Here is a 49,653-nt window from a genome sequence, read left to right on the forward strand (position 1 = left end):
GCCGCCGGACATAACTCCCAGGACGGGGTCACAGCTACGGCTGTGGCCCCGTTCCTGCTTTTCCGGGGAAGGTCGGCCGGGGGCACACCGGACGGGGTGCTCCCCGTGGCGAGAGCACGTTCGCCTTCACCGACGTCATAGCGTCTCCGTCGAACGAGTCCGAGCGCCGGTGGGCTTCCCGATCGAGCACCGCGACGTCGTACTGCGGAACTGCTGGGCCCGGGATCGACACGTCGGCGCGCGTGCCCCGATGGTGGCGCCCTGATTCGTCAGCTGACGCATCGGCCGCGCAGGACGCCGAGCGGTCGGCGCGCCAGAGGCGGCCGGCCGTCGGATGTGGCTGGGCGATCAGGGGACCGCGCGTCGCAGCCCCAGGTACGCCAGCGCAGCGAGCGCCACTGCGGCCACCGCGGGCAAGCCGATGGTGAAGGACTCCACCGAACGGTCGGCCAGCCAAGCCCAGCTCCTCCCAGGCTCGGCGCCACGTGAGCAGGAGGACGGCGGCGCCGGCCCCCACGATGAGGGCGGCGGTCAGCGCGTAGATGCCCGCCGTCCCCCACCGCTTGTACAGCACGCCCAAGCCGATCCCCATGAAGGCGAAGGCCATCATCGGGACGGCGAAGACGACGACCTGCAGAGCCGGGTTCCCGACGTCGAGGGCGCCCGGTGCCCAGAACTGGAGCCCGACCCCCCAGCCGTTCGTCGCGTTCTCGATCGCGGTGAGCCCGGCCAGGGCGACGCCGAAGACGACCGACTGGACGACCGCGACCAGCGCCGTCCCCAGGTAGAAGACCCGACGGCTGAGGCTGAGCCCCATCGCCAGCGGGAACACCATCGTCACCGCCTGGATGTAGGTCACCAGCACCGTGATGTACAGCGCGGCCAGGCCGCCGGTGTTGGAGTTGCTCGCGCTGGCGTCCAGGTCACCGACGCCCCAGATCGCCAGGTTCACGGCGAAGGCGAGCGCGACGATCGCCCAGCCGATCCCCATCGACACGAGGGGGTTGACGAGCTGGAGGCGGGCGGCGCCGAGGACACGGTTCATCGGTGGGCTCCCTGCAGGGTGGCGCGGTCGAGAGTCGAGGGTGCGGCGGGCTGTGCCGCGGCGAGGCTCATGGCGACCACCAGTCGCTGGATCGACGTCTGCTCGACGGCCAGGCCGAGGGCCGTGGCCTCCCGTCGTGCCGTCGCCGTCTCGGTCCGGACGATCGCCCGGGTCTGGCCGGCCATCGACTCCTCGTGGAGGACAGCGTGGCCGGCGCCGAAGGTGGCCACCTGGGCCGCCGGCCCGGTGACGGTCAGCGCCGTGGACCGCAGCGTCTCCACGTCCGCATCCAGCAGCACCCGGCCGCGGTCGATGAGCAGGACGTGCTCGAGCAGGTCGCTGATCTCCTCGATGAGGTGGGTGGACAGCAGGATCGTGCGGGGGTGTTCGGCGTAGTCGGCCAGCAGTCGGTCGTAGAAGAGCTGGCGCGCGACGGCGTCCAGGCCCAGGTACGGCTCGTCGAACAGCGTGACCGGTGCACGCGAGGCCAGGCCCAGGACGATGCCGACGGCCGAGTTCATCCCCCGGGACAGCTTCTTGATCGGCCGCTTGCCGGGCAGGTCGAAGTCGGTGAGCAGCTGGTCGGCCAGTGGCTGGTCCCAGTGCGGGTACAGGTGGGCGGCCGCGGAGACGGCGTCGCAGACCCGGAAGTGGTCCGGGTACCGCTGGCCCTCCTTGATGAAGCACATGCGGCGCAGCACACCGTCGTTCTCGTACGGCGCTGCGCCGAGCACGGTCACCTGGCCTGCGGTGGGCACGCGGTGGCCGGTGAGCAGCTGCATGAGCGTGGTCTTCCCGGCGCCGTTCCGGCCGAGCAGGCCGGTGATCGTGTCCGCCTGCAGCGAGGTGGAGACGTCGGTCAGCGCGGTGTGCCCCCGGAAGCGCATGGTGACGCCCTCGAGCGTGGCGGCGACGGTCACGACCGGCCTCCCCGCTCGCGCAGCAGCTGGACGATCTCGGCGATGCTGATGCCCACCTTGTCGGCCTCGGCCAGCAGGGGGGTGAGGTACTGCTCGGCGAACTCGCTGCGGCGCCGCTTGAGCAGCTGCTCCCGTGCGCCGGTGGCGACGAACATCCCGACTCCTCGTCTCTTGTAGAGGACCCCGTCGGCCACCAGCTGGTTGAGGCCCTTGGCGGCGGTGGCGGGGTTGATGCGGTGGAAGGCGGCCAGCTCGTTGGACGAGGGCGCCTGGCTCTCCTCGGCGAGGGAGCCGTCGACGATCGCGTCCTCGAGCTGTGTCGCGACCTGTCGGAAGATCGGGCCGGCGTCCTCGTTCACCGAGGCGTACGACCCGGCCGGCTCGCTGGTTCATTACTCATGTAGCGAGCCATAGAGCCCACGAATCATGGTGCACAAGTCCCCGCAACGGGACCGTCACACGGGCCGGTTAGGTTCCTGACTCCGCCGGCTCGCCGACGTCAGGAGGACGACGCCCGTGTTGCTGTCCCCGCACGAGCAGGAACGGCTGATGCTCAGCTACGCCGCCGAGCTCGCCCGCCGCCGCCAGGCCCGTGGCCTGCGGCTCAACCTCCCCGAGGCGACCGCGATCGTCACCGACCACGTGCTCGAGGGCGCCCGGGACGGCGAGCTGGTCACCGACCTGATGCAGTCCGGCCGCACCGTGCTGACCCGGGACGACGTGATGGACGGCGTCCCCGAGCTGCTGGAGGAGGTGCAGGTGGAGGCGACCTTCCCGGACGGGACGAAGCTGGTGACCGTCCACCACCCGATCTCGTGATCCCCGGCGAGGTCGTCACCGCCGAGGGCGTCATCGAGACGCTGCCCGGCGTGCCGCGGGTCGAGCTGGCGGTGCACAACACCGGCGACCGACCGGTCCAGGTCGGCTCCCACTTCCACTTCGCCCAGGCCAACCGGGCGCTCGCGTTCGACCGGGCTGTGGCGCACGGTCACCGGCTCGACATCGCCGCCGGCACGGCCGTCCGGTTCGAGCCCGGCATCCAGCGCACCGTCACCCTCGTCCCGCTGGCCGGCGCCCGCGTCGTCCCCGGGCTCACTGCGGAAGGTGGGCTGGCCTGATGGTGCGGCTGTCCCGGGAGCGCTACGCCCAGCTCTACGGCCCGACGGTCGGCGACCGGATCCGGCTGGCCGACACCGACCTGCTCATCGAGGTCACCGAGGACCGCTGCGGTGGTCCGGGCCTGGCCGGTGAGGAGGCGGTGTTCGGCGGCGGCAAGGTGATCCGCGAGTCGATGGGGCAAGGCCGGGCCACCCGCGCCGAGGGCGCCCCCGACCTGGTGATCACCGGTGCGGTCGTGCTCGACCACTGGGGGGTCGTCAAGGCCGACGTCGGCATCAGGGACGGGCGGGTCGTCGCGCTGGGCAAGGCCGGCAACCCGGACACGATGGACGGCGTCCACCCCGACCTGGTCATCGGTCCGGGCACCGAGGTGCTGGCCGGCAACGGCAGGATCCTCACCGCCGGCGGCATCGACTGCCATGTGCACTTCATCTGCCCGCAGATCGTGCCGACGGCGATCGGCTCGGGCATCACCACGATGATCGGCGGGGGCACCGGGCCGGCCGAGGGCTCCAAGGCCACCACCATCACCCCGGGCGACTGGTACCTGGCCCGGATGCTCGAGGCGATGGACGGGATGCCGGTCAACGTCGCGCTGCTGGGCAAGGGCAACACCGTCTCGGTCGACTCGCTGGAGGAGCAGCTCCGGGCCGGCGCCAGCGGGTTCAAGCTGCACGAGGACTGGGGCTCCACGCCGGCCGCGATCGACGCCGCGCTCACCGTGGCCGGGCGCAACGGCGTACCGGTGGCCCTGCACTCCGACACCCTGAACGAGGCCGGCTTCGTCGAGGACACCCTGGCCGCGATCGCCGGCCGGAGCATCCACGCGTACCACACGGAGGGCGCCGGGGGCGGGCACGCACCGGACATCATCACCGTCGCCGGCCACCCGAACGTGCTGCCCAGCAGCACGAACCCGACCCGGCCGCACACGGTGAACACCCTCGACGAGCACCTCGACATGCTCATGGTCTGCCACCACCTGGACAGCTCCGTGCCCGAGGACCTCGCCTTCGCCGAGAGTCGGATCCGGCCCACGACCATCGCCGCCGAGGACCTGCTGCACGACCTGGGCGCCATCTCGATGATCGGCTCCGACGCCCAGGCGATGGGCCGGGTCGGCGAGGTCGTGATGCGCACCTGGCAGACCGCGCACGTGATGAAGCGCCGCCGCGGCTCGCTGGCCGGCGACGGCGCGGCCGACAACCTGCGGGCCCGGCGGTACGTCGCCAAGTACACGATCTGCCCGGCGGTGGCGCACGGCATCGACGGCGAGGTCGGCTCGGTGGAGCCGGGGAAGCTCGCGGACCTGGTGCTCTGGGACCCGGGGACCTTCGGCGTCCGGCCGCACGTGGTGCTCAAGGGCGGGATGATCGCCTGGGGGCAGATGGGCGACGCGAACGCCTCCATCCCGACCCCGCAGCCGGTGCTGCCGCGGCCGATGTTCGGCGCGTACGGCCGGGTGCCGGCGCAGACCTCGGTGCACTTCGTCGCCCCGGCCGCGCTGGAGGACGGGCTGGCCGACCGGCTGGCGGTCGACCGGCGGCTGGTCGCGGTCGCCGACACCACCCGGCTGGGCAAGGCGGACATGCCGGAGAACACCGCGCTGCCGGAGATCCGGGTCGACCCGGACACGTTCACCGTGTCGGTCGACGGCGAGGTCTGGGAGCCCGAGCCGGTCGCCGAGCTGCCGATGGCCCAGCGCTACTTCCTGTTCTGATGACGGCCGCGCTGCTCACGCTCGCCGACTCGCGGCTGCCCGCTGGGGGACACACCCACTCCGGCGGCGTGGAACAGGCGATCGCGGCCGGGGTGCTCGCCGACCCGGGCTCGCTGGCGGTCTTCCTGCGCCGGCGGCTGGCCACCTCGGGAGCGGTGGCTGCCGGGCTGGCGGCGGCCGCGTGCCGGGCGGTGGACGACGCCGACCCGGTGGCTGCGCTCGGTGCGCTGGACGCGGAGGCGGATGCCCGCACACCCTCCCCGGCGCTGCGGGCCGCCTCCCGGCAGCAGGGCCGGGGGTTGGTCCGGGTCGGCAGCCGGGCCTGGCCGCACCCGGCGTGGGCCGCGCTGCCGGCCCAGCCGCACCACCCGCTGGCCCTGGGCGTCGCCGCAGCTACCGGTGGGCTGACGCCGCGGGACGCCGCGCACGCCGCCGCCTACCTCTCGATCAGCGGACCGGCCACCGCCGCGCAGCGGTTGCTGGCGATGGACCCGATCACCGTCGCCGCGGTGACCGCCCGGCTGGCCCCGGAGGTCGACGAGGTCGCCGACGCGTCCGCCGAGGACCTGCCGGCGGCCACCGACCCCCTCCTCGATCTGCTCGCCGAACTGCACGCTGCACGGAACGACCGCTTCTTCGCCTCATGATCGTCACTGGGAGTGCACATGCCGCCTGACCATCGGATCGACGACTACGTGGACCCGTACACCCCGGAGCACCGGAACGGCGGCCCCCTGCGGGTGGGCCTCGGCGGGCCGGTCGGCTCGGGCAAGACCGCCCTGGCCGCCGCGCTGTGCCGCACGCTGGGCGCCGAGTACGACCTCGCCGTCGTCACCAACGACATCTACACGACCGAGGACGCCGACTTCCTGCGCCGCAACGCCGTGCTGCCCGACGACCGGATCGAGGCGGTGCAGACCGGCTGCTGCCCGCACACCGCGATCCGCGACGACATCACCGCCAACCTCGACGCCGTGGAGCTGCTGGAGTCCCGGCACCCCGGGCTGGAGCTGGTGTTCGTCGAGTCCGGCGGGGACAACCTGACCGCCTCGTTCAGCTACGGGCTGGTCGACGTCCAGGTGTTCGTGGTCGACGTCGCCGGCGGGGACAAGGTGCCGCGCAAGGGCGGGCCCGGGGTGACCGCCTCGGACCTGCTGGTGGTCAACAAGACCGACCTCGCACCGCTGGTCGGTGCCGACCTCGGCGTGATGCGCCGCGACTCCGACGCCGTCCGCGGCGACAGGCCCACGCTGCTGATCTCGCTGCGGGAGGACCCCGCGGCGACCGAGGTCGCCGAGTGGGTCCGGGAGCAGGTGCGCGCGAGGGCGTTGCAGACGGCGCCGTGAGGACGCGGGTGGAGGTGGTCGCCCGGTGCGACGCGCGGGGGCGCACGACCCTGCCGATCGTGCGCGCCAGCGGGCAGCTGGCGGTGCGGCGCACCGGCGCTGCCTCCGTGCACCTGGTCGCCACGGCGTTCGGCCCGCTCGGCGGGGACGACGTGGAGATCCGCCTCGTCGTGGAGGCAGGCGCCCGGCTCAGCGTGCACTCGGTCGCCGCGGCCGTCGTGCTGCCCGCCCGGGGGGAGTCCCCGCCGTCGTGGCAGCTGGTGCGCGCCGAGGTCGCCGGCGTGCTGCAGCTGGCGCCGGAGCCGACCGTCGTCACCGCGCGCGCCGACCACCGGGCCGAGCTGCACGCGCAGCTGGCCGACGGCGGCGAGCTGACCGCCACCGAGCAGGTGCTGCTCGGCCGGGTGGGCGAGGAGCCCGGTCGCTGGACCGGCACGACCCGGGTCGAGCGGGACGGCCGTCCGCTGGTGCACACCACGGTCGGCCTCGGCCCCGGGGCACCCGCCTGGCTGCCGCCGGTCGCCCCCCGGGCCTACGTCTCCACGGTGTCGACCGGCGGCGGCCAGAGGGAGGTGGCGACCGGGGTCGACGCCGTGCGGCTGCCGCTGCCCGGCGGTTGGGTGGGGACGGCGTGGGGCGACGAGCTGCACGATGCGGTGACCCGGTTGGCGTCGGTGTCGCCGCGACCGGTCGACGAGCTGGCGGAGGTGACGCGGTGAGCGGGTCGTTCGTCGTTCGGTCCCGGCGGGTGGTGCTGCCCGACGGGGAGCGGCCGGCCGCGGTGCACGTGCAGGACGGGGTCGTCGTCGCCGTCACCGGGTTCGACGAGGTCGACGGCCAGGTGGTCACCCTCGCCGAGGACGAGGTGCTGCTCCCCGGACTGGTCGACAGCCACGTGCACGTCAACGAGCCCGGGCGCACCGAGTGGGAGGGCTTCGCCTCGGCGACCCGGGCGGCGGCGGCCGGTGGGATCACCACGATCGTCGACATGCCGCTGAACTCGGTCCCGCCCACGGTCGACGTCGAGGCGTTGCACGTGAAACGCGCGGCGGCCGAGGGGCAGGTCAGCGTGGACGTCGCCGTCTGGGGCGGCGCCGTGCCCGGCAACACCGGCCAGCTCCCACGGCTGCTCGCCGCCGGTGCGGTGGGCGTCAAGTGCTTCCTGCTCGACTCGGGCGTGCCGGAGTTCCCGCCGCTGGACGACACCGGCCTCCGGGTCGCGCTCACCGAGCTGGCCGCCGTCGACGGGCTGCTCATCGCGCACTGCGAGGACGACGACGTGATCACCGCGGCCCCGCAGTCGGGCGGGCGCAGCTACGCCGACTTCCTCGCCTCCCGGCCGGGTGCTGCGGAGGAGACCGCGATCGGTCGGCTCATCGCCGCCGCCCGGGACACCGGCGCCCGGGTGCACGTCGTCCACCTGGCCGACGCCGCCGCGCTGCCGATGCTGCGGGCCGCCCGGGCCGAAGGGGTGCGGATCACCGTCGAGACCTGCCCGCACTACCTGACGTTCAGCGCCGAGGAGGTGCCCGACGGCGACACGTCCTTCAAGTGCTGCCCGCCCATCCGGGAGGCCGAGCACCGGGAGGCGCTGTGGCGCGCGCTGGCCGCCGGCGACATCGACCTGGTGGTCAGCGACCACTCGCCGTGCACGCCGGAGCTCAAGCGGCTGGACGTCGGCGACTTCGCGCTCGCCTGGGGTGGCATCGCCGGGCTGCAGGTGACCCTGCCGGTGGTGTGGAGCGGGGCCCGGGCGCGCGGGCTCACGCTCGCCGACGTCGTCCGGTGGATGTCGGCCGCGCCGGCGCGGTTGACCGGGCTCACCGGCAAGGGCGCGATCGCGGTCGGCAAGGACGCCGACCTGGTGGCGTTCGCGCCCGACGAGCGGTGGCGGGTGGCGCAGCTGCACCACCGCAACCCGGTCACGCCGTATGCGGGGCGGGAGCTCACGGGGGTGGTCCGCCGGACCTGGCTGCGCGGGCATCTGCTGGCCGACGATGCGGCTCCCCTCGGCCGGTTGCTCGAGCGATCGGAGGGGTGACAGGCCTGCGCCGTGCCACAGTGACCCGCGTCCGTCCCGATCCGTCTGGAGCCCGATGACCGAGCCCGCGTTCTTCGCCCTCCCCGACCTGGCCCGTCGTGACCTCGGCGGCGCCGTCGTCGCTGCGAACGACGAGTTCTTCGCCGCCCGGGAGAACCTGGTGCTGCCGCACCCGGCCGTGCCGCGCATCGAGTTCGGGCACAAGGGGAAGGAGTACGACGGCTGGGAGACGCGGCGCCGGCGCAGCCCCGGGCACGACTGGGCGATCGTGCGACTCGGGACGCCGGGCATCGTGGCCGGCGTCGTCGTCGACACCGCGTTCTTCACCGGCAACTACCCGCCGCAGGCCTCGCTGGACGGCGCTGCCGTCGAGGGGCACCCGTCGGTGGAGGAGCTGGCGCGGGCCGACTGGCAGCCGCTGCTGCCGCTCGTCGACCTGGCCGGCGACACCGCCAACGCCTTCCCGGTGGAGTCCGACCGCCGGTACACGCACGTGCGGCTGTCCATCCACCCCGACGGCGGGGTCGCCCGGCTGCGGGTGCACGGCACCGTCGTCCCGGACCCGCGGCTGGTCGACGCCGGGCCGTTCGACCTGGCCGCCCTGGAGAACGGCGGACGGGTCACCGGCGTGAGCAACGCCCACTACGGCAGCCCGCACCAGCTGATCGGCCGCGGGCTCACCCGGTCGATGGGCGAGGGCTGGGAGAACGCCCGCCGCCGCGGCGGGGGCAACGACTGGGTCGACGTCGACCTGGCCTGCGAGGGCGTGGTCACCCTCGCCGAGCTGGACACCTCCTACTTCCTGGGCAACGCCCCGGGCACCGCCTCGCTCACCGGCCGCACCCCCGACGGCGCGGAGGTAGTCCTGCTGCCGCGCACCCGGCTGCAGCCGGACACCCGGCACCGGTTCGTCCTCGACGGGGAGACCGGGGTGAGCAGTGTCCGGCTCGACGTGTTCCCGGACGGCGGGATGGCCCGGCTGCGGCTGTGGGGGCGCCCGACCGCCGCCGGTCGCACCGCACTGGGCCGCCGCTGGTTCGACGCGCTGCCGGACGTCCCGGCGCTGGAGGTGCTGGGCTCGCTCTGCGTCGACCCGAGCGAAGCGGGCCGGCTCGTCGGCCACCGGCCGCTGTCCGGCGAGCTGCCGCCGGCCGTCCGCACCCTCCTCGACGGCCGGGCCGGCTGACGGAGCCGGTCAGGTGCCGGTGATGTGCTCCGGCCGCACCGGCACCCGGGTCAGCGGGAGACCGGTCGCGGCGCGGATGGCGGCGAGCACCGCCGGGCCGGAGGAGATGTTGGGCGCCTCGCCGACCCCGCGCAGGCCGTAGGGGGCGTGCGGGTCGGCGTACTCGAGGACCTCGATGCGCATCGGCGGCATGTCCAGGATGGTCGGGATCAGGTAGTCGGTGAACGACGGGTTCCGCACCTTGCCGTCCTTGATCAGGATCTCCTCCATCACCGCCAGCCCGAGGCCCTGCGCGGTGCCGCCCTGGATCTGGCCGACCACTGCCTGCGGGTTGATCGCCTTGCCGACGTCCTGGGTGCAGGCCATCTCGACCACCTTGACCAGCCCGAGCTCGGTGTCGACGTCCACCACGGCCCGGTGCGCGGAGAAGGCGTACTGCACGTGCGCGAAGCCCTGGCCGGTCTCCGGGTCGATCGCCTCGGTGGGGCGGTGCCGCCACTCGAGGGTCTCCTCCAGCACGTCGTCGCCCAGCAGGTCGGCCAGCGGGACGGTGATGTCCTCGCTGTCGGACACCACGGCACCACCGGCCAGCCGGAGGTCGGGAACGGTCCGTCCCACCAGTCGTTCGGCCCGGGCGACCACCTGCTCGCGCACCTTCGCGCAGGCGGCCTTGACCGCCCCGCCGGTGACGTAGGTCTGCCGGGACGCCGAGGTCGAGCCGGCCGAGCCGACACTGGTGTCCTTCGGGTGCACGACGACGCGCTCGACCCCGAGCTCGGTGCGGGCGATCTGCTGCTCGACGGTGACCAGCCCCTGGCCGACCTCCGCCGCCGCGGTGTGCACGGTCGCGGTCGGTTCGCCGCCCACCACCTCCAGGCGCACCCGGGCGGTGGAGTGGTCGTCGTAGCCCTCGGAGAAGGCGACGTTCTTGTACGCCACGGCGTAGCCGACCCCGCGCCGGACGCCCTCCCCGTGGGTGGTGTTGGAGACCCCGCCGGGCATGTCGCGCAGGTCGACCTCGCCGTCGCCGGACGCGGCCGGCAGCGGCATGGCCTCCAGCCGGCGCAGCAGCTCCGCGACCGGGGCCGGGCTGTCGATCACCTGGCCGGTGGGTGTCGCCGACCCCTCCTCCATCGCGTTGCGGCAGCGCAGCTCCACCGGGTCCATGCCCAGCTCGGCGGCGAGGGCGTCCATCTGCGACTCGTAGGCGAAGGCGGTCTGCACCGACCCGAACCCGCGCATCGCCCCGCACGGCGGGTTGTTCGTGTAGGCGCCGTAGCAGTCGACGTGCACGTTGGGGACGACGTAGGGCCCGATCCCCATCGTCCCGCCGTTGCCCACCACGGCCGGGGTGCTGGAGGCGTAGGCGCCCCCGTCGAAGTAGATCGCCGCCTTGACGTAGACCAGCTCGCCGTCCCGGGTGGCGCCGTGCTCGTAGCGCATGGTCGCCGGGTGGCGGTGCACGTGGCCGAAGAAGGACTCCTCTCGGTTGTAGGACATCTTCACCGGGCGCCCGGTGCGCAGGGCCAGCAGGCAGGCGTGCACGTGCATCGACAGGTCCTCGCGGCCGCCGAAGGCGCCGCCCACGCCGGCCAGCGTCAGCCGCACCTGCTCGGGCGGCAGGGCGAGGGCGGAGCAGATCTGCTTCTGGTCCACGTGCAGCCACTGGGTGGCGACGTGCAGCTCCACGCCGCCGTCCTCGGCCGGCACGGCGAGGCCGGCCTCCGGGCCGAGGAACGCCTGGTCCTGCATCCCCACCTCGTACTCGCCCACCACGACGACGTCCGCGGTCGGCGCCGGGTCACCGGTGCGGACCTTGAGGTGCCGCACCAGGTTCCCCTCCGGGTGCAGGTGGGCGCTCTCCCGGCTCAGCTCGGTGACCTCGGCGGTGGAGTCGTGCACCTGGTTCCAGGTCGGGTGCCCCAGCGCGGTGCGCGCGTCGGTGACCGGCTCCAGCACGTCGTAGTCGACGTGGATGCGGGCGGCGGCCAGCCGGGCGGTCTCCGGGTGGTCGGCGGCGACCAGCGCCACCGGTTCGCCCTGGTAGCGGACGACGTCGAGGGCCAGCACCGGCTGGTCGGCCAGCTCGAGCCCGTAGACCTTCTCGCCCGGCACGTCGTCGGAGGTGAGCACGGCGGAGACGCCGGGGGTGGCCAGCGCCGCGCTGGTGTCGATCGAGCGGATCCGGGCGTAGGGGTGCGGGCTGCGCAGGGTGACCCCCCAGAGCATGTCCTCCATCCAGAGGTCGCTGCCGTAGGCGAACTCGCCACGGACCTTCAGGACGCCGTCGGGCCGCTGGGCGTCGTCGCCGACCCCGCCGCTGCCGGGCCCGGTCAGGTGCTCCGGTGCCCCGGTCGGCGTGCGGGTCGGCGTGCTCATCGGTCTCCCCCTGCCGTGGGCTCGGCCATCCGGTCCGCGGCGAGCCGGACGGCATCCAGGATCTTCTCGTAGCCGGTGCACCGGCAGAGGTTGCCGGCCAGCGCCTCGCGGGTCTCGGCGTCACTGGGCCGCCCGTGCCGGGTGATCAGGTCGTGCGTGGCCACCAGCAGCCCGGGTGTGCAGAAGCCGCACTGGACGGCGCCGGCGTCCAGGAAGGCCTGCTGCACCGGGTGCAGCGCCTCGGGGTCGGCCAGGCCCTCGACGGTGCCGACCTGTCGGCCCTCGGCCTGGCCGGCGGCGACCAGGCAGGCGCAGACCGGCAGGCCGTCGAGGTAGACGGTGCAGGAGCCGCACTCGCCCTGTTCGCAGGCGTTCTTCGACCCGGGCAGGCCCATCCGTTCCCGGAGGACGTACAGCAGGCTCTCGCCCTCCCAGACGTCGTCCACGTGCTGCTCGGTGCCGTTCACGGTGCAGGTCAGACGCACGTCAGGCCTCCTGGGTCGCGGAGCGGTGGTCGGCCCAGGCCCAGGTGAGGGCGCGGCGGGCCATCACGGACAGCGCGTGGACTCGGTAGCGGGCGCTGCCGCGGACGTCGTCGATCGGGGCGGCAGCGGCGGCGACCAGCTCCCCGAAGCGGGCGATCGTCGCCTCCGGCAGCTCGGCACGGGACTCCCACAGGCCGCTGCTGTCGAGCTCGCCGGCCAGGAACTCCTCGGCGGCCGGAGCGCGGCGCGGCGTCGGCGCGGCCGAGCCGATGCCGGTGCCGACCGCGCGGCGGTCCGGGTGCAGGGCGAGCCCGAACGCAGCGACGGAGATGACCATCGCGTTGCGGGTGCCGATCTTGCTGTACTGCTGCGGGCCGCTCGGCGGGACGACGTGGACGGCGGTGATGAGCTCGTCGCCGTCCATCGCGTTGCGCTTGACCCCGGTGTAGAAGTCGTCGATCGGGATCCGGCGGGTGCCCCGCACGGAGGCCACCTCGACCTCGGCACCCGCGGCCAGCAGCGCGGGGTGGGCGTCCCCGGCCGGTGACGCGGTGGCGAGGTTGCCGGCGACCGTGCCCCGGTTGCGGATCTGCGGGGAGCCGATGGTGCGGGAGGCCATGGCCAGGCCCGGCAGCCGGTCGCCGAGCTCGCTGATCACCCGCGCGTAGCTGACCCCCGCCCCCAGCCGGACCGCGCCGTCCGTGACCGCCCAGTCGCGCAGGTCGGCGACCCGGGTGAGGTCGAGGAGCAGCGCCGGGCGGAGGTGGCCGAAGTTGAGGCCCACCATGACGTCGGTGCCCCCGGCGATCGGCACGGCGTCGGGATGGGCGGCCTTCGCCTCCAGCGCCTCTGCCCAGGTGACCGGTTGCAGGAAGTCCATGGGGCTCCTCGTCGGTGGGGGACGGCCACGGTAGCCCCGCCGTGTCACGGGTGGATGACGGCCGGGTGCCCGGGCGGGTCAGGACGGGGTGAGGACGACGAGATCCTGCGTCGCCCGGGTCGTCGCCACGTCGGGGCGCGGCTCTTACACGTGTACACGCGCCGGACACGTCCAGGCGGCAGGATGCGCGGGGTGGAGACCGCTGACCTGCTCGTGCACGACGCCGAGCTGATCGCCACCGTCGACGACGCCCGCCGCGAGCTGCCCGGAGGGTGGGTCGCGATCACCGACGGTGTGGTCAGCGGCCTCGGCGGCCCGGGCGACCCGCAGCCGGCCGCCGTCCGGCGGGTCGATGCCCGCGGCTGCCTGGTCACGCCCGGGCTGGTGAACACCCACCACCACCTGTACCAGAACCTGACCCGCGCCTACGCCCCTGCGCTGAGCGGTGGGCTGTTCGACTGGCTGGTCACGCTGTACCCGCTGTGGGCCCGGCTCGACGAGGAGGCGGCGTACGCCAGCGCGTACGTCGGGCTGGCCGAGCTGGCGCTGTCCGGCTGCACCACGTCGACCGACCACCTCTACGTGCACCCGCGCGGTGCCGGTGACCTGATCTCCGCGGAGGTGGCCGCGGCCCGGGAGCTCGGCGTCCGGTTCTCGCCCACCCGCGGCTCGATGTCGCTGTCCGTCAAGGACGGCGGCTTGCCGCCGGACTCGGTGGTGCAGGACGACGACGAGATCCTGGCCGACTCGCAGCGGCTGGTGCAGGCCCACCACGACCCGTCGCCCACCGCGATGACCCGGATCGCGCTGGCGCCCTGCTCCCCGTTCAGCGTCACCGCCGACCTGATGCGCCGGACGGCGGAGCTGGCCGAGTCCCTCGACGTCCGGCTGCACACCCACCTCGCCGAGACCCGGGACGAGGACGCCTTCTGCCTGGCGACCTTCGGCCGCCGCCCGGTCGACCACCTGGCCGACGTCGGCTGGATGACCGACCGGACGTGGCTGGCGCACGTGGTCTGGCCTGATCCGGCCGAGGTGACCCGGCTGGGCGCGGCGCGGGTCGGGGCGGCGCACTGCCCGTCGTCGAACATGATCCTGGGCAGCGGCCTGGCCCCGGTCGCCGAGCTGCGGGCGGCCGGCGCGCCGGTCGGGCTGGGGGTCGACGGCTCGGCGTCGGCGGACTCCGCGTCGCTCTGGCTGGAGGCGCGCACCGCGATGCTGCAGGGCAAGCTCCGGCACGGCGCCGCGGCGATGTCGGCCCGGGACGCCCTGGAGATCGCCACCCGCGGGGGCGCCGCGTGCCTGGGCCGGGCCGGCGAGATCGGCGAGCTGTCGGTCGGCGCCTGCGGTGACCTGGCCGTCTGGTCACTGGAGGGCGTGCGGTTCGCCGGCGCGCTGTCGGACCCGGTGGAGGCCTGGCTGCGCTGCGGCCCGGTGTCCGCGCGGCACACCGTCGTGGCGGGCCGGTTCGTCGTCTCCGACGGCGCCGTCACCCATCCGGGGCTGGACGAGCAGCTCGCCGTCCACCGGCGGGTGTCGCAGCGGGTCCAGGCCCCGCTGGACTGACGCTCAGCTGGAGAGCTCGCCCCGGACCACCGAGACGCCGGAGTGCGTCGGGTCGCCGTCGAGCGGCTCGACCGAGACGTCGACCAGCGGGTAGGCGGCCAGGTCCAGGTCGGCCGGCAGCGGCAGCACCGTGGCGCCCCGCTGGACGACGCCGACCGGCACCATCCGCTGCGCGTCGGTCTGCAGCAGCCACACCTCGTAGTAGCCGTCGTCCAGCTCCGGCAGGTCGAGGTCGACCCGCAGTTCGCGGACCCCACGGCTCTCCCGGACCTCGGCGCTGCCCGACGCATTCTGCTCCGGCAGTGGGTCGAGCCCGGCCTGGGCGACCACGGCGCCGCCAGCACCGTTCTGGGTGACCGCGACCGCACCGGCACCGATGAAGCCGCCCACGAGCACGGCGGCGGCCAGCGGCAGCCACCGCGCCGCCGAGCGGCGGGGGGACCGTGACCCGATGGGCACCACGGTGGCCGATCCGGCATCGGATCCGGCGAGTTCGTGCCCGGCCGATTCGGTCGGACCCGGCGCGGGCGCGTCGACGCCGCGCGCGACCGCTTCCTCTCGGGGAGAGACGTTGACCGCGGTGGCGGCGGCGATCGCTGCCCAGACCTGCGGAGGTGGGGCGATCGCCTGGCCAGGTGCGGCCAGCTCGGGGACGGCGAGGACGTCGACGCTCCGCCGGAGCGAGGCGACCTCCCGCTGGCACTCGGCACAGTCGGCCAGGTGCGCAGCGTCCTCGGCAGACAGCTGTTCGTCGAAGGCGGCCAATGCCAGCTCGTCAGGATCGCAGTGCTGCACCGTCCACCTCCAACCGGTCTCGCAGGCGCTCCAGGGTGCGCCTGATGTGGCTCTTCACGGTGCCCAACGGGATGCCGGTGCGTGCCGCGATCTGTGCATGGGTCAGGTCCTCGAAGAAGGCCAGCTCGATGATGCTTCGTTGCGGCTGGCCGATGCGGTTCAACTCGCCCAGCAAGAGGACCCGGTCGGCCACCTCGGTGGCCAGCTCGCTGCCCGGACCGGTGGTCGGCGCCGAGCGGGCCTCGTTCGTGGCCGCCTCGGTCGAGCGACGTTGCCGCTCCCGCTTGGCCCAGGTGTCGGCCATCTTGTGCCGGCACACGCCCACCAGCCAGGCCGGGAGCGGCCCCTGCTCGGGGCGGTAGCGGCCGCGCCCGGTCCAGGCCGAGATGAAGGTCTGCTGGGTGACGTCCTCGGCGTCGGGGCCCGGACCGAAGGCCCGCACCGCCATGCCGTGCACCTGTGCCGCCCATCGTTCGTAGGCCCAGGCGAGGGCCTGTTCGTCGCCGTCGGCGAAGCGCCGGGCCACCTCGGCGTCGTCCGGCTCGGCGCCCAGCTGCGCCGAGCCCTCGGTGATGGGCACGTCAGCGACCGTACCCAGGTGCGGCAGCCGGACGGCCAGCAGGCTCATGGGAGCGGTTCGGCAACGACGACCACGTTGTCGCGATAGCTGCGGAGCTCGGGGATGAACGGGCCGCCACAGGTGATCAGCACCAGCCGCGGGGGTCCCTCCCGGTCGAAGATCGAGTCCAGCGGCAGGACCTGCTTGGTGATCAGCTCCCGGGAGACCACCTGCCACCGGGTCTCCGCACCGGTCGCGCCGGTGACGACGACGACGTCGCCGACCTCGGTGGTGCGCAGCGGGGCCAGGGCGCCCAGCCCCTGCTCCCGGTCGTCGACGTGCCCCGCGAGCACCGCGGAGCCCTCGTCCCCGGGCACGGGCCCGAACCGGTACCAGCCGACCCGGTCCACGTCCTCCGGCAGCTCCATCTGGCCGTCGGGGGAGACACCGACCGCGTCGAGCGGGGCGGTCACTCCCTGGGCCGGCAGGCTCAGCCGGACCGGCGCCGGGACCGGCGACGCCACGGTGGGCGCCGCGTCCCTGGTGGTCACCGGGGGGAGGCCGGGTGCAGGCGCCGCCGGCGGCACCGTCCCGGTGGGGGACGGTGCCGCCGACGGTGATGGCGCGTCGATCGCCTGCTCCACCGTGGTGCCCGCCGTCGCGTCAGGCCGGGTCAACGCCCAGGTGACCGGTGTCCCGATCGCCAGGGCGAGGCCCAGGACCAGCACGACGACGGAGCTGCGCACGGTGGGTGCCTCTGTTCTCGGTCGGTCAGACCCGGCTGGTGGCGTACTTGCGGCCGGCGAACGCCGCACCGGCCAGGCCGGCCAGGGTCAGGCCGACCAGCGGCGCCGGCATGCCCTCGTCAGCGGCGAGACCGGCCGAGCCACCGGGGACACCGGTCGGTGCGGAGGCCCCGGCCTGGACCGTCTGGGTGGCGAGCTCGTAGCCGGCGTCACCGGAACCCCAGGCGTAGACGATCGTGGTCGCGCCCTCGGTCAGGGACAGGTCGGCCGGGCCGATCGCCACCGTGTCGGTGCCGGCGAGCACGACGTCGGCGCTCACGGTGCCGGCGGGCACGGTCAGCGACTCCTCGTTCGGGTTGGTGAGCCCGTCGATGACGACCTCTCCACCCGCACGCACGTCGACGGCCGGTGCCGCGGCCACGTGGCGCACGGTCAGCCGGCCCTCGCCCGCGGCGACCTCGGAGGTGTCGTTCACGAAGGGGGTGAGAGCGGGCTCGCCGGCCTCGGTGAGGTGGGCGGCCACCGTGGCGTCGGCGCCGGCCGGCAGCTCCACGCCCATCGCCGACAGCAGCGGCTCGCCGGAGCCGTCCGCGGCATCGGCCGGGAACAGCGCCAGGTCGTACGCGCCGGCGGGGAGCGACAGCGGGTCCGTGAGGGTGCCCGGCTGGAAGTCGTCGATCAGCCGCTCGCCGTTGGCGTACACGTCGACCGGGAGCTCCGGGACGGCGTGCAGGACCGAGAGGGTCGCGTTGGTGTGCGAGTCGGCCAGCGCGGGCGTGGCCCCGAAGAGCAGGGCGAACGCGCCAGCGGCGCCGGCGGTCAAGGCGATCGGGCGGGTCTTGTTCACGGTGACGTTCCTTCCGTTGGACTGGACTGTCACCCCGTTCTTCCGGCCCGCCCCCGCGCCTGGATGCAGCCGGCCGCGATCAGTGCGCCAGGGCGGTGGCCAGCAGGTCCAGCTGCTCGATGGTGGAGTCCAGGTGCGGGGAGACGCGGAGCACCGGGCCGGCGAGCTCCCGGGGTGCCCGTTCCCGGCCGGCCGCCGTCGTCAGCACGCCGTGCCCGGTGCGCAGTCGGGTGACCACCTCCCGGACGTCGACGCCGTCCGGGGGGCGCAGCGTGGTGATCGCCGTCGGCTCGTCCAGCGGCTCCGCGACCTGCCACCCGCCGCGGCCGTCGAGCCGTTCGCGGGTGGCGCGGCCCAGCGCCGCGAGCCGCTCGCGCACCCGGTGCGGGCCGGCGGCCAGGTGCTCGCCGACGGCCACGACCAGGCCGACCCGGCCGGCCACGTGCGCCTCGTGCGACTCGTACCAGCGGGCGTGGTCGACGCCGGTGCGGTCCTCGTCGTACAGCTCCGGGCCCACGAGCGGGGAGAGCCGCGCGCCGACCGCCGGGCGCAGGACGAGGAAGCCGACGCCGCGCGGCCCGGCGAGCCACTTGCGCGAGGTGCCGTAGGCCGCGTCGGCGCCCAGGTCGCAGTCGACGTGACCGAGGGCCTGCGCGACGTCCAGCACCAGGGGGACGCCCGCCGCCCGGCACAGCGCGGCGACCTCCCGCCCGGGCTGGACGACGCCGCGGTGGCTGGCCACCAGGGTGACGTGCACGAACGCCGGCGGGTCGTCACGCAGCACCCGCTCGACGCCGGCCAGGTCGGCCCGGCCCACCGCGTCACCGGGCAGCACCACCGGCGTCAGCCCGGCGTCGGAGAAGGCGGCGACGTTCTGCCAGTACTCCCCGGGCAGCACGCCGATCCGGGCGCCCGGTGCCAGCCGCCAGCGGGAGACCAGCGTGCGCACCGACGCCGACGCGCTCTCGGTGAAGGCCACGTCGGCGGCGGCCATCCCGACCAGCCCGGCCAGCACCGAGCGCCCCTGCTGCAGCAGCCCCTCCGCCGCCTGCTCGGCGACGTAGCCGCCCAGCTCCGACTCGTGCCGGGCGTGCCGGGCGACGGCGTCGAGCACCGCGGTGCTCTGCCGGCTGCAGGCGGCGTGGTCCAGGTGCACGGTGGCCGGTCGCAGGCGGGCGGCGCGCCAGGCGTCGCCGAGGTCGTCGTGCGGGAGGCTGCTCACCGTCGGGAGGATAGGACGGGGTTCACGCGAGCACGGACAGGGAGACGGCGACGTCGCCGTCTGTCCACCAGTGGGTCATCCGCAGGCCCGCGGCGGCCAGCTCCTGCTCGACCCGGGCCCGGCGGAACTTGGTCGACACCTCGGTGCGCACCTCCTCCCCAGCGCAGAAGGGCACCGTCAACCCGATCGCGGCCAGGTCCACGACCTGGTCCCGGGTGGACCGCAGCCGCATCTCGACCCGCTCGTGCTCGGGGTCCCACACCGCGACGTGCTCGAACGCGGACGGGTCGGCGTCGCCGGACAGCTCCCGGTTCAGCACCGCGAGCACGTTCCGGTTGAACGCCGCGGTCACCCCGGCGGCGTCGTCGTAGGCGCGGACCAGTCGATCGGGGTCCTTCACCAGGTCGGTGCCGAGCAGGAAGGAGTCCCCCGGTCGCAGGGTCGCCGCGAGGGAGGAGAGGAAGGCCGCCCTCGGCCCGGGCTCCAGGTTGCCGATCGTGGAGCCCAGGAAGGCGACCAGCCGGCGGCCCTCCTGCGGCAGGTCGCCCAGGTGCACGGTGAAGTCGGCGACCACCGCGTCGACCGCCGTCCCCGGGTAGGCCGCGGTGATCTGGGCACCGGCGGCCCGCAGCACCGAGGGGTCGACGTCGACCGGCACGAAGCGGCGCAGGGTGCCGGCCTCGGCCAGCGCGGTGAGCAGCAGTCGGGTCTTCTCCGAGGTGCCGCTGCCGAGCTCGACCAGCGTGTCGGCGCTGGTGGCCGCGGCGACGTCCGCGGCGCGCTCGGCCAGCAGGGCACGTTCCGCGCGGGTCGGGTAGTACTCCGGCAGCCGGGTGATCTCGTCGAACAGCTCGCTGCCGCGCTCGTCGTAGAACCAGCGGGGCGGCAGCGTCTTCGGGCTCGCCGTCAGGCCGGCGCGCACGTCGGCGGCGAGCGCAGCGCCGGCGTCGACCGGGCCGAGGTGGTCGGTGAGCGTGAACGTCATGCGGGCTCCGATGCATCGAGGGACGTCTGGGTCAGGCCGTCGAGGGTGACCTCGACGAGCGTCCGGTCGGGGACGTCGGCCCAGCGCGGGTCGTCGTCCCACGGCTCGCTGGCCAGCGCCGTCCCCTCGTCGGTGGTCAGCACCGACAGGGTGTCGCCCCAGGTGGTGGCCAGCAGGCGGGTGCCGTCGGCGGCGAGCAGGTTGAGCCGGGCGGCCGGGTCGGCGGCCCCCACCTCGCGGACGGTCTCGCCGAGCGCCGCCATGCCGCGGGAGAAGACCAGCGCGGCCAGCAGTGCGCTGTCCACCACCGACTCGGCGTCCCGGGCCGGGGGCAGCACCGCCCGGTCGACCCGGCCGTTGTGCGAGAGCAGCCAGCGGCCGTCGGTGAACGGGGCGGCCGCCGCCTCCTCGATCGGCATCCCCACGGTCGCCGAGCGCACCGCCGCCAGCACGCAGCGGGCCGAGATGGCGGGCGCGACCGAGGCGAAGGACGCCGACCCCCACAACGGCTGCGCCGACCGCCAGCGGGCCGGTTCCGGACGGCCGTCGGCCCAGAAGCCCACGCCCCAGCCGTCGGCGTTCACCGTCCCGTACCGCTGCCGGCGGGGGGCGTGCGACTGCACCAGCAGGGACGACGGCGGGTCGAGCACCAGCGCGGCCAGCGTGCGCGGCTGCCCGAGCCAGGCCAGGTGCCGGCACATCAGGCGTCTCCCGTCATGCGTCGAAGGCGAGTCGGATGCCGCTGAAGACCTGCCGGCGCACCGGGTGGTCCCAGTTGCGGAAGCTCGGCCGCGTCACCGAGGCGCCCACCGCCCAGGAGCTCCCGCGCAGCACCTTGTGGTCGCCGCCGAAGAAGGGCGCGGAGTAGTCGGCGTAGAGCATCGGGGTGAAGCCGGGCCACGGGCGGAAGTCCGAGGAGGTCCACTCCCACACGTCGCCCATCAACTGCTCCACGCCGCAGGCCGAGGCGCCGGCGGGGTAGGCGCCCACCGGGGCGGGGCGCAGCGCCGAGCCGCCGAGGTTGGCCAGCTCCGGGGTCGGGTCGGCCGAGCCCCACGGGAACCGCCGCCGGCCGCCGGTGGCCGCGTCCCAGACGGCCGCCTTCTCCCACTCCTCCTCGGTCGGCAGCCGGCCACCGGCCCAGGCGGCGTACGCCTCGGCCTCGAAGAAGGTCACGTGCTGGACCGGTTCGTCCGCCGGCAGCTCCTCGACCAGGCCGAACCGGGTCCGGGTGCCCTCGGGCCCCCAGAACTCAGGTGCGGTGAGGCCGGCGTCGCAGCGGTGCTGCCAGCCGCGCGCGGACCACCAGCGCGGGTCGGTGTAGCCGCCGTCGGCGACGAAGGCGGCGTACTCGGCGTTGGTGACCGGCACCCGCCCGATCCGGAACGCCGGGACGTCGACGACGTGCGCCGGCCGCTCGTTGTCCAGGGAGAACGGCTCCTCGGTGCCGTCGACCCCGAGGCGGAAGGGCCCGCCGGGGACCAGCACGGTGGTGCCGGCCAGTCCGGGCCGGCCGGCCGGGAGCGGGGAGCCGGTGCCCAGCAGTGGGGGGCCGGCGCGCAGCTGCAGGGTCTGCAGCATCGTCTCGTCGTGCTGCTGCTCGTGGCTGACGACCATCGCCACGTCGAAGGGGTCGTCGTCCGGCCCGGACCGGTCGAGCCGGTCGAGCACCCGGCCGCGCACTTCGGCGCAGTACGCCCGGGCCTCCACCGGGGGCAGCAGCGGCAGTCGGACCCGCGCGGCCCGGGGGTGGGTGAAGGCGTCATAGAGCGACTCGACGTCCGGCGGCAGCACCCCGGTGCACCGGGCGTCGCCGCCGCGCAGCAGCCACAGGTCCTCCTGCTGGCCGACGTGGGCCAGGTCCCAGACCAGCGGGCTCATCAGGGGCGAGTGCTGGCGCAGCAGCTCCGGCTCGTCGTGCTCGGTGAGCAGCAGGGTGCGTTCCCGGGCGCGGGCGAGCTCCTGGGCGAGCGTCTCTCTCAGGTCGGTCACGTCCCCTCCTCGGCGTCGTGGGTCGCGGCCAGCAGCGCGGCTGCCGGGCCGTGGGTCCGGGCGGTGTGCAGCAGTGCGTCGCCGGGGCTGGCCCGGCGCTCGACCAGCTCGGCCAGGGCGGTGACCTGTGTCCGCAGGCCCACCGGTGCCCGCCGCACGGCGACCTCGAGGCAGGCGGCTGCGGCCGCGTGCAGCTCGGGGTCGGCGAGTCCGAGCCGGGTGGCCGGCTCCCAGCGGCCGGCGACCGGCTCGGTCGCGGCGGCGGCGGTGTCGGCGGCCACCGGGTCGTCGAGCAGGGTGCCGGCCACCGCCGACAGCGCCGGCCACCACGGCTCGGGCGCGGCGTCGAGGTACCGCAGCTCCAGGTAGCCGCGCAGCCGGACCGGCGGGAACAGCGTGGTCAGGTGGTACTCCAGGTCGGCCACGGTCGGCCGCCGGTCGGTCGGCCCGGCCCCGCGGACCCAGTCGGCGAACGAGGTCCGGCCGCGCACCGGGACGGCGTCGCCCGCCGGCCCGCGCACCAGCATCACCGGCGCCGCCAGCGCGAACGAGGCCCACTCGTCGGCCGGGTCGGGCCCCATGGGCAGGGGCGCGCAGCGAGCGGGGTCCAGCTCGGCCCAGATCCGCTGCCGGCCCGAGCGCCAGCCGGTCTCGCGGCCGGCCAGCAGCGGGGAGCAGGCGGAGACCGCCACCAGCACCGGACCGAGCGCCTGGGCCAGCCGGACCCGCGCGGCCCAGCCGGACCGGGGCCCGGCCTCCACGTTGACCTGCAGCGCCGCGGTGCTGGTCATCATCGTGACGCCGGCCGCCCGGTGGCCCAGCGCCTGGAAGTGCTCCTCCATCGCCACGTAGCGGGAGCCCGGGCTCACCCGCTGCGGGGGGCGGCACGGGTCCGCGCCCAGCGGCGCCAGCCCCAGGCCGGCCGCGGCCAGCCGGCCCCGGGCGGCCGCGAGGTCCGATCGCAGGCCGGTGACCGCGGTCGTGACGTCGGGGGCCGGTGGGCCGGACAGCTCGACCTGGCCGCCGGGCTCGAGGGTGACCCGGCTGCCGCCGTCCAGCGGGGGCAGCGTCGCGACGGCGGCGGTGACCCGGTGCCAGGGCACCCGGGTGCCGGGGGAGGCCAGGTCGACCAGGTGGGCCTCGAGCTCCAGCCCGACCGGCCCGGTCGCCGCTGGGTGCAACGCATGGGAAGCGACGTGCTCCCGGGCGGCGTCGAGGCCGCGCAGGACGTCGTCGGCGGGAAGGTCGGTCAGTGCTGTGGACGTGGTCATGCCGCCCCCTCCAGGTCCGGACCGGTCGAGTCGACCGCGGGTCGGTGCGGGGGCGGCGTGCCGGGTGGCGGCCGTCCTCGATGCCCATCTTCCACGCTTGCGCCGACGCGGCAACCCGCACCTCCGGGCCGTCCGGTCAGCTCGCGGCCGGCCGTACGCCTAGGTCGCCGGGGAGCGGGTAGGGAGGCCGTGGACACGGCTGCCAGGACGGCGGCTCCGCATCGGGCAGGACGGGGATCAGCACGCATGGACGGGGCAGCCGGGTCCGGCAGACACCGGGCGTTGATCGGCGCGTCGGACAGCGAGTTGGTCGACGGCACCGTCGCGTTCGTGTGCGCCGGGCTGGACGCCGGGGAGCCGGTGGTGGTCGTCTGCAGCGACCAGACCACCCAGCTCCTGCAGGAGGCGCTCCCCGATCGTCCGCAGGTGGTCTGGACCGGGTGGTCCGACGTGTACGGCAACGGGCCGGCAGCGGCGATCACCGCCGTCCGCCGCCTCGGGGTGCGCCACCGGGTGGCGGCCAGCCCGGTGGTCCGCGTCGTCCTCGAGCCGCTGTCCAGGTCAGACCCCGACACCTGGCGGGAGTGGCAGCGCTACGACGCCGTCCTGGACCACCAGCTCGACGAGGCGAACCGCGCCGGGGACGACCCGCTGCTGGTGCTCTGCCTGTGCGACACCCGCCGGGTGCCGGAGCCGTTGGTGGCCGCCGTGCGGGCCACCCACCCGGTGCTCCAGGTCGACGGGCACGAGCGGGTGAACCCCGACCACGTCGACCCCGAGGAGTACCTGGCCTCGCTGCCGGTCCCGCTCGAGCCGCTGGAGTCGACCGAGCCGCTTGTGCACGCCGACTCGGTGCGTGACCTGCGCGGACTGCGCCGGGACCTCGCCGCGCGTGCCGCCGAGGCCCGGTTGCCGACCGGTTCGGAGCCGGCGCTCGAGGACTTCCTGCTCGCCGTCGACGAGATGACCACCAACGCGCTGCGCCACGGCCGGCCGCCGGTCGACCTGCGGCTGTGGGCCGGCGGCGACCGGCTGGTCTGCACGGTGACCGACCACGGCGCCGGGCTGCAGGACCCGTTCATCGGCTACGGGCCGGCACACGGCGACGACCTGTCGCTGGGCGGCATGGGGCTGTGGTTGGCCCGCCAGCTGTGCGACCACGTCGACATCACGGTCGCCGGCGAAGGCGTGCAGGTCCGGCTCACCACCGTCCTGCGCTGACGTGCCCGGCGCCCCCCGCGACCGGGACGACATCGGCCGGGCCCGCAGCGCCCGACCGCGCGACGCGCTGGGCCGGCCGCTGCCGTACGGCTCGCCGGGGGAGCCGCGGGCGCCGGAGGGGCTGGTCCGCACGCCGGACCAGACGTTGGTGGAGGCCCAGGAGCTGCTGGACGAGGGTCGGCCGTTCCACGCCCACGAGGTGCTCGAGGACGCGTGGAAGACCGGACCGGACGACGAACGGGACCTGTGGCGCGGCCTGGCCCAGCTCGCGGTCGGCCTGACCCATGCCCTGCGCGGCAACCTGCCGGGTGCGGCGACCCTGCTGACCCGGGGCGCCCGGTCACTCGGCACCGCCGGCCCGGCCGCCGCCCGGCACGGGGTGGACCTCGCCGGGCTGGTCGCCTGGGGCACCCGGCTCGGGGCGGACGCCGCGGCCGGGGTGCCGCCGGACCCGGCCCCGCCGCGGCTGGCTCTTCCACCGACGAGTGACGGGGAGCACACTCGGTCCCGATGAGGAGCTACGAGGCGGCCACCCGCATCGACGCCGGGGCCGAACAGGTGTGGTCGGTGCTCGTCGACGTCGGCGGCTGGCGAGACTGGCACTCCGGGATCGACCGGGTGGAGGGGGTCGTCCGGCTGGGCGCGCCGCTCCTCCTGGTGGCCACCGGCACCCGGCGCCGGCCGTTGCGGGTCACGGTCACCGAGATCCGGCCGGCGGAGTCGATGCGCTGGCACAGCGGCTTGCCGCTGGACCTGTTCGTCGCCGAGCGCACCTTCCGGCTCGACCCACAGGCCGACGGGAGCACGGAGTTCACCGTGCGCGAGCAGTACCGCGGCCCGCTGGCGCCGCTGATGATGCGCACGGTGCCCGACTTGAACCCGGCCTTCCGCCAGTTCGCGGTCGGGCTCAAGGCCCGGGCCGAGCAGCGGGCGGCGGAGTTCTCCGCCTGACCCCGAATGGCGCGCTTGGCAGGTTGCCATTCCGCATGGCGGGAAAGGCGGCCCGCCAGGTGGAAATGTCGTGGTCGAGATGCCACGATGGGAAGGTGACGTCTCTCACTCCTGGCTCGGCGCCCGCGCCCGTCGTCCACCGCGGTCCGGTGACGTCGGCGTCCTACTCGATCACCGTGCGGCTCGCCGCCGACGGTGATCCGGCCAGCGTCGGCCGGATCGCCACCGCGGTGGGCAGCGCCGGTGGTGCGGTCACCGCGATCGACGTCGTGGAGTCCCGGCCCGACGGCCTCACCGTCGATGTCACCTGCTCGGCCGCCGACGCCGAGCACTCCGAGGAGGTCGTCGCCGCACTCGACGCCGTCGACAACGTGCACGTGCGCAAGGTCAGCGACCGCACGTTCCTGCTCCACCTGGGCGGCAAGCTGGAGGTCGCCTCCAAGGTGCCGCTGAAGACCCGCGACGACCTGTCGATGGCCTACACGCCCGGCGTCGCCCGGGTCTGCCTGGCGCTGGCCGAGCACCCGGAGGACGTCCGCCGGCTCACCATCAAGGGCAACACCGTCGCGGTGGTGACCGACGGCTCGGCGGTGCTGGGGCTGGGCGACATCGGGCCGGGCGCCTCGATGCCGGTCATGGAGGGCAAGGCCGCGCTGTTCAAGCGGTTCGGCGACATCGATGCCTGGCCGATCGCGCTGGACACCCAGGACGTCGACGAGATCGTGCGCACCGTCGAGCTGATCGCCCCCGGCTTCGGCGGGATCAACCTGGAGGACATCTCCGCGCCGCGCTGCTTCGAGATCGAGGCCCGGCTGCGGGAGAAGCTGGACATCCCGGTCTTCCACGACGACCAGCACGGCACGGCGATCTGCGTGCTCGCCGCGCTGCGCAACGCGCTGCGGGTCGTCGACAAGCAGCTCGAGGACGTCGCGGTCGTCGTCGCCGGCGGCGGTGCGGCCGGCACGGCGATCGTCACCCTGCTGCTGGAGGCCGGGGCGACGAACGTGCTGGTCTGGGACCGGGAGGGCGTCCTCTCGCCGGACGACGAGCGGCTCTCCCCGGCCAAGCTGGACCTGGCCCGGCGTACCAACCCCGGCTGCCGGCGGGGCGAGCTGGCCGACGCCCTGGTCGGCGCGGACGTGTTCATCGGGGTCAGCGCGGCCAACGTCATCCAGGCCGAGGTGCTGGCCGGGATGGCCGAGCGGGCGGTGGTCTTCCCGATGGCCAACCCCACGCCGGACGTCGACCCGGTGCGGGCCCGGCAGTACGCCGCCGTCGTCGCCTCCGGCCGTTCGGACCTGCCCAACCAGATCAACAACGTGCTGGCGTTCCCCGGGGTCTTCCGCGGGCTGCTCGACGCCCGGGCCAAGGAGATCCGCCCCGGGATGCTGCTGGCCGCTGCCGACGCGCTGGCCGCGGTGGTGGGCGACGACCAGCTCAACGCCAACTACATCATCCCCAGCGTCTTCGACCCGGCCGTCGCGCAGGCGGTCGCGGCCGCGGTGGAGGAGTCGGCCCGCGCCGAGCCCGGGGCCACCGCCGACGTGCCCGGCGACGCAGACTGACCGGGTGGGCACCTCCTTCGACGCACTGACCGAGGACGCGCTGCGGTCGGCCGGCAGCCTCAAGTGGACGCGGTACGGCGACGCACTGGGCGGATGGGTCGCCGAGATGGACTTCGGGACGGCGCCGGTGGTGACCCGCGCGCTGCACGACGCGGTCGACGCCGGGGCGCTGGGCTACCTGCCCACCCCGATCGCCACTGCCATGGCGCAGGCGTGCGCCGGCTGGCAGCGCCGCCGGTACGGCTGGGAGCTGCCGGCCGAGTGGATCACCCCGCTGGCCGACGTCGTCGCCGGGCTGCAGGCCGCGATCGAGCACTTCACCCCGCCCGGTGCCCCGGTGGTGCTGCCCACCCCGGCGTACATGCCGTTCCTGAAGGTGCCGCGGCTGATGGGTCGCGAGCTCGTCGAGGTGCCGATGGTCGTCCACGACGGCCGGTCCACCCACGACCTGGCGGCGCTGGACCGGGCGCTGACCCCCGGGGCCCTGCTGGTGCACGTCAACCCGCACAACCCGGTGGGCCGGGTGTTCACCGCGGACGAGCAGCTGGCGCTGGCCGAGGTGGTGGACCGGAACGGCGCCCGGGTGTTCGCCGACGAGATCCACGCGCCGCTGGTGTACCCGGGCGCGGTGCACCGGCCCTACGCCTCGCTGTCGCCGGTCACCGCCGCACACACGGTGACGGCGACGTCGGCGTCCAAGGCGTTCAACGTGCCCGGGCTCAAGGCCGCGCAGCTCCTGCTGTCCAACCCCGCCGACGCCGCGCACTGGGCCGAGGTCGGCGAGCTGGCCGGTCACGGCGCATCGACCCCCGGGGTGCTGGCCAGCACGGCGGCGTACGAGCAGGGGGAGGAGTGGCTGGACGACGTCCTGACCTACCTGGACGGCAACCGCCGGCTGCTGGCCGAGCTGCTCGCCGAGCACCTGCCGCCGGTGCGGTACACCCCGCCGGAGGGCACCTACCTGGCCTGGCTGGACGGCCGGGAGCTGGGCATCGAGGAGCCGCTGGGGGAGTTCTTCCTGCGCGAGGCCGGGGTGGCGCTGGTCGACGGCCCGGAGTGCGGCGCCCCCGGCGCCGGGCACGTGCGGCTGAACCTGGCCACCCCCCGCCCGCTGCTCCGCACCATCGTCGAGCGCATGGCCGCCGCCGCCCCCCGCTGAGACCACCAGAATGGCCATTTTGGTGGTCAGGGGGTGACGGAGGACGACAGGGACGGCGTCCGGCGTGGATCATGGGCGGGTGCCCGAGTTGCCCGAGGTGGAGGCGCTGGCGGCGTTCCTGCGGGAGAACGCGGTCGGCCGGATCGTCACGCGCGTCGACCTGGCCGCGGTCCAGGCGATCAAGACCTTCGACCCGTCGCTGTCCTCGCTGGCCGGGCTGGAGCTCACCGGCGCCACCCGGCACGGCAAGTTCCTCGACCTGGACGTCTCCGGGCTGCACCTGGTCGTCCACCTCGCCCGGGCGGGCTGGCTGCACTGGCGGCAGAACCTGCCCACCGCACCGCCCAAGCCGGGGAAGGGCCCGCTGGCGCTGCGGGTGCACCTGGAGCCGCGCGAGGGTGAGCTGCCCGAGGGGTTCGACCTGACCGAGCAGGGCACCCGCAAGGGGCTGGCGGTCTACGTGGTCCGCTCGCCGACCGAGGTGCCGGGCATCGCCCGGCTGGGCCCGGACGCACTGGAGCTGGACGCCGAGACCCTCGGGGCGCTGCTGGCCGGCCGGCACACCCAGCTCAAGGGCACCCTCACCGACCAGACCGTGCTCTCCGGCATCGGGAACGCCTACTCCGACGAGATCCTGCACGCCGCCCGGCTCTCCCCGTTTAAGATGGTCGACAAGGTCACCGACGACGAGCTGCTCCGGCTGCACGCCGCGATGCGGGAGACGCTGACCGACGCCCTGGACCGTCAGCTGGGGCAGCGGGCGGCGACGCTCAAGGGGGAGAAGCGGGCCGGTCTGCAGGTGCACGCCCGCACCGGGCTGCCCTGCCCGATCTGCGGGGACACCGTGCGCGAGGTGTCCTTCGCCGACACCTCGCTGCAGTACTGCCCGACCTGCCAGACCGGCGGCAAGCCGCTGGCCGACCGGCGGATGTCCAAGCTGCTGCGCTGACGAAGGGCCCCGTTGCCCCCGCCACTCGCAGGCTCGCGGCAGGACCCTGCAACGGGGCCATACTGACGGTGTGCTGGTGACCTTCGACCTGTTCAGCGCGCTGATCGACTCCCGGACGGGCGGCTCGGCGACGTTCGACTCCCTCGCGCAGGGGCACGGCTGGGACGTCGCCGGCACCGAGCTCTACGACGACTGGGACGCCCGGAACAAGGCCTCGCAGAAGGACCTCACCGACTGGGTGCCCTTCGCCGAGCACTGCCGCCGCGCGCTCACGGACACCTACGCGGCCCGGGGCCTGGACGCCGACGCCACCGCGGACACCCTCGCGCTGCTCGCGTCGCTGCCGGACTGGCCGCTGTGGCCCGACGTCGGCCGGGCGCTGCCGCTGGTCGCCGAGCAGCACCGGGTCGGGGTGCTGTCCAACGTGGACGACGACCTGTTCGCCCGCACCCGGGCGGCCGGCCTGGTGCACCCGGACGCCGTCTTGACCAGCGAGCGGCTGCACGCCTACAAGCCGAGCCCGGAGATCTACCGGCGGGCGGCGGACGCCGGCGCCGCGGTGCACGTCCCCGCGTCGGCGCGGGACACCCGGGGAGCGCTCGAGGCCGGCCTCACCGTCGTCCGGGTGCACCGGTCCGGGCACCGGGTCGACCCGGACGGGCCGCAGCCGCAGCACGAGGTCACCGATCTCCTCGAGCTCCCCCTGGTGCTCGCCGCCCTCGCCGGGTAGCCCTCACCGAGGACGTGGCCGACCCGGTGGCCGCGCGCGGACGAGGAGGAACCGATGCGGGACACCCCCCGGGTCGTCGCGGCGGTCGCCCAGGTCGTCGGCAGCCCGCTGGGTGCGGCGCTCGCCGGCCGCAGCGTCGGCGACGTCAGCGACGGCGACCGCTCCCTGGTCACCCCGACCGGCTGGGCCTTCAGCATCTGGGGGATCATCTTCGCCGGGTCGCTGGCCTGGGCGGTGTACCAGGCGCTGCCGTCGCAGCGCGGGCGCGAGGTGCACCGGCGGACCGGCTGGCCGCTGGCCATCGCGTTCGCCGGGAACGCCGTCTGGGAGGTGGTCTACCCGCAGGGCGGCGTGTGGCAGTACGTCGCGCAGGTGCTGATCTTCGGCATCACCGCCGCGGCCGCCGTCGCCTACGTCCGGCTGCAGACGGTGCCGGCCGGCGGCCTGGCCCGGCGCTGCCTCGGGCCACCGCCGGGCTCCTGCTGGGCTGGCTCACCGTCGCCTCGGTGGCGAACGTGGGCAGCACCGGGGTCGCGCTCGGCATCTCCCCGGACACCCTGGCCGCCCAGGCCTGGGCGGTTGCCGCGCTGGTCACGGTCGCCGGGGTCGCGGCCGCGGTGCTGCTCGGCTCCCACGTCGCCGCCGGCCCGTTCGCCGCGGCCGTCATCTGGGGCCTCCTGGGCATCGCTGCCGCGGAGGGCCCGCGGCAGGTCGCCGTGGCGGCGGTCTGCGCGGCCGCCGTCGTCCTGGTGGCGCTGGCCGGCCGGGCGCTGACCCGGACGGACCGGAGCGCGCTGCTGGTCGGCTGAGCGTCGCCGTCAGCCCGGGGAGCCGGCCCGCCGGGCGGTCAGCCGGCGGACGCGGGCGTTGGCGGCCGCCGCACCGCTGGGGGGCAGGTCGTCGACGGAACCGACCGCCGTCCACCAGTCCCGCAGCGGCGGCGGGGCCAGCAGGTCGACCCGCTCACCGGGCTGCGGGACGACGACCTGCACGTCCCGTACCTCGGCGGCGGCGAGCAGCCGCTGCACCGGCTCGGCCCACCGGTGGAAGGCCAGGTTGAACGTCGCCCAGTGGATCGGCACCAGCACCCGGCCACCCAGGTCACCGTGCGCGCGCACGGCCTCCTCCGGGTCCATGTGGATGGCGTGCCAGGCGTCGTTGTAGGCGCCGATCGGCTGCAGCGTCAGGTCGAAGGGCCCGAGGCGGGCGCCGATCCCGGCGAAGGCCGGGGTGTAGCCGGTGTCGCCGCCGAAGAACACCCGGTGCCGGGGGCCGGCGATGACCCAGGACGACCACAGCGTGGTGTCCCGGGCGAAGAACCGGCCGGAGAAGTGCCTGGCCTCGGTGCAGGTCAGCGTCAGCCCGGCGACGGTCGTGGCGCCGTCCCAGTCCAGCTCCACGATCCGCTCGTCGGGCACGCCCCAGCGGCGCAGGTGCGCGCCGATGCCCAGCGGGACGACGAACGGCGCCGACTGCTCGCGCACCAGGGCCCGCACCGTGGGCAGGTCGAGGTGGTCGTAGTGGTCGTGGCTGATCAGCACCGCGTCGACCGGGGGCAGGCTCTCCACCGGCGCCGGGGGCTCGTGCAGGCGGGTGGGGCCCAGCAGCGGGGACGGCGACACCCGCTCGCTCCACACCGGGTCGACGAGCACCCGCCGGCCGTCGATCTCCAGCAGGGCGCTGGAGTGCCCGAACCAGGTGACCGCCAGCTCCGTGGCCTGCTCGGGCACCTCGGGCGTGGCCAGCGGGATGGGCCCCCCGGGGAGCCCCTTGTGCCGCTCCTCGTGCCACTGCCGCAGCAGGCCGTCCCTTGCGTTGGCGGGGGGCAGCGCGGGGGTGGGCAGGTTGTTGTGGAACTTCCCGTCGGAGAACTGGGACGAGCCGGTGACGGTCGGGCGGAGCCGGCGCTGGCTGGCGCCGAGGGCGACGGGCAGGCCCCAGGCGGCGCGGGCGACCCAGCCCACCCCACCGGCGAGGGCGGTGGCAGCGGTGACGGCGGCGGCACGGCGGAGGAACGGCACGCACCCAGCATCCCCCGTCGAGCTGTGTCCCCGCCGGGCGGGCGCCGGCGGTCGACGTCCCGGCCGGGACCGACGAGGGACCGGGGCCCACGGTCGTGGGCCCCGGTCTCAGGTCGGGGTCGGCGCGTCAGCCGGCGATCGCGGCCACCGGCGGGGTCTTCGCCGCCCGGCGGGCCGGCAGCACCGAGGCCAGCAGCCCGGCCACGGTGGCGACCAGCACGATCGCGCCGATCTGCAGCCACGGGATGCTGATCACCACCTCGCCGATCTCGCCGAGCGCCGAGGCGGCCCCGACCAGGCCGTACGCGCCACCGACCAGCACACCGAGCACCGCGGCGACCCCGGCGACGAGCACCGCCTCCCAGGCCAGCAGCGCACGCAACTGGCCGCGGGTCAGTCCCAGCGCCCGCAGCAGGCCGCTCTCCTGACGCCGCTCGACGACCGACAGGGCGAGCGTGTTGCCGACCCCGATCAGCGCGATCAGCACCGCCACGCCGAGCAGCCCGGTGACGACCAGCAGGAGGACGTCGACCACCTGGTCGATGGCAGCCCGCTCACTGGCCAGCCCGGTGACGAACGCGGTGGGCAGCGCGGTGCCGGCCAGGTCGGTGATCTCGTCGATCACCGCGGTCTGGTCGATCCCGTCGGCCACCCGCAGCCACATCGTCTCCACCGCCGCCTCGGGCACCAGGGCCTGCAGGTCGGTGCTGGTCAGCAGCGTGCGGTCGGTCTCGCCGGCCACCACGGTCAGCGTGCGCGAGCGGTCGCCGGCGGCCAGCGTCAGCGAGTCGCCCGGCTGCACGTCCCAGAGGTCGGCCTCCCAGCCGGGGAGCACGACCTGGCCGAGCTCGGGCAGCGTCACGTCGGACGTCGAGCGCAGCACCGGCAGCGCCTGCGCCGCGTCGACGCCGCTGACCCAGCTCTCCGCACCGTCCGGCCCGGTGATCATCGCCGCGGTGAGGCCGGTCGCCTCGACCACGCCGTCGACCGACTCCAGCTGGCCCTGCAGCGTGGCCGGGATCGGCTCGTCGAAGCTCTCGACGATCACGTCGGTCGGGTAGGCGGCGGCCAGACCCGCCTGTGCGGAGGCCCGGGTCGAGCTGGCGCCGACGACCATCGCCGTGGTCAGCGTGACGCCGATCAGCAGGGCAGTGGCGGTGGCCGCCGTCCGGCGGGGGTTGCGGGTGGCGTTGCCGGTGGCCAGGCGGGCCGGCAGCCCGCCGAACCGGCCGAGCAGCCGACCGGCCGCCGCGACGATCGGCGGCACCGCCCGCTGGGCGAGCAGCAGGAGCCCCAGCGAGCTGAGCACCCCGCCGGCCAGCGAGACCAGGATCTGCGCCGTCACCACGCCCACGGCCATCAGCGCGATGCCGGGGACGGCGAGCAGCAGGCCGGCGACCAGCCGGGCGACGCCCCCGCGGGAACGCAGCGGTGCCGGGTCCGTCGGGCGCAGCGCGGCCAGCGGGGCGACCCGGGTGGCGGCGCGGGCCGGGGCCAGCGCCGCGATCAGCGTGGTCACCGTGCCGACGGCGAGGCCGACGCCGACGGCGTACAGCGGCACCGACACCCCGGACAGCGGGACGGGCGAGTCCATGCCGGACACCACCGCCGAGACGGCCGCGGACAGCCCGATGCCGGCCAGCACGCCGATCACCGAGGCGACCAGCCCGGTCAGCACGGCCTCGCCGAGCACGCTGCGGCGCACCTGCCGGGAGGTCGCGCCGACGCAGCGCAGCAGCGCCAGGTCGCGGGTCCGCTGGGCCAGCAGCACCGCGAAGGTGTTGGCGATGACCAGCCCGGCGACGAGGACGGCGATGGTGGCGAACACCAGCAGGGTGGTGGTGAGCCAGGCGGCGTCACCGGTGAGCGCCGCGACGGACGCCTCGGCCTGCTCGGTGCCGGTGCGGACGGTGACGTCCTCGCCGGCCAGCGTGGTGCGCACCTCGTCGGCCAGCAGACCGGGATCGGTGCGGGCGGGGCCGGCGATGCGCAGCTCGGTCGGCTCCTCGGCGCCCCAGGCGCGGGTCTGGTCGGCGGTGGCGTAGGCCTTGCCGTAGATGCCGGCGGTGGGGTCGCCGCCCAGGTCGACCACGCCGGTCACGGTGACGTCGGTGGTGGTCCCGGTGCCCTCGGCGTCGTAGGAGGTGACCGGGAGGACGTCGCCGACGGCGGCACCGACGCGCTCGCTGACCGCGACCTCGCCCGGGCGCACCGGCAGCGAGCCGTCGGTCAGCTGCTGCCAGCGCAGCCCGGGGTCGCCGGCGACCGACTCGACCAGCAGGTACTGGGCGCCGGTGCGGCCGGGGGCGACCGCCTGGACGGAGGTCTGCCAGGTCGGGTCGACGGCCTGCACCCCGTCCAGTGCGGTGAGGGTGTCGACGTGCTCGGTCAGCCCGGTGCCGGTGCCGGAGGTGACCACCACGTCGGTGTCGACGTACTGGGCGCCGGCGGCCTCCAGGACGGTGGCCTTCGTGGTCTCGTTGAGCACCAGGGTGGCGACCACGAAGCCCACCGCGATGACGATCGCCAGGGTCGAGGCGACCAGCCGGCCGGCGTGCGCCCGGATGCTCGCCAGTGTCACTGCGCGCATGGCGTCAGGCCCCCAGTCCACGCAGCGCGTTGATGATCGAGTCGGTGGTGGGCTGGTGGACCTCACCGGCGAGCCGGCCGTCGGCCAGCAGCACGACCCGGTCGGCGTAGGCGGCGGCGACCGGGTCGTGGGTGACCATGACGACGGTCTGGCCGGTCTCCCGCACGCTGGAGCGCAGCAGGTCCAGCACCTCGGCGCCGGCGTGGCTGTCCAGGTTGCCGGTGGGCTCGTCGGCGAAGACGACGTCCGGGCGGGGGAGCAGCGCCCGGGCCACGGCCACCCGCTGCTGCTGGCCGCCGGAGAGCTCGTGCGGGCGGTGCTGGAGCCGGTCGCGCAGGCCGAGCCGGCCGATGACGGAGTCCATCCACGCCCGGTCCGGGCGCTGCCCGGCCAGCTGCATCGGCAGCAGGATGTTGTCCTGGGCGTTGAGCACCGGCAGCAGGTTGAACGACTGGAAGACGAAGCCGATCCGCTCGCGGCGCAGCGTGGTCAGCTGGTCGTCGCGCAGGCTGGTGAGCTCGGTCTCGCCGAGCCAGACCTTGCCGCTGGTCGCGGCGTCCAGGCCGGCCAGGCAGTGCATCAGCGTCGACTTGCCCGAGCCCGAGGGGCCCATGATCGCGGTGAACGCACCCCGGTCGAACGCGACGTCGACGCCGGCCAGTGCGTGCACCGCGGTCTCACCCGAGCCGTAGGTCTTGCGCAGGTCGGTGGCGTGGACGGCGGCGGACTGGGTCGCCGCGGGCTCACCCGGGACGGTCATGACGGGGACGGACACTTCGGCCTCCAGGAACGTGGTCTTCGACTGAGATCACGTTCTCCCGCCGTCGTGTCCGCCCGCGTCGCCGCAGGGGCTGGTTCGTGGGAGCGCGCCGCTGCTCCCAAGGGTGGAGCTGCCGTCATCCCGTAGGAGGAGGTGAGAGTTGCAGCCGAAAGCCGCGTAGCCTCCTAACAGGTAAGCATTGAGGTGGAGGGATTGGGTGGAGAGCAGCACGGAATTCCAGGCCAACCCGGAGAACGCCCGGTCGCGAGCCCGAGCTGTCGCTCCGCTCACTGCCTCGGGGGCGGCCGCTGTCGCCGCAGGACTCGTGCTCACCCCCGCGGCGTCAACGTTGCCCCGTCCAGCCTTGGTGCTTGGCGCGGCTGCGGTCCTGTTGCTGCTACTCAGCACAACGCTGTACGGCGCGGCATCCCTCAAGAGCGCGGGGGAACGCTACCCGAACCTGGAGGCACATCAGGCGGCGGCTGACCAGTTAATTAGACGTATTCGCGGATGGACCTTTGGGGGATCGTTGATCGCACTTGTGGGCCTGGTCAGCCTGGCGGGGGCCGTGGTGTTCGCGGTTGTCTCCTCGTCCAGTTCGACTTCGGTGCGGCTCCATCTCGACGGTGACGCTTGGCAGACCGCCCGTCAGCTTTGCCCGAGCTTGCCGCAGACCTTCCGGGGAGGGCTGCGCGGAAGTCCGCCAGCTGCCCTTGCAGCGACGTTCGTCTCGATCGAGGTGGCCGCAAGCACGTGCTCCGACCTCCGCCAAGGGCCGGTCCGCCTGACTGTTCCAACAGGTGGCATCCAGCTGGTCGTGGCAGGGTCGTGAGGCTCCCTAGGCGTGGTCGGGGGCCGACGGAATCTGAGCTAGTGGTCTGCTGGGCTCAGCTCACCCCGGTCGAGGACGTATGGGTTCGGGCCTTCAGTGCGGCGATCGAGCGGGTGCGAGACACGGGTCAGGCAATTCTCATGACTGGCGATCGTCTAGAAGCTCCAGATCTGCAGGTGGTGGCTTTCATGGCCGGTTGGGAGGGAGGGGTCATGGGCCTAATTGAAGGAATCCTGCGGGATGACTCCCTTCGGGAGAGTCGCGCTCGCCGAGCAGTTGTGGTTGCATGCGGCCCCAGTGATCCACTTTTGGCGGGACATGAGGTCGCGCGAGTATCTGAGCAGCTAAAGTCGGTAGGGCAAGCGAACTACTCGCTACATCGCCTCCCTGACGAACTAATGCTCGCTGTTCCTGGATGGCTGCCGCACGTGTCAAAAGCGGACCAGGCGCCAGAGGTGGACGGGGACGGGCGGGGGCTCTATCTTGACTACTAATCATCTTGACGACTAATCGCATAAAGCGGCTCTTCGCGGTTCCCGGTGAACGATCCCGCTGAGAAGGGTGTTCACGCTGCCGTCCGGGCGGCGCTGGCGAGCAGGATACGAGCGCGGTAGTTGGCCGGGTTGCGGTATCCGCGACCGGTGCGCTTGATCTGCTTGATGCTGGTGTTCGCGGCTTCGGTGCGGGCGTTGGTCACGCCGGTGACGAGTAGGACCTCGATGGCGTCCCACCACGCGGTGATGGTGGCCCAGAGTCGGTCGGTCTCAGGCATGTTCGCGGCCAGGACGTAGGTGCCGAGCAGCATCTTGTGCTCGTGGGCCTGTTCGAGGGAGCCGCTGGTCAGCAGCGCGCGGAGCTGTTCCTTGATGCCCCAGGCTGCGCCAATCTCATCGGTCGGATCGTCGGCGCGCAGAGTGGCCTTGAGTCGGGCCAGCGCGCGAGGGCGCAGGGTGTCCCCGGCGCGCAGCAGCAGCCGCCGGTTGACCCAGGCCGGGTCCTCGAGTCGTCCCCGGCGGCCCTTGCCCTGGCGGATGACCCGCTGCCTGACCTGGGTGACGGTGTCGTTGGCGAGCTTGACCAGGTGGAAGGCGTCCACGCTGACCGCCGCGGCCGGCAGGTGCTCGCGTAGTGCCTTGCGGAACGCCGCCGAGGGGTCGATCGCGACCACCTCCACGGCGTCACGCCAGGCCTGGCTGCGGGCGGCCAGCCACGATCCGACGCCGGCGGAGTCCCGGCCGTCGACCACGCCGAGGACGCGGCCGGTGTCGGTGTCGACCAGGGTGGTCATCCACGGCTCGTAGCGTCGCCAGGCGCCGTCGGGCTCGCGGAAGAACCGGACCGAGCGGTAGCGGTGCTCGTCGATGCCGAGCCGGCGCACGAGCACGTCGTCGGGGTCGGTGAGCAGGTCGGCGGCGGCGGTGAGCATCGACTGCACCAGCCACCAAGAGACTCGGTGCAAGCGGGCGACCTCGCTGGCCGCCCGGCCGGAGACCACGACCGCGGTGACCAGCGCCTGACACAACCGGGCGGTCGAGCGGGCGTAGGCCGGCACCTGGCCGGTGACCTCGCTGAAAGTTTTCCGCGAGCAGCGGGTCTCGTCGCAGAACCAGCGACGCTTGGCCCAGACCAGCTCCACTGGCCCGGCCACCGGCAGGTCCCGCAGCCGCTGCCGTCGCCTCGAGTGCACGCGTACGGCGAGCACGCCGCACACCGGGCAGCCCGGCAGGGCGGTCGACTCGACCTCGATCCGGCGGACGCCGTCGGCGTCGGTGATGGCGTCGATGACCCGGTAGTCGGGCAGGTTGAAGATCGCGCTCGCAGCGTCCCGCTGCGAGCCCGTAGGCTCGAACACGGCTCGTGGACCTCACTGGTGCGGATGTCTAGGCAACACCCATCCCAGCAGGACCACGGGCCCTCAACGTCTCCGGGTCACACCACGATCGCCGGCTCACGCCCCGCAATTCACCGGGAACCGTGAAGAGCCCATAAAGCCCCGCGGGACCCGATGTTTTGTGGCTCTCGACTCGAACAGCGGTGAGGGCCAGATTGCGGCTCCAAGAGTGCTTACGCTAAGTGCGATGGGCCGGACTAAGCGGGGGCGTCGCGGAGGAGGTCGGCGGGGGCGACGAGGCCGGTGCGGTAGGCGAGGACGACGGCCTGCACGCGGTCCCGGGAGCCGGTCTTGAACAGCACTCGGCCGACGTGGGTCTTCACCGTCGCCTCGCTGACGAACAACTGGCCGGCGATCTCGGTGTTCGAGGCGCCGTAGGCCATCTGGACCAGAACCTCCCGCTCCCGCGGGGTGAGCTCGGCCAGCGCGCTCGGGTCGACCTGGCCGGTCCCGCCCCCGTTGCCGGCCCCGCGCAGGATCGGCGCGACGTGCTGCAGCAGCCGGCGGGTGGAGCTGGCCGCGATCACCGAGTCGCCGGCGTGCACGGTGCGCACCGCGGCGAGCATCTCCTCCGGCGGGGCGTCCTTGAGCAGGAAGCCGCTGGCCCCGGCGCCGATCGCCGCGACCACGTACTCGTCGAGGTCGAAGGTGGTGAGCACGACGACCCGGGGCGGCTCGGGGAGCGCCGTCACCAGCTCGGTCGCGGCGATGCCGTCGGTGCCGGGCATCCGGACGTCCATCAGCACGACGTCGGCCGGCGTCCGACGCAGCAGCTCGACCGCCGCGGCGCCGTCCCCGGCCTCCCCGACCACCGTGAGGTCGGGCTGGGAGTCGATCACCATCCGGAACCCGGCCCGGACCAGCTGCTGGTCATCGACGAGGACGACGCGGATCTGGCTGTTGTTCATCGTGGTGGACCGTAGGGCAGGGAGGCGTGCACGCCGAACCCGCCGCCGGTCCGCGGCCCGGCGATCAGTCGCCCGCCGTGCAGCGCCGCCCGCTCGCGCATGCCCAGCAGGCCCTGTCCCTGGCCGTCGGACTCCACGATCGCCGCCGATGCGCCCCGGCCGTCGTCCAGCACGGCCAGCTCCAGCGCATCGGGCCGCCAGTGCAGCCGCACCCACGCCCGGCCGGCCGGGCCGGCGTGCTTGAGCACGTTGGTGAGCGACTCCTGCACGATCCGGTAGGCGGCCAGCTGCGCGCCGGCCGGCAGTGGGCGCGGGTCGCCCTCGACGACCAGGTCGACGGCCAGGCCGCTGGCCCGGACGTCGGCCACGAGCTGGTCGATCGCGGCGACGTCGGGCTGCGGGGCGTACTCCTCCCCGTCGCCCTCCCGCAGCACCCCGAGCAGCTTGCGCATGTCGGTCAGCGCCTGCCGGCCGGTGGCCGAGATCGCGTCCAGGGCCCCGGTCGCGGCCGCCGGGTCGGTCTGCCCGGCGTAGCGGCCACCGTCGGCCTGGGCGATGACCACCGACAGCGAGTGGGCGACGACGTCGTGCATCTCCCGGGCGATCCGGGCCCGTTCGGTGGACGCCGCCAGCCGCATCTCCTGCTCCCGTTCCAGCTCCAGCAGCCGGGCGCGCTCCTCCAGGCCCGCGACCTGCTGCAGCCGTGCCCGGCGCAGATCGCCCAGCGCCCAGCACGCCACCACGAGCACGCCGATGACGCCGGCGGCGAAGACGAAGCCGAACCAGGTGCCCTCGCCGAAGTAGACGGCCGAGGCGAGCACGGCACCGACCAGCCCGACGACCAGGCCGGCCCGACTGGCCCAGCGGGGGGCGTAGGCGGCCAGCGCGTAGACCATCACCGGCGCGGCGATGTTGGCGGGGAGGAAGTAGCTCGGCACGAGCACGAGCTCGAGCAGGCTGGCGACGATGACGACCGCGGCGGCACGGACCGGTCGGCGGCGGCGCCAGGCCAGGGGGACCAGCAGCGCCAGCGACAGCGGGATCGCGGCGAGGGTGGACCCGGGGTAGTTGATGTCCGTGGAGGCGCTGACCAGGACGAGCACCGCGACGCCGGCGAGGACGGCGTCGACGCCGAACGGGTGGTCCCGCAGCCACCCGGCCGCGCGCTCCAGCAGCGGCTGGTCCGCAGCGGGGGGCACCCGGGCCGGCTGCGCGCCCTGCACGCGCGGGCGGCGCAGCGCGCCCAGCGCCCAGGCGCCGACGACCAGCGCACCGAGCAGGGCCGCCGTGCTGACGATGAGGCTGATCGACGAACCCCGGTGGAACGAGGCAGCGGCGAGTACCGCGCCGACCAACCCGGCGCCCAGCCCGGCCCGGCCGGCCCAGCGGGGACCGTGGGCCGCCAGCGCGTAGACCATCATCGGGGCGGCGACGTCGGCGAGCAGCAGCTCGGCGGGGAGCACGACGAGCTGGACCAGACAGACCAGCACCACCGCCGCGGCGGCGGGGACCGGGTGGCGGCGCCGCCAGGCCAGCGGCGCGCACAGCGCCAGGCCCAGCAGGAGGGCCACCTCCGGCCTCGACTCGCTGTAGCCGGACAACCCGGGCACCGGGACCGTGACCAGCGCGACCAGGCAGGCGAGGGCGAGGTCCACGCCGAAGGGGTGCTGTCGGAGACGTGTCGCCGCACGTTCGAGCAGCGACCGGGCCATGCTGCCGACCCTAGGCAGGGTCGCGCCGTCCGTCGTCGTCCCGCGGGGTGAACCGCGTGTCCGCCTGCGGGATGAGCCGCCGCTCGCGGGCCCCCCGTCGCCGAGTGACAGCTCAGCGGGCGACCGGCGGGGCGGGTCCCCCACTGGGCTGTCACTCGGCGGACCGCGGTGCGGCGCTCGGCTGTCGGACGGCACTGGCAGGGTGCCGGTCGTGTCCTCGCCCCTCGGTCCGGCGTTCTGGCGGCTCTACTCGGCCAGCGCCGCGTCCAACCTCGCCGACGGGGTGAACCGGGTGGCCCTGCCGTTGCTGGCCGCGACGCTCACCCGCGACCCGGTCGCGGTGGCGGCACTGACGTCGCTGGCCTTCCTGCCCTGGCTGCTGTTCGCCCTGCCGGCCGGTGCCTTCGTCGACCGGACCGACCGCAAGCGCGCGATGGCCGCCGCCAACGTCGTCCGGGCAGGTGCGCTGGCGGCGCTGGCGGCCACGGTGCTCACCGGGACGACGTCGCTCGCCGTCCTCTACGCCGTGGCGTTCGCGGTGGGGGTCGCGGAGACCGTGTACGACAGCGCGGCCCGGGCGATGCTGCCGCAGGTGGTCCGCCGCGACCAGCTCGACCGCGGCAACGGGCTGCTCACCACCGCCGAGGAGGCCAGCCAGGGGTTCATCGGCGCGCCGCTGGGCTCGGTGCTGTTCGTCCTCGCGGCCGCCGCACCGCTGCTCACCACCGCCGGGGGGTTCCTGCTCGCCGCCGTCCTGGTGGTCGGCATCGCCGGCACGCACCGGCCGGTCCGCGGCGGGGGCCCGCCCACGACGATCCGCCGGGACGTCGCCGAGGGCGTGGGCTGGCTGTGGCGGCACCGCTTCCTCCGCGGCCTCACCCTCGTCTCGGCGAGCACCGCGCTCACCTCGTCGATGACCACCGGCGTCTTCGTGCTGTACGCGCTGGACACGCTGGAGATCGGCGCGGCCGGGTACGGGTTGCTGCTCACCGCCTCCGGGGTGGGTGCGGTGGCCGGCGGGCTCGCCGCCGCGCCGCTGGCCGCCCGGATCGGCCGCACCGCCACGCTGGTGGCCGGGTCGGTGCTGGCCGCGCTGACCCTGGGCGCCATGGCGTTCACCGAGAACGGCGTCGTGGCCGGGGCGCTGTACGGGGTCGGGACGGCGGGGGTGCTGTTCTGGAACGTGCTCACCATGTCGCTGCGTCAGGCGCTCATCCCCGAGGCGCTGTTCGGCCGGGTCCAGGGCGGCTACCGGACGCTGGTCTGGGGCGGCATCCCGCTGGGCGCGCTGGCCGGTGGGCTGCTGGCCGACGCGACGAGCGTGCCCACCGTGTTCGCGGTGTCCGGTGCTGCCCAGCTGCTGCTCGCCGGGGCACTCTGGTGGCTGCTCGCCGCCCACCGGGACCTGGTGGCCAACGCCTTCGCCGCGGACGAGGAGCCGGCTGCGTCCTGAGCCGTCAGGCAGACGCGCCCGGGACGTCGACGTGCAGCACGTGCGGGCCGGTGCCGTCGGCGGTGTACCCGGTGTCCAGCTTGAGGTCCCCGTACGCCAGGCTCTGCTGGGCGCACCAGTCGTGCAGCCGGCCGAAGCTCTCGGCGACCTCGGGCAGCGGCCCGTCGTGGACCAGCCGAGCCCAGCGCCCCGCCGGCAGGACCACGGCCGTCATGCCCACCGGCACGGCCGTGTCCGCGCCGGCGAGCACCCCCACCGTCTCCCGGTAGCGCCCGCCACCGAGGTGCTGGCTGGCCTCGACGTACCCCGTCGCCCCGGGGTCCGGCAGCTCGACGGCCCGGCCCAGGACCGCCTGCCAGGCAACCGGGACCCGGTGCCGCAGCTCGTCGAACGGGGCCTCGAGCTGCACCCCGACCACGCGCAGCTCGAGCAGGTCGGTCACTTCCGGGGAGTTCGTCGCCACCCTGGCGAACCGTAGCGGCTCCGGAGGCAACGGCGCGGTCCCGTCCCGCCGCGTCAGGGGACGACGGTCACCGGCCAGCGGCCGACCCGCACCAGCCGGACCGCCACCGACCCGATCACCCGGTGGCCGGCCTGCTCCGACGCGCCCACCAGCACCGCGTCCGCCGGCAGCTCGTCGGCGATCCGGGACAGCTCGGTCACCGGATCACCCTGGGCGGTGCGCAGCTCCACCGCGATGCCCAGGTCCTCGGCCGCCGACTGCAGCTCACGGCGCAGCTCCTCACCCACCTGGGCGGCGGCGTCCTGGGCGACCGCCTGGGCCTCGGGCACCCAGCCGACCATCGACGGCGGCTCCCCGACGTAGACCGCGACCAGCCGGGAGCGCTGGCGGCGGGCCAGCCCGGCCGCGTAGGCCGCTGCACGCAGTGACGTCGGGGAGCCGTCCACCCCGACCAGGATCACCCGCGGGCCGTCGGTGCCCCGCTCGAACTGCCCCGCTGCGGTCATCGGCCCATCCTGCGGGACCGGAGCGCTGCCGGATCAGGCGGTGGCGCGCCGCTGCAGCTCCTCGGTCTGCCCGGCGGCCGTGCGGTCGGTGGCGAAGTCGGCCAGCGTCCGGCGGAGCGCGACCCCCAGCCGGTCGGCCCGCAGGTGCAGCTCGTCCCGGGGGAGCAGCGGCAGCCCGGTGCTGCCCCAGCGCGCCAGCAACGCGAGGTCCTGGTCGAGCACGGCGGCCGCGCTCGCCACCGCCGCCGCCAGGGCGCCGGGGGAGACCGCCCCGTTGGTCTGCTGCACCAGGACGCGGGTGTGCACCCGGGTCGAGTCGGCGTCCTCGGGCTGCAGCAGCCGCACGACCGTGGTGACCACGCCCGTCCGCAGGTCCTCCTCCCGTCGCACCAGCTGGAACGGGGCCCGGTGGACGGCGGTGACCCGCCGACCGCCCAGCTGCTCCTCCTGCACGCCGGAGAAGCCGCCGCGCTCGTACGTCAGCTCCGGGACGGCCGGCTCCGGCGGACCCGACGTCGGGTGCGCGGGGTGACGCGAGGTGTCGAGGAAGGCGTCGGCCAGCGCACCGGCCGAGGCGGGACTGCGGGCCGGGGGCAGCCAGCCGGACACGGCCAGCGGGTCGGCGGTCTCCGGGACGGCGAGCAGTTCGGCCCACGGCTCGGCCGGGGCGATCCACACGACACCCAGGTGCTCGACGACGCCCCACGCAGGAGGATCGGCGGCCAGTACGCCGCCGGTCCGGCGGTGCACCGTCCAGGTGCGCCCCAGCAGCCGGGTCTGCAGGTAGCCGCCGACACGGAGGTCGGTGGACAGGGCGACCGGGTGCCAGGCGTGTTCGAGGGCAGGGTGCAGGTTGTCCAGCACCGGGCCGTCCGGCGGTGGCAGATCGGGCACCGGTTCCGGCGACGGCGTCGCCCCGTGGGTGCGCGGCGGCCGGGCGGTCGGCGTGGGGTCGGGGGCCAGCCACACCCAGCCGTCCCGCTCCTCGACCGCCCAGGGTGCGGACAGGTCGGCCCGCGGGGGTGGGGTGCCGACCGGCCCGAGGGACGGGATCTCCACGCAGCGACCCTCCGCGTTGAACTCCCAGCCGTGGTACGGGCAGCGCGCCCGACCATCGACGACGGTCGCCGTGGTCAGTGGCACCAGCCGGTGCGGGCAGCGCGCCGACAGGGCGGTCACCTCGGCCCCGGGCCGGGTACGGAGGACGACGTAGGCCTGCCCGCCCGCGCCCACCTGCCGCGGCGTCGTCCCCACCTCGCTGGAGCGGGCGACGGGGTACCAGCCGGTGGGGGTCCCGGCCCGCCCGCCGATCCGCGGTGTACCGGTCCGGGAGCTCGTGGTCCAGGAGGAGGCCATGCACCCATGGCACCAGCCGGCCGTTTCCCCGGCGTTGCCGTTTCGTGGACTCCTGGCGTCCTCCGAGACCACTTCGATAACTATCGGGACACCCCCGGTGTCATTGTGAGGGTGGACACCCTAGGGTGACCGCGATCACCCGACAGGCGACACACAGCGAGGTGCCATGTGACACCCCCGAACGAACGCAAGCTGCTGACCCCGGAGGAGTACCGCCAAGCGCAGGACTCCCCGGAGTTCATCGAGCTGCGTCGCCGGTTCCGCAGCTTCGCGGTGCCGATGACGGTCGCCTTCCTGGTCTGGTACCTGCTGTTCGTCCTGCTCTCCACGTACGCGGCGGACTTCATGTCCACCGAGGTCTTCGGCAACGTCAACCTCGGCATCCTGCTCGGGCTGGGTCAGTTCGTGAGCACCTTCCTGATCACCCAGCTCTACGTGCGGCACGCGAGCAAGAACACCGACCCCATCTCCGACGAGATGCGCACTCGCCTCGAGGCCCACGAGTTCGCCTCCCCCCGGAACGAGGAGACCCCCCGTGGCTGACGTGTTCGCCGCCGAGAGCGCGACCATCGGCGAGCCGGCGATCAACATCTCGATCTTCGGCGCCTTCGTGGTGGTGACGCTGTTCATCACCTTCCGGGCCAGCCGGAACAACAAGAGCGCCGCGGACTACTACGCCGCCGGCCGCAACATCACCGGCACGCAGAACGGCCTGGCCATCGCCGGCGACTACCTCTCGGCGGCCTCGTTCCTCGGCATCGCCGGCGCGATCGCCATCTACGGCTACGACGGCTTCCTGTACTCGATCGGCTTCCTCGTCGCCTGGCTGGTGGCGCTGCTGCTGGTCGCGGAGCTGATGCGCAACACGGCCCGGTTCACCATGGCCGACGTCCTGGCGTTCCGGATGCGGCAGGGGCCGGTGCGCACCGCGGCGGCCATCTCGACGTTGTTCGTCTCGCTCTTCTACCTGCTCGCGCAGATGGCCGGTGCCGGTGGCCTGGTCGCCCTGCTGCTGGGGGTCAGCGGTGCCGCGGCCGAGGCGATCGTCGTGGTCGTCGTCGGCGCGCTGATGATCTTCTACGTGCTGGTGGGCGGCATGCGCGGCACGACCTACGTGCAGATGATCAAGGCGACGCTGCTGATCGCCGGTGCGCTGGTGATGACCGTCTGGGTGCTCGCCGAGTACGGCTTCAGCCTCTCGGCGCTGCTCGGCGGGGCGGTCGCGTCGGAGGGCGGGCAGGTCCTGGAGCCCGGCGCCCAGTACGGGGTGTCGGGCGCCACCCGGCTGGACTTCATCAGCCTCGCGCTGGCCCTGGTGCTCGGCACCGCCGGCCTGCCGCACGTGCTGATGCGCTTCTACACCGTGCCGACCGCCAAGGACGCGCGGAAGTCCGTCGTCTGGGCCATCTGGCTGATCGGCGCCTTCTACCTGTTCAGCCTCGTCATCGGCTACGGCGCCGGTGCCCTGGTGGGCTCCGAGACGATCCTGGCCGCACCCGGCGGGGTCAACGCGGCGGCCCCGCTGCTGGCGTTCGAGCTCGGTGGCACCGTGCTGCTGGGCGTCATCGCCGGCGTCGCCTTCGCCACGATCCTCGCGGTGGTGGCCGGGCTGACGATCACCGCGTCGGCGTCCTTCGCCCACGACGTCTACGCCTCGGTGCTGAAGAAGGGGCAGGTGGACCCGAACGCGGAGGTCCGGGTCGCCCGGATCACCGCCGTCGTCATCGGCGCGGTCTCCATCGGCCTGGGCATCCTGGCGCTCCAGGCCGGGATCAACATCGCCTTCCTGGTGGCCCTGGCCTTCGCGGTGGCGGCCTCGGCCAACCTGCCGACGATCCTCTACACGCTCTTCTGGAAGAACTTCACCACCCAGGGCGCGCTGTGGTCGATCTACGGCGGGCTGATCGTCTGCATCGGTCTGATCATCTTCTCGCCGGTGGTCTCGGGTTCGGAGACCGCGATGTTCTCCAACTTCGACATCGCGTGGTTCCCGCTGCGCAACCCGGGCCTGGTCTCCATCCCGCTGTCGTTCTTCCTCGGCTGGCTGGGCACCAAGATCTCGAAGGAGAAGCCGGACATCGACAAGTACGCCGAGCTCGAGGTCCGGTCGCTGACCGGCATCGGTGCGGAGAAGGCGGTCGCCCACTGAGAAAGGACCCTCCTGCCCCCCACCGCTCGCAAGCTCGCGGCGGGCCCCTGCAGGAGGGCCGTTCCAGCACGTTGCGTTAGCGCGAGGCGCGTCCCCGGTGGGGGCGCGCCTCGCGTCGTCTCCGGGTGCCTCAGGCGGCAGCCGGCGCGGTGGCCGGTTCGTCCCGGGACGTGCCGGGACGGACGGCGGGTTCCGGCAGGACGGCGTCGACGGCGACGGTCGCGACGCTGACCGCGCCGGCGGCGGAACGGCGCCGGCGGACGACGGAGCGGCTCACCAGCCCGGCCAACACCACGAGACCGGCGAGCACGTGCTGCCCGGGGGCGGTGAGGGCGACGGCGATCGCCGCGGCGTAGACCACCGACAGCAGCACCGTGGCGGCAGGGAGCCGGCCGGTCAGGTGCAGGGCCGGCAGGTGGGGGAGAGCGAGGTGGGGGGTGGGGACGGGCAGGTGCACGGCGTACCTCCAGCGAGTGCTCGGGCGCCCGCCGGGCCGGCGTCCCAGGTCCGCTGGGTAGCGGAGCCGGGGCGCCGGCACGGCGACGGCGCATCGGGCGTGCCTCCCGTGGCAGATCACAGGAGGCGGCGCCTCACTTGAGGGCATCCTTGGCCTTCTGGATCAGCGTGTTCATCTGCGTCTGCGGCGTCGGGTACAGCCGCGGGTCACCGGGGGGCAGGATCGGCGCGTCGGCGTTGGCCGCGATCGGTGCCGCTCGCAGCTGGTTGTCGGTGCCGTCCAGGGCCGGCCCGCTGGCCCAGCGGCCGTTGGCCGCATCGGGGCCGTCGGAGGCGTCGATGAACGTGTAGGCGAACTCCGGCAGCTCCTCGTCCATCGGGAAGGCCTCGGGCACCGGGATGCCCTCGATGCCGTCGGACTTGAGCTCCTCGATGGCGGCGAGCCACTGCATCTGGTGCATGTGGTCGCGGGCCAGGTTGAACCGGAGCATGTCCTTGACGCCGTGGTCGTCGGTCATGTTGAACAGGCGGGCGGCCTGCAGACGACCCTGCATCTCAGCGGTGGCGTTGTAGTGGAAGTCCGCCATGAGGTTGCCGCTGGCGGTCACGTACCCGCCGCTCCACGGGAGGCCCATGCTGTCCCGGAAGTACGCGCCGGCGCCGTTGACGATGGCGTGCTGCGGGTTGTGCTGCCCGTAGCCGGCCGCCGCCTCCTTGGTGCGGTCTGCGGCGTCGGGCTTCAGCGGCACGTGGTCCAGCAGCCGGTCGATCATCGTCACGATCATCTCGACGTGCGCCAGCTCCTCGGTGCCGATGGCCAGCAGCATGTCCTTGTACTTGCCGGGCAGCCGGCAGTTCCAGCCCTGCAGCAGGTACTGCATGGCGACGGTCATCTCGCCCCACTGCCCGCCGAGGATCTCCTGCAGCTTGCGGGCGAAGTCCGGGTCGGGGCCGTCGGGCTTGGCCTCGTACTGCAGTGCGTGAGTGTGCGTGAACACGGGCGTTCTCCCTCTGCGTCGTCGCTGTCGCCGCCCTCGCGGTGACAACAGACAGATGCCCCCTCCCGGTGTCACCCCCGTGCCGTCCGCTGGCCCCCAGGGGCCGACCTGTCCGGCCCTCCTGTGGGGGGCAGACGGGTCCCTTCGTCAGCGGTCCGGGAGGCGCACCACCAGCGTGAAGGCGCCGTCGAGGCCCTCTGACCAGGCCAGCCGGCCGCCGAGCTCCCGGGTCTGCCGCTGCACCGACCACAGGCCCAGGCCGCTGAGGTCCACCGGCGGGGTCGGCCGGCTGAGGTGCCCCAGGACCCGATCGACCGGCACGCCGGGCTGGGTCACGGCGAGGTCGACCCACCCGACCCGTCGCTCCGCCCGCAGCCGGACGGGCTGGCCCCGGCCGTGCCGGTGGGCGTTCTCCAGCAGGTTGGTCAGGATCCGCTGGACGCGGGCGTCGGCGACGGCCACGTCGGCCGCATCGTCGCCGAACTCGACCCGGAGCTGGTGGTCGGGCAGGCCGGAGGCGGCGACGGAGGCGCGGACGACGTCGGCGAGCTCGCGGGTGCCCGCCCGCTCCGCAGCCCCACCGGTGGCGTTCGCGGTACGCAGCATCGAGGCCAGGTGCTGCGCCTGGGCACGGGCGAGGTCGAGCAGTTCCGGTCGGCTGTCGTCGTCCTCGAGCCGGGCCAGCGCCGACTCCAGCGCGGCCAGCGGGCTGCGCATGTCGTGGCACAGCGCCCGCACCAGCGCGTCGCCGGTGCTCACCGGGTCAGCGGCGGGATGCGGGAGGTGACTGCGCACCACGCGCAGCAGATCGGTGAACAGTCCGGGCAGCGTCGCAGGGTGTGTGTCGGCAGCGAGGGTCACGGGCACCTCCGGGGAAGCGGTCGGTCAGCCACGCCGGGCGCAGCCGATCCGTAGGAGTGACGTGGAGGGACTGGACGTCGGTGCCGCTGCTGAGCACCGTCCCCCCGTGGACGTGGTGGTGATCGACGACCACCCGTTGTTCAGCCGGGGCCTGGAGCTGCTGCTGCCCCCGGAGAGCAACGGGCGGGTGCGTGTCGTGGGAACGACGGATGACGCCTCGGCGGGCGCCGCCCTCGTGCGCCGGCACAACGCCGACGTCGCGGTGGTCGACCTGCACATGCCGCCGCCCGGCGGCACCCGCGCCATCGCGGCCATCCGGCGCACCGAGCCGATGACCCGGATCGTGGCGCTGTCCGGGCTGGCCGAGGCCGACGCGGCCCTGGAGGCGCTGCGGGCCGGGGCGAGCGCCTTCCTGCCCAAGACCACGAGCCCGGAGGCGCTGGTGCGCCCGCTGCTCGCCGTCCTCGACGGGTGGTCGGTGATCCCCGAGTCGCTGCTGCGCCAGCTGCTGGACGACGCGGCGCCCACCGCGGACCAGGGCATCGCGGCTCAGCTGTCCGCCGACGACCGGCGGCTCTGGCGGCTGGTGGCCGCGGGCACCAGCACCGTCGACATCGCCACGACGCTGCACGTCTCCGAGCGCACGGTGAAGCGGCTGGTGGCCAACCTGCTCCGCCAGCTGCGGGTCTCCACCCGGGTGGAGGCGGCCGCCCTCGCCGGCCGGGTCGGGCTCGAGTCGACCGGCACCGGCGCAGGGCGCTGAGTGGTGGCAGGGGGGCGGCATCACGCCCCGGCTACCCGGCGAGGAGCGACGCACCCGCGGACCAAGCAGTTCCGGTTGGCTGCGGCGCGTCGTGGCTAGGGTCCGACCATGCCTGCACGGATCGTCCTGCTCGGTGCCACCGGCCACACCGGCGGCCGGACGGCGGCCGCCCTGACCGCGCGCGGCGCCCGGCCGGTGCTCGCCGGGCGCGACCCGGCCCGGCTGGTCCCCCTGGCCGACCGGCTCGGCGGGGCC

General features: G+C 74.4%; 48 protein-coding genes. 21 read left to right on the forward strand and 27 right to left on the reverse strand.

Features of this window, described 5'->3' with window-relative positions; all coding sequences use genetic code 11:
* Window positions 1–34 precede the first annotated feature (34 nt).
* From IN07_RS20100 to IN07_RS20110, 3 genes are read right to left on the reverse strand one after another with little or no spacing between them, the layout of a single operon-like run.
* Window positions 35–1,045, reverse strand: coding sequence for a hypothetical protein (locus IN07_RS20100; protein ID WP_036339577.1), 1,011 nt, complete (start codon window positions 1,043–1,045; stop codon window positions 35–37).
* On the reverse strand, window positions 1,042–1,965 hold the full coding sequence (locus IN07_RS20105) for an ABC transporter ATP-binding protein (protein ID WP_036339580.1): 924 nt from the start codon (window positions 1,963–1,965) through the stop codon (window positions 1,042–1,044). The genes IN07_RS20100 and IN07_RS20105 overlap by 4 nt, the downstream gene beginning before the upstream one ends.
* Window positions 1,962–2,324, reverse strand: coding sequence for a GntR family transcriptional regulator (locus IN07_RS20110; RefSeq protein ID WP_036339582.1), 363 nt, complete (start codon window positions 2,322–2,324; stop codon window positions 1,962–1,964). Before IN07_RS20110 ends, IN07_RS20105 begins: the two co-directional genes overlap by 4 nt.
* 157 nt (window positions 2,325–2,481) lie before the next feature.
* On the opposite strand from IN07_RS20110, the gene IN07_RS20115 reads away from it, so the two are divergent.
* From IN07_RS20115 to alc, 8 genes are read left to right on the forward strand one after another with little or no spacing between them, the layout of a single operon-like run.
* Entirely contained in the window at window positions 2,482–2,784 is a 303-nt protein-coding gene (locus IN07_RS20115) for an urease subunit gamma (RefSeq protein ID WP_036339584.1), read from the forward strand.
* Window positions 2,781–3,083, forward strand: a complete 303-nt coding sequence (locus IN07_RS20120; RefSeq protein WP_036339587.1) for an urease subunit beta — start codon at window positions 2,781–2,783, stop codon at window positions 3,081–3,083. Before IN07_RS20115 ends, IN07_RS20120 begins: the two co-directional genes overlap by 4 nt.
* Window positions 3,083–4,804, forward strand: a complete 1,722-nt coding sequence (locus IN07_RS20125; protein WP_036339589.1) for an urease subunit alpha — start codon at window positions 3,083–3,085, stop codon at window positions 4,802–4,804. The genes IN07_RS20120 and IN07_RS20125 overlap by 1 nt, the downstream gene beginning before the upstream one ends.
* The gene (locus IN07_RS20130) at window positions 4,804–5,451 is read left to right on the forward strand and encodes an urease accessory protein UreF (protein ID WP_036339592.1); all 648 of its coding nucleotides are present in this window, start codon (window positions 4,804–4,806) and stop codon (window positions 5,449–5,451) included. Before IN07_RS20125 ends, IN07_RS20130 begins: the two co-directional genes overlap by 1 nt.
* A gap of 18 nt (window positions 5,452–5,469) precedes the next feature.
* Window positions 5,470–6,150, forward strand: coding sequence for an urease accessory protein UreG (gene ureG / locus IN07_RS20135; RefSeq protein WP_036339676.1), 681 nt, complete (start codon window positions 5,470–5,472; stop codon window positions 6,148–6,150).
* A 59-nt stretch (window positions 6,151–6,209) separates the two neighbouring features.
* A complete protein-coding gene (locus IN07_RS20140; protein WP_231558488.1) occupies window positions 6,210–6,869 on the forward strand; it encodes an urease accessory protein UreD in 660 nt (219 codons plus the stop codon).
* The gene (allB, locus tag IN07_RS20145) at window positions 6,866–8,191 is read left to right on the forward strand and encodes an allantoinase AllB (protein WP_036339594.1); all 1,326 of its coding nucleotides are present in this window, start codon (window positions 6,866–6,868) and stop codon (window positions 8,189–8,191) included. The genes IN07_RS20140 and allB overlap by 4 nt, the downstream gene beginning before the upstream one ends.
* Before the next feature lie 55 nt (window positions 8,192–8,246).
* Window positions 8,247–9,377, forward strand: coding sequence for an allantoicase (gene alc, locus IN07_RS20150; protein WP_036339597.1), 1,131 nt, complete (start codon window positions 8,247–8,249; stop codon window positions 9,375–9,377).
* A 9-nt stretch (window positions 9,378–9,386) separates the two neighbouring features.
* On the opposite strand, the gene pucD is transcribed toward alc, so the two are convergent.
* From pucD to IN07_RS20165, 3 genes are read right to left on the reverse strand one after another with little or no spacing between them, the layout of a single operon-like run.
* Entirely contained in the window at window positions 9,387–11,756 is a 2,370-nt protein-coding gene (gene pucD, locus IN07_RS20155) for a xanthine dehydrogenase subunit D (RefSeq protein ID WP_036339599.1), read from the reverse strand.
* Complete coding sequence (locus IN07_RS20160) at window positions 11,753–12,241, reverse strand: (2Fe-2S)-binding protein (RefSeq protein WP_036339601.1); 489 nt, start codon at window positions 12,239–12,241, stop codon at window positions 11,753–11,755. The genes pucD and IN07_RS20160 overlap by 4 nt, the downstream gene beginning before the upstream one ends.
* 1 nt (window position 12,242) lies before the next feature.
* Window positions 12,243–13,121, reverse strand: a complete 879-nt coding sequence (locus tag IN07_RS20165; protein ID WP_036339604.1) for an FAD binding domain-containing protein — start codon at window positions 13,119–13,121, stop codon at window positions 12,243–12,245.
* A 192-nt stretch (window positions 13,122–13,313) separates the two neighbouring features.
* Between IN07_RS20165 and IN07_RS20170 the strand changes: the two genes are divergently transcribed.
* Window positions 13,314–14,687: an 8-oxoguanine deaminase gene (locus tag IN07_RS20170; protein ID WP_197058581.1), complete on the forward strand. Its 1,374-nt coding sequence runs from the start codon at window positions 13,314–13,316 to the stop codon at window positions 14,685–14,687.
* A 3-nt stretch (window positions 14,688–14,690) separates the two neighbouring features.
* Here IN07_RS20170 and IN07_RS20175 read toward each other — a convergent pair whose 3' ends face one another.
* The 9 genes from IN07_RS20175 to egtA all read right to left on the reverse strand — a co-directional run bounded on the left by IN07_RS20175 (window position 14,691) and on the right by egtA (window position 23,104).
* Entirely contained in the window at window positions 14,691–15,482 is a 792-nt protein-coding gene (locus IN07_RS20175) for an anti-sigma factor (RefSeq protein WP_036339610.1), read from the reverse strand.
* The gene (locus tag IN07_RS20180; protein ID WP_231558489.1) at window positions 15,463–16,062 is read right to left on the reverse strand and encodes an RNA polymerase sigma factor; all 600 of its coding nucleotides are present in this window, start codon (window positions 16,060–16,062) and stop codon (window positions 15,463–15,465) included. The genes IN07_RS20175 and IN07_RS20180 overlap by 20 nt, the downstream gene beginning before the upstream one ends.
* A 44-nt stretch (window positions 16,063–16,106) precedes the next feature.
* A complete protein-coding gene (locus IN07_RS20185) occupies window positions 16,107–16,787 on the reverse strand; it encodes a class F sortase (RefSeq protein WP_036339613.1) in 681 nt (226 codons plus the stop codon).
* 25 nt (window positions 16,788–16,812) lie between these two features.
* A complete protein-coding gene (locus tag IN07_RS20190; RefSeq protein ID WP_036339617.1) occupies window positions 16,813–17,634 on the reverse strand; it encodes a DUF4397 domain-containing protein in 822 nt (273 codons plus the stop codon).
* A 79-nt stretch (window positions 17,635–17,713) separates the two neighbouring features.
* On the reverse strand, window positions 17,714–18,856 hold the full coding sequence (gene egtE / locus IN07_RS20195; protein ID WP_052091555.1) for an ergothioneine biosynthesis PLP-dependent enzyme EgtE: 1,143 nt from the start codon (window positions 18,854–18,856) through the stop codon (window positions 17,714–17,716).
* Between the two features lie 22 nt (window positions 18,857–18,878).
* Window positions 18,879–19,841, reverse strand: coding sequence for an L-histidine N(alpha)-methyltransferase (gene egtD / locus IN07_RS20200; protein ID WP_036339620.1), 963 nt, complete (start codon window positions 19,839–19,841; stop codon window positions 18,879–18,881).
* Window positions 19,838–20,542 (reverse strand): ergothioneine biosynthesis protein EgtC, encoded by a 705-nt coding sequence (gene egtC / locus IN07_RS20205; protein WP_036339623.1) that lies wholly within the window; start codon window positions 20,540–20,542, stop codon window positions 19,838–19,840. Before egtC ends, egtD begins: the two co-directional genes overlap by 4 nt.
* Window positions 20,543–20,555: 13 nt before the next feature.
* Window positions 20,556–21,833: an ergothioneine biosynthesis protein EgtB gene (gene egtB / locus IN07_RS20210; RefSeq protein ID WP_081975581.1), complete on the reverse strand. Its 1,278-nt coding sequence runs from the start codon at window positions 21,831–21,833 to the stop codon at window positions 20,556–20,558.
* Window positions 21,830–23,104 carry an ergothioneine biosynthesis glutamate--cysteine ligase EgtA gene (egtA, locus tag IN07_RS20215; protein WP_052091556.1) on the reverse strand — a complete coding sequence of 425 codons (1,275 nt, stop codon included), beginning with the start codon at window positions 23,102–23,104 and terminating at the stop codon, window positions 21,830–21,832. Before egtA ends, egtB begins: the two co-directional genes overlap by 4 nt.
* A 282-nt stretch (window positions 23,105–23,386) precedes the next feature.
* Here egtA and IN07_RS20220 point away from each other — a divergent pair, with 282 nt between their 5' ends.
* From IN07_RS20220 to IN07_RS20255, 8 genes are all read left to right on the forward strand, one after another.
* Entirely contained in the window at window positions 23,387–24,325 is a 939-nt protein-coding gene (locus tag IN07_RS20220) for an anti-sigma factor RsbA family regulatory protein (RefSeq protein ID WP_231558490.1), read from the forward strand.
* A 1-nt stretch (window position 24,326) separates the two neighbouring features.
* Window positions 24,327–24,839 carry a DUF309 domain-containing protein gene (locus IN07_RS20225; protein ID WP_052091557.1) on the forward strand — a complete coding sequence of 171 codons (513 nt, stop codon included), beginning with the start codon at window positions 24,327–24,329 and terminating at the stop codon, window positions 24,837–24,839.
* The gene (locus tag IN07_RS24240) at window positions 24,836–25,276 is read left to right on the forward strand and encodes an SRPBCC domain-containing protein (protein ID WP_052091558.1); all 441 of its coding nucleotides are present in this window, start codon (window positions 24,836–24,838) and stop codon (window positions 25,274–25,276) included. Before IN07_RS20225 ends, IN07_RS24240 begins: the two co-directional genes overlap by 4 nt.
* A gap of 149 nt (window positions 25,277–25,425) precedes the next feature.
* The gene (locus IN07_RS20235) at window positions 25,426–26,841 is read left to right on the forward strand and encodes an NAD-dependent malic enzyme (protein WP_036339699.1); all 1,416 of its coding nucleotides are present in this window, start codon (window positions 25,426–25,428) and stop codon (window positions 26,839–26,841) included.
* 4 nt (window positions 26,842–26,845) lie between these two features.
* Window positions 26,846–28,000, forward strand: a complete 1,155-nt coding sequence (locus tag IN07_RS20240) for a MalY/PatB family protein (protein WP_036339629.1) — start codon at window positions 26,846–26,848, stop codon at window positions 27,998–28,000.
* A gap of 79 nt (window positions 28,001–28,079) precedes the next feature.
* Entirely contained in the window at window positions 28,080–28,949 is an 870-nt protein-coding gene (locus IN07_RS20245; RefSeq protein WP_036339632.1) for an Fpg/Nei family DNA glycosylase, read from the forward strand.
* A 76-nt stretch (window positions 28,950–29,025) separates the two neighbouring features.
* Entirely contained in the window at window positions 29,026–29,679 is a 654-nt protein-coding gene (locus IN07_RS20250; protein ID WP_231558491.1) for an HAD family hydrolase, read from the forward strand.
* A gap of 506 nt (window positions 29,680–30,185) precedes the next feature.
* Window positions 30,186–30,488, forward strand: coding sequence for a hypothetical protein (locus tag IN07_RS20255; RefSeq protein WP_036339638.1), 303 nt, complete (start codon window positions 30,186–30,188; stop codon window positions 30,486–30,488).
* Window positions 30,489–30,497: 9 nt separating this feature from the next.
* Here IN07_RS20255 and IN07_RS20260 read toward each other — a convergent pair whose 3' ends face one another.
* From IN07_RS20260 to IN07_RS20285, 6 genes are all read right to left on the reverse strand, one after another.
* Window positions 30,498–31,700 (reverse strand): MBL fold metallo-hydrolase, encoded by a 1,203-nt coding sequence (locus tag IN07_RS20260; protein WP_036339641.1) that lies wholly within the window; start codon window positions 31,698–31,700, stop codon window positions 30,498–30,500.
* A gap of 127 nt (window positions 31,701–31,827) precedes the next feature.
* Window positions 31,828–34,290 carry an ABC transporter permease gene (locus IN07_RS20265; protein WP_036339644.1) on the reverse strand — a complete coding sequence of 821 codons (2,463 nt, stop codon included), beginning with the start codon at window positions 34,288–34,290 and terminating at the stop codon, window positions 31,828–31,830.
* Window positions 34,291–34,294: 4 nt separating this feature from the next.
* Window positions 34,295–35,065, reverse strand: coding sequence for an ABC transporter ATP-binding protein (locus tag IN07_RS20270; protein WP_231558492.1), 771 nt, complete (start codon window positions 35,063–35,065; stop codon window positions 34,295–34,297).
* Between the two features lie 1,382 nt (window positions 35,066–36,447).
* The gene (locus tag IN07_RS20275) at window positions 36,448–37,734 is read right to left on the reverse strand and encodes an ISL3 family transposase (protein ID WP_036339647.1); all 1,287 of its coding nucleotides are present in this window, start codon (window positions 37,732–37,734) and stop codon (window positions 36,448–36,450) included.
* 236 nt (window positions 37,735–37,970) lie between these two features.
* Window positions 37,971–38,681, reverse strand: coding sequence for a response regulator transcription factor (locus IN07_RS20280; protein ID WP_036339650.1), 711 nt, complete (start codon window positions 38,679–38,681; stop codon window positions 37,971–37,973).
* Complete coding sequence (locus tag IN07_RS20285) at window positions 38,678–40,393, reverse strand: sensor histidine kinase (protein WP_231558493.1); 1,716 nt, start codon at window positions 40,391–40,393, stop codon at window positions 38,678–38,680. The genes IN07_RS20280 and IN07_RS20285 overlap by 4 nt, the downstream gene beginning before the upstream one ends.
* A 211-nt stretch (window positions 40,394–40,604) precedes the next feature.
* On the opposite strand from IN07_RS20285, the gene IN07_RS20290 reads away from it, so the two are divergent.
* Window positions 40,605–41,846: an MFS transporter gene (locus IN07_RS20290; RefSeq protein WP_081975587.1), complete on the forward strand. Its 1,242-nt coding sequence runs from the start codon at window positions 40,605–40,607 to the stop codon at window positions 41,844–41,846.
* Window positions 41,847–41,850: 4 nt separating this feature from the next.
* Here the strand turns inward: IN07_RS20290 and IN07_RS20295 are convergent, their stop codons facing one another.
* From IN07_RS20295 to IN07_RS20305, 3 genes are read right to left on the reverse strand one after another with little or no spacing between them, the layout of a single operon-like run.
* A complete protein-coding gene (locus tag IN07_RS20295) occupies window positions 41,851–42,309 on the reverse strand; it encodes a GyrI-like domain-containing protein (RefSeq protein ID WP_197058582.1) in 459 nt (152 codons plus the stop codon).
* Between the two features lie 53 nt (window positions 42,310–42,362).
* A complete protein-coding gene (locus IN07_RS20300) occupies window positions 42,363–42,815 on the reverse strand; it encodes a universal stress protein (RefSeq protein WP_036339656.1) in 453 nt (150 codons plus the stop codon).
* Window positions 42,816–42,848: 33 nt separating this feature from the next.
* Complete coding sequence (locus IN07_RS20305; protein WP_036339659.1) at window positions 42,849–44,171, reverse strand: Rieske (2Fe-2S) protein; 1,323 nt, start codon at window positions 44,169–44,171, stop codon at window positions 42,849–42,851.
* A 168-nt stretch (window positions 44,172–44,339) separates the two neighbouring features.
* Between IN07_RS20305 and IN07_RS20310 the strand changes: the two genes are divergently transcribed.
* Both IN07_RS20310 and IN07_RS20315 read left to right on the forward strand, forming a co-directional pair.
* On the forward strand, window positions 44,340–44,714 hold the full coding sequence (locus IN07_RS20310) for a DUF485 domain-containing protein (protein WP_036339662.1): 375 nt from the start codon (window positions 44,340–44,342) through the stop codon (window positions 44,712–44,714).
* Window positions 44,707–46,320, forward strand: a complete 1,614-nt coding sequence (locus tag IN07_RS20315) for a solute symporter family protein (RefSeq protein WP_052091560.1) — start codon at window positions 44,707–44,709, stop codon at window positions 46,318–46,320. The genes IN07_RS20310 and IN07_RS20315 overlap by 8 nt, the downstream gene beginning before the upstream one ends.
* Window positions 46,321–46,450: 130 nt before the next feature.
* Here IN07_RS20315 and IN07_RS20320 read toward each other — a convergent pair whose 3' ends face one another.
* The 3 genes from IN07_RS20320 to IN07_RS20330 form a co-directional block, all read right to left on the reverse strand.
* Window positions 46,451–46,777, reverse strand: coding sequence for a hypothetical protein (locus tag IN07_RS20320; protein WP_156119311.1), 327 nt, complete (start codon window positions 46,775–46,777; stop codon window positions 46,451–46,453).
* 133 nt (window positions 46,778–46,910) lie between these two features.
* Window positions 46,911–47,774 carry a manganese catalase family protein gene (locus IN07_RS20325; RefSeq protein WP_036339664.1) on the reverse strand — a complete coding sequence of 288 codons (864 nt, stop codon included), beginning with the start codon at window positions 47,772–47,774 and terminating at the stop codon, window positions 46,911–46,913.
* Between the two features lie 147 nt (window positions 47,775–47,921).
* The gene (locus IN07_RS20330) at window positions 47,922–48,635 is read right to left on the reverse strand and encodes a sensor histidine kinase (protein ID WP_036339667.1); all 714 of its coding nucleotides are present in this window, start codon (window positions 48,633–48,635) and stop codon (window positions 47,922–47,924) included.
* Between the two features lie 106 nt (window positions 48,636–48,741).
* On the opposite strand from IN07_RS20330, the gene IN07_RS20335 reads away from it, so the two are divergent.
* Window positions 48,742–49,398: a response regulator gene (locus IN07_RS20335; RefSeq protein WP_036339670.1), complete on the forward strand. Its 657-nt coding sequence runs from the start codon at window positions 48,742–48,744 to the stop codon at window positions 49,396–49,398.
* The last annotated feature ends 255 nt before the right edge of the window (window positions 49,399–49,653 follow it).

This window comes from Modestobacter caceresii (genome assembly GCF_000761485.1).
Classification (GTDB): domain Bacteria; phylum Actinomycetota; class Actinomycetes; order Mycobacteriales; family Geodermatophilaceae; genus Modestobacter; species Modestobacter caceresii.

Excerpts from the sequence above, each read along its gene's own strand:
- IN07_RS24240 (WP_052091558.1), top strand. The coding sequence starts at position 24,836 with ATGAGGAGCTACGAGGCGGCCACCCGCATCGACGCCGGGGCCGAACAG.
- IN07_RS20100 (WP_036339577.1), bottom strand. The coding sequence starts at position 1,045 with ATGAACCGTGTCCTCGGCGCCGCCCGCCTCCAGCTCGTCAACCCCCTC.
- IN07_RS20305 (WP_036339659.1), bottom strand. The coding sequence starts at position 44,171 with ATGGCCTCCTCCTGGACCACGAGCTCCCGGACCGGTACACCGCGGATC.
- egtD (WP_036339620.1), bottom strand. The coding sequence starts at position 19,841 with ATGACGTTCACGCTCACCGACCACCTCGGCCCGGTCGACGCCGGCGCT.
- IN07_RS20285 (WP_231558493.1), bottom strand. The coding sequence starts at position 40,393 with ATGGCCCGGTCGCTGCTCGAACGTGCGGCGACACGTCTCCGACAGCAC.
- IN07_RS20165 (WP_036339604.1), bottom strand. The coding sequence starts at position 13,121 with ATGGACTTCCTGCAACCGGTCACCTGGGCAGAGGCGCTGGAGGCGAAG.
- IN07_RS20300 (WP_036339656.1), bottom strand. The coding sequence starts at position 42,815 with ATGACCGCAGCGGGGCAGTTCGAGCGGGGCACCGACGGCCCGCGGGTG.
- IN07_RS20125 (WP_036339589.1), top strand. The coding sequence starts at position 3,083 with ATGGTGCGGCTGTCCCGGGAGCGCTACGCCCAGCTCTACGGCCCGACG.
- egtA (WP_052091556.1), bottom strand. The coding sequence starts at position 23,104 with ATGACCACGTCCACAGCACTGACCGACCTTCCCGCCGACGACGTCCTG.
- egtC (WP_036339623.1), bottom strand. The coding sequence starts at position 20,542 with ATGTGCCGGCACCTGGCCTGGCTCGGGCAGCCGCGCACGCTGGCCGCG.
- ureG (WP_036339676.1), top strand. The coding sequence starts at position 5,470 with ATGCCGCCTGACCATCGGATCGACGACTACGTGGACCCGTACACCCCG.
- IN07_RS20130 (WP_036339592.1), top strand. The coding sequence starts at position 4,804 with ATGACGGCCGCGCTGCTCACGCTCGCCGACTCGCGGCTGCCCGCTGGG.
- alc (WP_036339597.1), top strand. The coding sequence starts at position 8,247 with ATGACCGAGCCCGCGTTCTTCGCCCTCCCCGACCTGGCCCGTCGTGAC.
- IN07_RS20265 (WP_036339644.1), bottom strand. The coding sequence starts at position 34,290 with ATGCGCGCAGTGACACTGGCGAGCATCCGGGCGCACGCCGGCCGGCTG.
- IN07_RS20280 (WP_036339650.1), bottom strand. The coding sequence starts at position 38,681 with ATGAACAACAGCCAGATCCGCGTCGTCCTCGTCGATGACCAGCAGCTG.
- pucD (WP_036339599.1), bottom strand. The coding sequence starts at position 11,756 with ATGAGCACGCCGACCCGCACGCCGACCGGGGCACCGGAGCACCTGACC.